The sequence below is a fragment of the Polaribacter sp. BAL334 genome (genome assembly GCF_015767435.1).
GTDB lineage: Bacteria > Bacteroidota > Bacteroidia > Flavobacteriales > Flavobacteriaceae > Polaribacter.
Genome location: NZ_JADWOV010000319.1, coordinates 57,672 through 115,342, shown reverse-complemented (window position 1 = coordinate 115,342; position 57,671 = coordinate 57,672). Strand labels below are relative to the sequence as shown.

The following is a 57,671-nucleotide window of genomic DNA, read 5'->3' as shown; positions in this document are numbered from 1 at the left end:
GGTGCTTCCATCATCAAACGTAAAAACGATATCAAATTTACCCGCTTTTGTTTTTTTATCGATTTCTAAATCAATAAATAGATAGTTATTGCTTTTTGCTTTATGAACATTTTTTATAGTTACACCAGCATAAGAAATGCTTGGTTTTGAATCGCCAATAGTAGGCTCTTTCACCATCAATTGCAATGAAGAATCTTTGAAATTAATCCACCAATTTGAAGGTTCAACACGCTCTAATGAAGAATTTGAAACCTTTTCAGCTATTGAATTCATAGATGATTTATTTGAATTGTTGCAAGAAATCAAGATACTAAAGACAAAAATCAAAACAAAATTTTTCATAATTATTTGGGTTTTAGAATTTCTAATAAATACAACATTTCTATAAATATACTATTGATATTTAAACAGTTACTAAATTATTAGGTGTTACTTTTATGGGTTTTTCGTTTACTATAATTGTCAATTCTTCATTCCCATCAATGGTGAAATGTGTGCCATTTTGTTGGACATTAATTTTTACAATTGTATTTCTAAAATTTACTTTAAAAGAATAAGAATTCCATTGTTTAGGGATTTTTGGTTCAAACGAAAGTGTGTTATTTTTAACTCTCATTCCACCAAAACCTTCCACAATACTCATCCATGTTCCAGCCATGGAAGTGATATGCAACCCTTCTTCTACTTCGTGATTGTAATCATCCAAATCCAAACGAGAAGTGCGTAAATAAAACGTATACGCCTGCTCCATTCTGTCTAATTTTGCAGCTTGAATACTATGAACACAAGGCGAAAGTGAACTTTCATGCACCGTAAATGGTTCATAAAAATCAAAATGACGCGCCAATTCTTCTGTAGTAAAATCATCTTCAAAAAAGTAGAAACCTTGTAATGTATCTGCTTGTTTGATGTATGGAGAACGTAAAATTCGATCCCAACTCCATTTTTGGTTGATAGGTCTTTGCGATTTATCTAATGCTGCAACTGAAATTAATTCTTTGTCTAAGAATCCATCTTGCTGCAAATACACTTGGTGTTTTTCGGAATATGGGAAATACATTAAATCAGCCACATTTTTCCAAGCTGCTAATTCAACATCAGAAATAGCTGTTTTTTCTTTGATTCTTTTAAAATCAGAAATATGGTCATTTTTTACAATTTCAATATTTTCCAATGCATAATTGATACACCATTTTGCAATGTAATTTGTGTAAAAATTATTGTTTACGTTGTTCTCATATTCATTAGGTCCTGTAACTCCTAATATCACAAATTTATTTTTATCCGATGAAAAAGTGGCTCTTTGGTGCCAAAAACGTGCAATTCCAATCAAAACTTCCAACCCTTTTTCAGGAATGTAAGAATAATCGTTTGTAAAACGATGGTAATTATAAATTGCGAATGCAATAGCACCATTTCTATGAATTTCTTCAAAGGTGATTTCCCATTCATTATGGCATTCTTCTCCATTCATGGTAACCATAGGATACAATGCAGCACCATTTTTGAAACCTAATTTCTGAGCATTTTCAATCGCTTTTTCCAAATGATTGTATCTATATTCCAATAATTTTCGCGCCACAGATTGATCTTTAGTCGCCATATAAAAAGGAATGCAATACGCTTCAGTATCCCAATAAGTGCTTCCTCCGTATTTTTCGCCAGTAAAACCTTTTGGACCAATATTTAATGATGCATCAGTTCCTAAATACGTTTGATTGAGTTGAAAAATATTGAAACGAATTCCTTGCTGTGCTTTTACATCACCAGCAATTGAAATGTCTGCCATTTCCCAAATTTTTGCCCAAGACTGTTTTTGCATTTCTAATAAAGAGTCAAAACCAAAGTTCACAGCTTGGTCTAAAACCTCTTTTGCAGCCTCAATAAGCTGGTCTTTTGGATGATTTCTATCAACGATATAACCCCCAAATTTTTGAATTGTGAAGGTTTGGTTTTTAATGATTTTTTGTTGAAAAACACTAACTGCTTTTTTATCAGTTGTATGATTATTCGGTTCAATCTTAACTTCATTTTGATCAATAAAAACTTTCGATTGCATAAACGTACACGTATGAAAGTTTGTTTTCATCGTTTTTGCAACAATAAAGGACTGATTTTTATACTGATTGATGGACAAAACATCCCAAAATTGGTCTGCCCAATTAGAATCTTCATTGGTGATAGAAGCATCTAAAAATGGCGAAAAAGTAATGTTGGCATCCGAATTTATAGGAGTGATATGGTAACTAATTGCCCCAATTTCATCCAATTCTAAGCTTAAAAATCGCTTAACATCGACCTTAATTTTACAATTATTTTGCAAAACAGCTTCAAAACTTCTAGCCAACCAACCTTCTTTCATGTTGAGTTCTCTTTTAAATTTTGAAACTTCTTTACAGGTATGTAAATCTAGGGTTTCATCATTAATTGTGACATCTATTCCTATCCAATTTGGAGCATTCAATACTTTTGCAAAATATTCAGGATAGCCATTTTTCCACCAACCAACTCTAGTTTTATCTGGATAATAAACTCCTGCAATATAACTTCCTTGAAAAGTTTCGCCTGAAAACTTTTCTTCAAAATTGGCACGTTGACCCATGGCTCCATTGCCTATACTGAATAAGCTTTCAGAGGATTTTACTCTATTTAGATCAAATCCTTCCTCTATTATGGACCATTCATTTGGTTGTATATAATCTTGATTCATTTGTTTTTATTTTGGAATTAAGCAGCGAGAATAAAGAGGAAAGACTTTCATATGAATTCATAAATATGACATCTTCTTTTTTCTTGTTTCTTATTTCTTTTGTCTTTTTTGTTGATTCTATTTTCTTTTTTCTATTCTTTTTTTTCTATTTGAATTAAATTTTTCATAAAATCTGTACTGATTTCAGTAAAATCTTTGAAAATAAATGTTGCTTGTGAAAGCACCTCTTTATCACCAATACCAATGCTAATCATATTGGCAGCATTTGCAGCTTCAATACCTGCAACAGCATCTTCAAATACGATACAATTGGATGGTGAAAGATTCATTTTTTTTGCAGCCATCAGAAAAACTTCTGGATCTGGCTTTGCTTTGGTTACGCTGTTTCCATCTACAATTACATCAAAAAAGTGAGCTAAGCCTACTTTTTCAAGAATAGGAAGTGCATTTTTACTTGCAGAACCTAGTGCAATTGGAATGGCATTTTCTTTTAACAATGTCAAAATTTTTGGAACATCAGGAAGAATTTCTGAATCATCCATTTTCTCAATGTATGCAAGATAATCATTGTTTTTTTCGATCATCCAAACATCTTTTTGTTCTTGAGTTGCTGATAAATTTCCCATTTCTAATAAGATATCTAAACAGCGTTTTCTACTAACTCCTTTGAACAATTCATTTTGTTCTTCAGTAAATTCAAATCCTAACTGATTTGCCAATTTTTTCCACGCTAAATAATGGTATTTGGCGGTATCAACAATGACACCATCCAAATCAAAAATAATTCCTTTTTTCATTTAAACAGTTTGTACTACATCATCTACATCTTTTACTTTATAAACGAGTGCTGCAGCAATTAAAAAACTAATTCCACTAATCATTAATGCAAAAATTGCTTCATTATTGTATGCATATTTTACAAGTGGACCTCCTATTAATGCATTGATAATTTGAGGAATCACAATAAAGAAATTAAAAATCCCCATGTAAACTCCCATTTTCTTTGGAGAAATTGAACCTGCTAAAATGGCATAAGGCATCGCTAAAATACTTGCCCAAGCAATTCCAACACCAATCATAGATATGATCAACCAATTTTCATTTGGCATGAAATAAATAGAAATCAATCCCAAACCTCCAATAATTAATGAAATAGCATGTGTTTTTTTACGTCCGATTTTTTGGGCAATGTAAGGCAATGCAAACGCATAAAAAGCTGAAACTAAATTGTAAATTCCGAAAAGAATTCCAACCCAATCACCAGCATTTTGGTATGCAACACTGTTGCTATCAGTATGTGGCAATCCATAAATATGTTGTGCAATTGCTGGAACTGAAAAAACCCACATCCCAAAAAGTCCAAACCAAGAAAAGAATTGTACCCAACTTAGCTGACGCATAGTTGTAGGCATTTTTTTAAAGTCGTCAAAAATATCTAATAAGCTAGATTTTTCTGTTGAAATATCCTTTTTTACAGCCTCTAGATGCGCTTGCTCGTCTTCAAAACTTTCTAGTTCTTCAGGAGAATATTCCTGTGTAGTTGATACAGTAACCAAAATCGAAATTATCAAAATAATAGCTCCAAAAATGAAAGACCAAATTAAGTTAGCAGGAACAATTCCTTCAGAGGTTTCGTTAGAAATACCGAACCAATTCGTTAAAGCATAGGGTAACCAAGAACCTACAACTGCCCCAAAACCTATTAATGCAGTTTGCACACTAAATCCTAAAGTTCGTTGATCAGTTCTTAAATTATCGCCCACTAAAGCTCGGAAAGGCTCCATAGCTATATTGAAAGACGCATCCATAATCATTAGAAAACCAGCTCCAACCCAAAGTGCAGGAAGAAAGGCAATGAACATATCTGCTTGTGGCATTAACACCAATCCTATTGATGCTAAAATGGCTCCAACTAAAAAATAAGGTTTTCTTCTTCCAAAACGACCCCAAGTTTTATCACTATAATGTCCAATGATTGGTTGAACAATTAATCCCATCAAAGGTGCAATAATCCAAAACCATGAAAGTTCATGGACATCAGCCCCAAAAATTTGTAAGATTCTACTTGCGTTTGCGTTTTGAAGTGCGAAACCCATTTGTATTCCTAGAAATCCAAAACTCATGTTCCAGATTTGAAGGAAACTTAATTTCCTTTTTTCCATTATCGAATATTATTGATGAATATTTCGATAAGTGTATTAGACTTATCAATTACTAAGTGTGGAATGTAATTTACTGATAAATCCTAATATGGTAACAAATATATGTATTTTTTGTAAAGTTGGTAAAAATTACTCCAAAAATTTACGACGACGGTTTCGTAAAAAATAATAAATTTAAAATTTCTACGACGACGTTTTCGTGGATTCTCGTATTTTTAAGTCGCTAGAAATCACAATTTTCTTTGGCGTAAATACTTCCGTTTCATTTTCAATTCTATCAATTAAAAGTTCAACTGCTTGTCTACCCATGATGAATCCATGCTGTGCAATAGTGGTAATAGAAGGTGAAGAATACTCTGAAATTAAACCGTCAGTAAAGCCAATGATTGAAATGTCATTAGGAATATTCAATCCTTTTTCTTTGGCAATTCGCATAGCATTTGCGGCATAAATTTCATTTACAGCAAAAATTCCATCGATATTTTGTTCAAATAATTGTTCAATTTGCTTTTTGATATCTTGCTTTTCATCAATCTTAATGATCAATTTACTGTCAGTTTTAACATATGATTCTATGAGTGCTTTTTCATATCCTAAACGTCTTAAAGCACCAACACTAACGTGGTCTGGAGTAGTTATCAAACCTATTCTTTTACAACCAATATCAACCAAATGCTTGGTAGCTTTATATCCTGCCCCAACATCATCTACTACTATTTTATCGCACAAAATATCATCCACAACTCTATCAAATAATACTAATGGAATATCCTCTTCCACCAAATCAATAAAATGTGAAAAGTCTTTATTTTCAAGGGTTTCATTAGCTATTGATACAATTAAACCATCCACACTTCCATTGGATAAAACGCTTAAAGTTTCCACTTCTTTTTGGTAATCTTCATTAGAAAAACAAACCATAATATGATAGCCTTTTTCATTGGCATACGCCTCAATTCCCATAATTACTGTAGAAAAGAAATGATGCACAATTTTAGGTAAAATCACCCCAATTACTTTGGTTTTTTGATTGCGTAATTGCAAGGCCAAACTATTAGGTTTATAGTTATAGTGATTGGCGAAAGCCTGAATCTTGTCTTTCGTTTCTTTGCCTATTTCATGGCTGTCTTTTAATGCCTTTGAAACCGTAGAAGTAGAAACTCCTAGTTCCTTTGCAATTGTCTTAATGGTAATTTTTTGCTTCATTTTTAGTAAATAGACAAATAACGGATAAATTTTTTGCTAAATTAACGAAATTTATTAAAAAAAAGTTGTCAACACGAAACCGATTTCGTAAATTTTAATTTATTGAATTTAGCTCTCCACATGCTATATTTACAATGTGGAATGTGAATTTATTGTTAAATCAAAATCAAATTTACAGTTATTACTTAACAAATTATACATGAAAAATTTTAAATTATTGTTAATTGGATTTCTTTTAGCTTCCTCTTTCAGCATGTTTGCCCAACAAACTGTTCAAGGAGTTGTAAAAGAAAAAAAATCTGGTGACGCGTTACCAGGTGTGAGTGTTGTTGTGAAAGGAACAACAAAAGGTACTGAAACAGATTTCGATGGGAAATTTACAATCGAAAAAGTAAAAGCAGGTGAAGTACTTGTTTTTAGATATCTGGGTTATGCAGATAAAGAGATTGTAGTTGGCTCCAACAGAAATCTTACAGTAGAATTGGAAGAAGCTTTAGAGCAACTAGAAGAAATTATTGTCATTGGTTATGGTTCAACAACCGTAAAAGATGCAACAGGTTCTGTAGAAGCAATTACTGCTAAAGAAATGACCAAAGGAAACATTGTAACCGCTGAAAATTTAATTAGTGGACGAGTTGCTGGGGTAAACATCACTACTAGTGGTGCTCCTGGTTCTGGTTCTCAAATTAGAATTCGTGGTGGTTCATCATTGAATGCTTCTAATGATCCATTAGTTGTTATTGATGGTTTGCCATTATCTGGTGTTGATTTGAATAGTATCAACCCAAATGATATTGACTCTTTCTCGGTTTTAAAAGATGCTTCTGCAACTGCAATCTATGGTTCTAGGGGTGCTAATGGTGTGATTATCATTACTACTAAAAAAGGTAAATCTGATTATTCGTTAGATTATGATTATCAAGTTGCTTTCGGTGAAATTAGAGATAGAGTTTCTGTTTTTGATGGAGATGCATTTAGAAATTTAATCGCAACAAGAAGACCAAATGATGTTGGAATGTTAGGAACTGCCAATACAAACTGGCAAAACGAAATCTTTCAACAATCAGTTTCTACTCAACACAATGTAAGTGCTAGAGGTCAAATTTTCAAGAGAATTCCTACAAGACTTTCTGTTAATTTCTCTGAAATTGAAGGAAATATTTTAACATCTCAATTTGATAGAGCAAATGTTTCTTTAACAATGAATCCTTCATTTTTTAATGATCATTTAAAAGTAAATTTAAACTATAACAGAGCTTTTGTAAACGAAAGATTTGCAGATGCAGGTCAAGTAAATGCTGCTTTGCGCTATGACCCAACACAACCTGTGTATGATCCAACATCTCCATTTGGTGGGTTTTATCAACACATTACTAGAACTCCAAATGGTGTTTTAGTTGACAATGGTACAAGAAACCCTGTTGCTGCTTTATTACAAAACGAAAATTTATCTAACAGATTTAGACAATTTGGTAATTTAAAAATCGATTATAAATTACACTTTTTACCAGAAGTTATTGCAAGTGTAAGTGCTGGTTTTGACAAATCAGTTCAAGAAGGGTCGTTTTTCAATCCATTAAATAGTCCAGCTAACTATACTGATCTATTTATTGGTGGTGAAGGTTCTTATTCAAATGAAAGCTTAAATGAGAATTTTAATGCAACATTAAACTACGCTAATACTTTCGGAAAATTTAAAACAGATTTTTTAGTTGGATATGATTATCAATCATTTAATGGGTCTGGAGATAGCACAGGAAATTTAAGAAATCCTAATGATACCGGTTTTACAACGTATGCAAATACACCTATAGTTTTAATAGGTTTCATTGGAAGAGCCAATATTACTTTCAATGAAAAGTATTTATTGACGTTAAATTATAGAAGAGATGGAACTTCACGTTTTGGCCCTTCAAATAGATGGGGTGATTTTGGTGGAGCAGCTTTCGCTTGGAGAATGAGTGATGAGGATTTCTTAAAAGACAATAAAGTAATCTCTGAACTAAAATTACGAGCTTCTTATGGTATCAATGGTCAACAAGATGGAATTACTGGTGATTTGTATTTAGATAGATATCGTTTTGGAAATCAAAACTCTCAATACATATTTGGTGGTGTGCCAATTCAATCAACAATTCCTTCTGAAAGAAGTAACTTACGTTGGGAAAAAGTAGCTACCGTTGAAATAGGTGTTGACTATGGTTTATTCAACAATAAAATTTCTGGATCTATCAACGCTTTCCAAAAAAATTCTACAGATTTAATATCTGATGCTCCTGTAGCTGACGGTTCAAACTTTACGAATAGAGTTCTTCAAAACATTGGAGATTTACAAGTACAAGGTTTAGAATTTAGTTTAAATACAGATGTAATCAAAAAAGAAAACATGAATTGGAATATAAACTTCAATGCTACCTATTTAGATCGTGAAATCAAAGAATTAGCTTTAAATCAAGATATCACAACAGGTGGAATTGCTGGTGGAACAGGAAACTTTATCCAATTATTTAGAGAAGGTTTTGCTCCAAATTCTTTTTATGTATTTAAACAATTGTATGACACTGCAGGAAAACCAATTGAAGGAGCTTATGCTGACTTGAATGGTGATGGAATCATCAATACTCAAGACCGTTATTTAAAAGGAAATCCACAAGCTGATTTCACGTTCGGTTTTCAGTCAAACTTCAATTACAAAAATTTTGATATGGCATTCAATTTACGTGCTAGCGTAGGAAATTATGCATACAACAACATAAATTCTGGTTTAGCTCAATACGATTTATTGCAAGACAATGCCGTTTTAGGAAACATTCCTACCTCAGTTTTAAACACTGATTTTAGAAGTACATCTGATGTAATCATTTCTGATTATTATTTAGAAAATGCTTCATTCTTAAGAATGGACAACATTACTTTAGGATATACATTTAACAAACCTATCAAAAAATTTGCTTCTAACAGCATTCGTATTTGGGCAGGTATGCAAAATGTATTTACAATTACCAACTATTCTGGTTTAGATCCTGAATTGTTCAATGGAATTGACAATACGAATTATCCGAGACCAAGAACTTTCTTGGTTGGTGCAAATATCAAATTTTAATTACTAAAGAAATAAAGATGAAAAAAATTATGAATTTTAACAAATTAGCAATCTTATTTCTTGTGATGCTAGTAGCGATGTCTTCGTGTACAAAAGACCTTGACATCACTCCACAAGATGACCAAGATTTATTGGGAGAAGATTTTTTTGCAACAGAAACCGCCTACAAACAATTGTTAGCAGGAGTATATGCAAACTTATCTTTAACTGGTGTTGACGGTCCTGGATCTTCAAATATTGATGGATTAGACGCAGGAACCAGCCAGTTTGGACGTGTATTATTGTACTTACAAACTTTATCAGCAGACGAAATGATTTGGTCGTATGAAAACGACCCTGGAACTCGTGAAATACAACGTAATATTTGGAATGCTGATGATCCTATCATTTTGGGTATGTTTGGTAGAACCAATGTAACAATTGCATTTGCAAATAATTTTTTACGTGAAACTACAGACGAAAAATTAGATGCTAGAAATGTTTCTGCAGCTACAAAAACTGAAATTACGAGATTCAGAGCTGAAGCTCGTTTGTTAAGAGCGATGTCTTATTATTATATGATGGACTTATTTGGTCAAGCAAACTTTACTACAGAAAATGATGCCATCAATGCGCAACCTGCAGTTTACAATCGTCAACAATTATTTGATTATGTAGAATCTGAATTAAAAGCAATTGAAGGTGATTTAGCGGATCCAAAATCTATAGAACATGGAAGAGCAGACAAAGGTGTTGCTTGGATGATTTTAGCAAAAATCTATTTAAATGCTGAAGTATACACTGGTCAAGCTAAATATACAGAGTGTATTGATTACTGTAAAAAAATTATTGGTGGAGGTTATTCATTAGCAACCAATTATTTACATAATTTCATGGCAGACAACAATACAAACTCTGCAAATAATGAAATTATCTTCCCTTTAATTTCTGATGGAACTTATGTACAAAACTATGGTCCAACAACAGTAATGATTAATGGTTCTGTAGGAAGTTTAGAATCTAATGGTGCTGCTCTTGGAGTTGGTGCTGGAGGTTGGGGTGGCGCTCTACGATTAAGAAAACAGTTTGTTCAATTATTTGATGCTAGTGTTTTTAATAATGACACTAGAAACACCATCATCAAAGGTTCAAGACCAATTGATATTTTAGACATTTCTGATAGAGATCAAGGATTTATTTTAGAGAAATACTCGAATGCAACTTCTACTGGCGGATTTGGTGTTGATCAAACATTTGTAGATACTGATTTCCCATTATTTAGATTGGCAGATGTGTATTTAATGTACATTGAAGCGCATTTAAGAGGTGGTGCTGGAGCAAGTCCTGCAGATGCTGTTTCTTATATCAATGCTATCAGAACAAGAGCAAACAATCCTCAAAATAATTTAACAATTTCTGACTTGAATTTGAACTTTATTTTAGATGAAAGAGCAAGAGAATTGCATTGGGAAGCTCACAGAAGACAAGATTTAATTCGTTATGGAAGATTTACTGGAGGTTCATACAACTGGGCTTGGAAAGGAAATGGAACTAACGGAATTGCTTTACCTGCGCATATGAATTTATATCCAATTCCTGCAGCTAGTTTAGCTTCTAACCCAAATTTAACTCAAAATCCTGGGTACTAATTTTTAAAATGAATTACAAATGATGAAAAATATAAAAAGATTTTCAGCAATCACATTTATTGGAGTATTTATGATGCTCTTCAATGCTTGTGACGACAACTCTGAATTGTTTACAATTTCGACTCCAACTGCGCCAGTATTGGCAAATGTAGGTTTCACGGAATTAGAACTAGATGCCGTAAACACAAACAATCCAGCTCTTACTTTGGACTGGGAAGAAGCAGACTATGGTCAACGAGCTTCTATCAATTATGCTGTTCAGTTTTCTAGTGACAATGCATTTACAGCTCCTGTAACTGCAGCAACTGTTACCGGTCAAACAACTGTAACGTTATCAGTTAGTGAAGTTAATGCAAATGCAGGAAGTGCAGGTTTAAATCCTTTTGAATGGAAGGCTTTATACATTAGAGTAGTATCTACAATTGGTTCTAGAAATTCTGAAGCTGCTGCTTCAAACACAATAGAAATCAATGTGTATCCTTACTTTAATTATGCATTTAACGACTACTTTTTAGTAGGTGATGCAACTGCTCCAGGATGGAATAATAATAGTAATAACCCTCCTTTATACAGAGATGCTACTGATAGTAATTTATTTTACTATACAGGAAGATTTTCTGGTGGTGGACATTTTAAATTATTAGAAACTAAAGGTTTATGGCAACCTCAATGGGGAACAAATGATGGTTCTAAAATTGAAGTAAACCCAGGAACTGGTTCAGACCCTGAGCGTTTTCCAACTGCAGGTGCAAGTGGAGTTACTGAAGGATACTACACGTTTACAATCAATTTTGCAAGTAATACTTTTTCATTCGCTCCTTTCAATGCATCTGGAATTACAAGTCCAGCATCTTTAACGCTGCAAGGTTCAAGTACTGCAAATGTAACTATGACTCCATTAGGTTTTGATGGTCATCAATGGTATGCAAACAATGTACGTTTAACTCCTGGAGCTGTTGAATTCGTAACTGGAACTGGAGCAAGATGGGGAAATACAACTTCTTTCTCTGGTGTTGCCACTAGTGGTGGTGGAGCAATTCCTGTAATTGTTGAGGATGATTATGATGTGTGGTTTAATGATTTAACTGGGCGTTATATTTTAATTCCTTTAAACTTATAATTTCAACTTAATTTAAACGATAAAAAATGAATAATTTTATAAAAAAATTAAGCTACATAATACTTTCATTCTCCTTATTATTAGGGTCATGTGATGTAGAAGAAAGCTTAACAATTACAAGTCCAGAACCTGCATTTGTATTAAATACGCCAGGAATTAGCACTATTTTCTTAAATTTTGCTTTGCCTAATAATCCTGCTTTTACTATCAGCTGGAAAGATGATGTTAATAGTGGAGCTACTTACACTATTCAAATGGCATTGGAACCTGAATTTGCAAATCCTACAACATTAGGAACTACAAATACTTCCAACTTTTCAATGAGTGTAAATGATTTCAATACTGTACTAAACAGCTTAAATGTTACTTCTTTTACAAATACTGCTGTGTATATGAGAGTTTCTACTAGTAGTAACATTTCTAACACAATTTTATTTCAAGTATCTAAATTTGCTGTACAATTACCTGTATTTACAAGCCCAAATGCAAATGACTCATTTGTGTTGTCTGACATAAATCCTGATGCAGTAATAGCTACTGTTACTTGGGATGATCCAGAAATTACATCTGTAAGTACTGTTGCTGTTTCATATCAATTGCAAATGGCTGAAGCAGGAACAAATTTTGCTACAGTTGCTGACTTGGGAGAGACTGCTAATAAATCAGTTGAATTGACTCACGGAGCTTTAAATGCAGCTGTGTTAGATAACAACGGAGTTGCTGGAACTGCTGCAAATTTTGAATTCAGAATTCGTGCTGTAGCTAAAACTGCTGCTGGTGATTTATTCAGAACTTCGGAAACATTAACACTTTCAATCACTCCTTATGACGTTGCCTTACCTCCTGCTCTTTATGTAGTTGGTGCTGGCGCAGTGGATGCTGGTTGGGGTTGGACTTCTCCAGTTGAATTATTATTACAAGGAAAAAAATGGTCAGGAAACATTAAGTTATCTCCAGATAATGGTGGTAATTTCCGTTTCTTTACTGATAAAGCCTTAGAATGGGGTTCACCAAGCTACAATTTTCCTTACTTTACTGCTAGAGGTTATACTATAGATAGTAATTTTGAAAATGCGAACGATGGAGATAGTAATTTCCGTTTTGTTGGAACTGCAGGTACCTACTTTATCACAATTGATACTCAAACAAAAACCATCTCTTTAGGCCCTGAAGTTGTTGGTCCTAACTGTAACTTTGATCAGTTATGGGTTGTTGGTGCTGGTGCAGTAGATGCTGGTTGGGGATGGTCTTCTCCAGTAAAAATTGCTTGTACTGGAACTGGGAAATATGAAGGAAATATCAAATTAACGAATGACGCTTTCCGTTTTTTCTCTGACAGAACTTTAGAATGGGGCTCACCTAGTTTCAATTACCCATATTATGCAAATGCTGGTTATACCATTGATTCTGATTTAGTAAATGCGAATGATGGTGATAGTAACTTCAGATTTGCTGGTACACCTGGAACGTATTTCTTAACAATTGATGATGTAAACAAAACCATCACTTTAGGTCCTGAACAATCTCAATGTGAATTTGATCAACTATGGTTAGTTGGTGCTGGAGTTCCTGATGCTGGTTGGGGATGGGCATCTCCAGTTGCATTGCCTTGTACAGGTGCAGGAATCTATTCAGGTTCAGTTACTTTTGCAAATGATGCATTTAGATTCTTTACGGATAGAACTCTTGAATGGGGTTCTCCTAGCTATAACTTCCCTTACTTTGTAAATGAAGGATATACTATTGATGCGAATTTCGAAAACGCAAATGATGGTGACAGTAATGTACGATTTATCGGTACTCCTGGAACCTATACGTTAACTGTAAATACAGTTACAAAAACAATCACTTTAAATTAAGTTTTTACACCCAAAAAGGCTATACAAAAGATTTGTATAGCCTTTTTATTTAAAAAATATCTTATGAGGAAAAAACTACTTTTTATTTCACTACTTTTTATTTCTTTATTTACAAAAGCGCAAGTTACTTTCGATGTAACTGCTATTGAAGTTGATAAACCTGTTACAATTACTGTTGATATTAATAGTACACAAAGCAACTGTAATGGTTTAAGCAATCCTGCAAAAGTATATATGCATGCTGGAATTGGTAATAAATCAAATGCTTTTGGATTTAACGTTGTTGGAAATTGGGGACAAGACGATGGTGTTGGTTTAATGACCAATAATGGCAATGGTACATACAGTATCACTATTACTCCACAAACATATTTCAACTTAACGCCTATTCAAATTCAAACAGCTGCTCAAATCGGAATGGTTTTTAGAAATGAAACCGGAACTCAAGAACTAAAAGCAAATACTTGTAAAGATTTTATTTTTCCTGTAGGAAAAGTGCAAGTTCGTATCACCAATCCTGCTGTAAATCAAGTTTTAGTAAGTTCAGGAAATAATTTATCTTTAACAGCTCAAATCGATTTTCAAGGTTCAACTACCGTTCAAGGAAGTATTGAAGTTTTCTTGAATGATGTTTCTGTAGCAACTGCAAATTGTGGATTTCCTAATTGTAATGCTACCATTACCAATATTACTCAAGGAGGCACAGTAAGAGTTGTAGGAACTCCACCAAACTCAACTGAAACCGGACAAGCAAGCTTTCAAATCATTTTAGTACCAACTGTTTCTCAAGAAGCTATGCCAAATGGGTTGGTTGATGGTATCAATTATCATGCTGATGCAACAAAAGCAACATTGGTATTAACTGCACCAGGGAAAGATTTTATTGAAGTAGCAGGAAGTTTCAATAACTACACTCCTACTGCAGCCCATGTTATGAAACGTGATCCAAGCACAGGAAAATTTTGGTTAGAAATTAGCAACTTAACATCTGGTAAAATAGAAACTTATCAATATTGGGTGTATGATCAATCACCCGTTGCTAATTCTCCATCAATCGTAAAAACAGCTGATCCTTTTTCAACATTAGTATTATCACCTTTTGACGATCCTTGGATTTCTGATACTACCTACCCAAATTTACCTGCTTACCCAGAAGGACAACAAAGAGAAGTAACCGTTTTGCAAACAGGAAAAACTCCTTATAATTGGACAGTTACCAACTTTCAAAAACCAAAAAAAGAAGACTTGGTAGTGTATGAAGTGTTAATAAGAGATTTTGATGCCGATAGAAATTATCAAGATTTAATTGATAGAATTAGTTATTTCAAAAACTTAAATGTAAACGCCATTCAATTAATGCCCGTAATGGAATTTGAAGGCAATGAAAGCTGGGGTTACAATACTTCATTTCACATGGCTTTAGATAAATTTTATGGTACTGAAGACAAATTCAAGGAGTTTATTGATGTATGTCATCAAAACGGAATTGCTGTTATTTTAGATGTTGCATTGAATCATGCTTTTGGAAGAAATCCTATGGCTCGTATGTGGATGAATGATCCAGATAACGATGGTTGGGGAGATCCAAGTAGCGATAATCCTTATTTCAATCAAACAGCTAGACACAGTTATAATGTTGGTAGTGACTTTAATCATCAAAGTGCTTTAACACAAGAATACACTAAAAGAGTTGTAAAACACTGGATTGAAGATTTTAAAATTGATGGATTTCGTTGGGATTTAACGAAAGGATTCACTCAAAATTGTTCAGGTAGTGATGATGGTTGTACGAATGGTTATCAACAAGATAGAGTTGACATTTTAAAACAATATGCAGATTATTCTTGGTCTTTAGATACCAATCACTATGTGATTTTTGAACATTTAGGGGAACAAAATGAAGAAAAAGAATGGGCTAATTACCGTTATAACGAAGGTAAAGGAGTGATGTTGTGGGGAAAAATGACAGATCCTTATAGCCAATTAATTATGGGATATGCATCAAATTCAAATATCAACGGTATTGGTCACAAATCACGCACTCAATTTAATGGCCCTAGAATTATAGGATATCCTGAAAGTCATGATGAAGAGAGAATCATGTACAGAGCAGTCACTTTTGGAAACAGTGCGATTTCAGCTCATAATGTAAAAGATTTGAACACAGCTTTGTTAAGAATGTCAGCAATTGGAGCTGTAAGTTTGACAATTCCTGGCCCAAAAATGATTTGGCATTTTGCTTCATTGGGAATGGATATTTCTATTTTCGCTTGTAATAATGGTACTGTAAACGAACCAGGAGGAACTGATGGAGATTGTAAATTAGACACCAAACAACAACCTCAATGGACAGACAATTGGATGTCAATTCCTGCAAGAAAAAAAGTTTACGATGATTGGGCTAGAATGAATTTATTAAAAATTAACGAACCAGTTTTTGAAGGAGATTACACAATTACCTCAGGTTCATTAACTCCAAGAATTGATATTTATGACACCAATATTCCTGAAACAGGACTTAGAAATGTAGTTATTTTAGCCAATTTTGATGTTGTGCAACAAACCGTAAACACCAATTTTCCATTGGCTGGAGCTTGGGTTGATTTGATGGATGCAACAAACAACACAACTTATTCTGCAAGTACTATTACATTGCAACCAGGTCAATTCAGAATCTTTGGTAATAAAGCTGCAACCTTATCAAATGACGATATTTCATTAGAAAAAACTCCCCTACAACTGTATCCAAATCCAACTTCTAGTACTTTTTCTTTATCAAAAGATGTACAAAAAGTAAGTGTTTTTGACATTACAGGAAAGCAAGTAAAACAGTTTTCGAACACTACAATTAAAAACAATGTGTTTTCGATAACTGATTTAAACACCGGAATTTATTTTGTTCGAATCCAAGAAAATTCAAACAACATAGAAACCAAAAAACTAATTATTAACTAATATTAAATTAAAAAAAACAATGAAAAAAAATTATTTATTAATGTCACTTTTTACCTTATGTATTTACTTTATGGGGTATTCACAAAATGGACTAATAGGAAGTGGTTTTGGCACAAATGGTTGGAATATTCCAGCTGATATTGATAATTTTACTTTATCTGCTGGAGGCTCTAGAATTGCAACCTTACAATCTAATGGAACTGGAAATTCCTATTTCCGTTTAGTAACGAATTGGGATGGTAATAATAGTCAATATGGACCTTTGAGTACAGTTGATGACTATTTACTAACAATTGGTAATGAAGTACCTTCATCTGAAATAGTATTAAATTCTACAAGTAAAGCTTACTATATAGATGCTAATGTCAGTTATAATTACGTTTTCAAAACAAAGGCTGGTGGTAATCCTCCTGCAAGTCTTGGTCTAATTGTGTTTGAAATTCAAGGAGTTGTAAGAACTGTTAGTTCTGCTACTACTATTTCAACAACATATCCAGGACAAACAAACACAATTACAGCTACTTTAGATGGAGCTCTGTCAACAGGACAAGGTGTATATTTAAGATATACAACCGATAATTTTGCAAATTCAACAGTTGTAGAAATGACAGGAACCGGAACTTCTTATACAGCTGATATTCCTGCTGGAACTAATACAGCTGGTGCAAATGTGAGTTATTATTTATTTACCTCTGGTTCAGGGTTAACTATTTCACCTTCTAATGCAGACTTTTACACTATAAACCTTAACAATAACGGAGGTCCAAATTACAACTATACAGTGTCTACTTCTTATGCTTCAAAAGCTGATGGTGATTGGTCTAATACAAATACTTGGATGGATGGTGATGTTCCAGATGCTTCTAAAAGTGTTGTTATCAATCATAATGTTACTTTAGATCAAAATCAAGAAATAGCTTCTCTAGTGGTTAATTCAAGTTTATCAATAAATTCTGGTATATCTTTTAAAGTAAATGGAACTTATTCAGGATCAGGTACTGTTACTTACAACAGAAATTTAGGAAATGCAAACTGGTATTTAATTTCTTCTCCAGTTTCAGGTCAAGCCTATAATGATGCTTATGCAGATACTTTTGGATTGGCAACAGGGACAGTTAATACAGCTCAAAGAGGTATAGCTACTTACACAACAAGCTCTAATACTTGGGCTTATTTATTAGACGATGATAGTAATGCAGGGAATTTTACATCTGGAATTGGATACTCTGTTAGAAGACAAACTGGATCAGGTGATATTTCTTTTACAGGAGCAATCAACACATCAGATGTTTCTGTAGTTGTTTCTAGCGCTAGTAATGGTTTCAATTTAATTGGAAACCCATTTACTTCTCACTTACAAAGTGATCTTTTTTTAGCAGGGAATACTTCAAATTTAGTTTCACAAACTCTTTGGGCTTGGAATCAAGGAACTAGTAGTTATGACACTTATGTAACTTTAAATGAATTTGATTTGGCTCCTGCACAAGGATTTTTTGTAAGATCGTCTAACGGAACAAACTTAAACATTGCTGAATCATACCAAGCTTTAACTGGTGGAACTTTCCAAAAATCAGCAAGAACTGAAGTAAAATTACTAATGAATGATGGTTCAGCTGACAGATTTGCTAAAATGTATTATTTAGACAATGCAACCAAAGGTTTTGACAATGGTTTTGATGGTGAAACTTTTGGCGGAGTTGAAAATAGCGTTGATGTTTTTACTAATTTATTAGAAAATAACGAGGGTAAAAAATACCAAATTCAATCTTTACCAATTGCTGAAATGGAAACGATGATAGTTCCTGTAGGTGTAAAAGCGGATGCTGGTAAAGAAATCACCTTTACTGCTGAAGCTATGAATTTACCTGGAGATACTAAAGTATTCTTAGAAGACAGATTGACAAATACCATTACTCGTTTAGACGAAGCAAATTCATCATACAAAGTAACTTTAAACAATGCTTTAAACGGAACAGGACGTTTCTATTTACACACAAAAGCTTCAGGAGTATTGAGTACGGATGAGTTGGCTTTGAGCAATACAAGCGTTTATGCTACAGCTAACAATACCTTAAGAGTAGTTGGATTGCCTTCAGGAAATGCTACTGTAAAAGTATTTACTGTTTTAGGAAAACAAGTGGTACAAACTTCTTTTAGTTCAACAGGTTCTTATGACGTTTCATTGCCAAAATTAGCAACAGGAATGTATATTGTACAGTTAGAAACTGCTACTGGAAAATTGAACAAAAAAATCGTTTTAGAATAAGTATTCACCTTGTAAATTAGAAAAACATCATGAAAAATCAAGATAAAAACACAACAAGCTCGCCTGTAGAAGGCATGGAAATCACACGTAAAGAAGCTATCAAAAAAATAGGAAATTACGGAAAATATGCTGCTCTAACTGCCATAGGAACTTACTTAATTTTAAGTCCTAAAAAAGCGCAGGCACAGAGCCCAGCAGCGCCAGGAACTGGATTTTAGTCTCAATAAATTTAGTGTAGTGTGTAAACAAAAGAGCTGCTATTTTAGCAGCTCTTTTAATTTTACAATCGTAAAATCAATCTCTTCTTTGGTAGTGTATTTTGAAAATGAAAATCGAATGGAGGTAAATTTTGCCTCTTCATCTTTTAAAATTTCTTTCAAAACATGTGAGCCTTTATTACTTCCACTTTGACAAGCAGAACCTCCAGAAACCGCAATTCCTGCCATATCTAAACTGAATAAAAGTAGGTCATTTTTTGTAGGAAATCGGACATTTAAAATGGTGTAAGTGCTTCTATTTTCATCAGCAGAAAATCCATTGAAATGAATAGTTTCAAAATGATGATTCAATTCAGTAATAAAATATTTTTTGATTTCTGAAATTTGATTTCTGTCCTTTTCTAAATTTTGAATGGCAAAAGACAAGGCTTTTTCCATTCCTAAAATGCCCGCAACATTTTCGGTACTTGAACGAGCGCCTTTTTCTTGATTCCCTCCATAAAACAGTGGTAAAACTCCAAAGCCTTTTTTAAAATATGCAAAACCAACACCATTTGGTCCATGAAATTTATGAGCACTTGCCACGATAAAATCAATAGGAAATTGTTGTAAATCAAGCGAATAATGCCCTATAGTTTGCACAGTATCTGAATGAAAAAGGGCATGGTATTTTTTGGCAAGATGACAAACTTCTTCTAGTGGAAGTAGGTTTCCAATTTCATTATTGATGAGCATTAAACTCATCAGTGTTTTTTTATCAGAAGTGGCCAAAAGGGTTTCTAAATGTTCTATATCAACGTTTCCTTGAGCATCTAATTGAACAAAATCCAACTGAATTCCTTGTGATTTTTCTAAAAATTCACAAGTGTGCAACACTGCATGATGTTCTATTTTTGAGGTGATAATTCGTTGAACTCCCAAATTCAAAACAGCATTGTGCAAAATTAAATTGTCTGCTTCTGTGCCTCCTGAAGTGAAAATAATTTCGCTTGCAGCAACATTGAAATGTCGTGCAATATTTTTTCGAGCATTTTCAATAGCTGCTTTTGCTTTTCGACCAAATTGATGTGTTGAAGACGGATTTCCATAATTTTCTAACGCTGCATTGTGCATCACAGAAATCACTTCTGAATCAATAATGGTGGTTGCAGCATTGTCTAAATAAATCGCTTTCATGATGCAAAAATACGGTTTCTGAATTAGTAATTTACATTTTGATAAAACGCAACTTCTGTGGCTCCTAAACCATATTTTTTGTAAGAAGCATCGTAAAACTTTACTGGATATTTTTGCAATAAATTCATCAATTCCGATTTCAAAACCCCTTCTCCTACTCCATGTATAAACACCATTTTAGGAATTCTTTTTGAAATGGCAAATTCAATTTTTTGCTTTGCAGTATCTAATTGTAAATTCAACATGTCATAATTATCCATTCCTTTTGTGGAATTGACCAATTGATTGATGTGCAAATCCACTTCAAAAATGACTTCATTTTTTTCCTTCTTAAAAGCACTTTTCTTAGTTGGTTGAGAAGCGATTTTTTCTTTCAATAATTGATGATTGATGTCTGAAAACTTAGAAAGTTCAAATTGGTCTTTTTCAATTTTAACCAATTCTGAGGCTAAAAAAGTCAAAATCATGCCATCTTCTGTTTGCATAGAAATATTTTTTCCATCGATTTTTATGATGATTCCTTTCAAAACATCATCCAAAACAGCTACTTTGTTACCAATTTCTAAACGCATTCTTAACCTTTACTTAATTTCAATCAAAATTGAAATGAGTTACTTTTGATACAAAAATACTAAGATGTTGAAGACTTCGGCTATTTCTACTAAAAACTTCTTTGAAAAAGCTACCAAAAAGGTTTTAGTAACAGAAGATAGAAAAAAATATTTATTTAAAATTGCTGAATCTATTGCGAAAGAATACACTACAAAAAGTATTGTAACTCTACATTATATCTGTACGCAAAATTCAAGGAGAAGCCAATTAGCAAATGTTTGGAGTTTTTTTGCAGCCCATCATTATAAATTAAACATTATTTCAACCTCTGGAGGAAATGAAGTAACTTGTTTCAATAGAAGTACTATAAAAACGTTGCAAAAAGCAGGTTTTTATTTTCAATTATCCGATTTTTCGCATCAAAATCCGAAGTATGAAATTTCCTTTGATGGCAGTAAAAAAATATTGGTTGGATATTCAAAATTGATTGATGATGCTTCAAATCCCAATCCATTTATTGCCATTACAACTTGCTCAGAAGCTGACAAAAACTGTCCTTACATTCCCGAAGCAAGTTTCCGTTTTCACTTGCCTTTTGAAGATCCAAAAAGAGCTGATGGTACTTTACGACAAGAGGAAATTTATTTAGAAATCAGCAAACAAATTGCAGGAGAAATTGGAATTATTTTTAATGAAGTAAAAAATCAGTTGCCTTTTCTTGAAGGATAACTGCTTAAAAATAGCATTCATTACTCAACAACCAATGCGAATTTCTTTTTAGATTGATGTCTAAATGAAGAATGATTTCGTGAGTTCCAAAATTTCCACCTGCAAAATCAAATTTATGGTCATAGGCATATCCAACTCTGAATTTTTTATTTAAAATTACTGCAAATAAGGCACTTACAGAACTTTGATTTCGATAAGACAAACCAGCTTCAAAAAGATTTTTGTAAAACAAATTGAAATTTACATCTATTGATAAAGGTACATTTGCGGTATAACGAATCATTGTTGATGGTTTTAATTTGATGTCTTGTGTCAAATCAAATAAAGTTCCCGCAGTTAAAAAAACACTCGGATTTTCTGACAATTTGGGTTGATTGAAAGAATCATTGATATAAAACTGAGGCGTTTCTAACAAATAAGGAATTGACAATCCTACATACATTTTCTGATTGTAAAAAAAGGCACCAAAACCCACGTTTGGAAAATTCCCTGAAGTGGTTTCATAAATATCATTATCAGGCGTAAGTCCAGCAGCCAAATTATTCGTAAAAAAAGTCATTCCACCTTTCAATCCAAAAGACAATCTGCTGTATTGTGACGTAATCAATGTGTAAGAAACATCAATATTTACGTTGTTTGTTTCCGATAAACCAATGTTATCATTCACAAAAGTAGTTCCAATTCCTAAACCTCTTCTCAATCTACCATTGATGGAAAAAGTACGCGTTGTTGGTGCGCCTTCAATGCCAACCCATTGTTCGCGAGACAATAAAGACATGCTTAATTCTGCTCTTGTACCCACATATGCTGGATTTATAATTTGCATATTGTACAAATATTGTGTGTAATGTGGAACTTGCTGCCCATAAAATTGTACGCAACTAAAAAATACAAACAACCAAAAGCAAGGTATTAAAACCCTGTTTATTAGAAATATTTGGAGTTGCTTTTTCATTAACGAATCAATTGAATAAAACTAGTTTTGGGCTTGGTTATTCCATCATTATACTCTAACGTATAAAAATAAACTCCTGTTGGAACAGGTTTTCCATTGAAAGTTCCATCCCACCAATTTGGATTTGTATTCCCATTATTGCTGTACTTAAAAACTTCATTTCCTTGACGATTGTAAATCACTAATTTGAAATTTGGATACAAATCTGCAATTCCAGAAATTTTGAAAACATCGCTTTTTCCATCTCCATTTGGAGAAAATAAATTTGGATAATCATTGTCTTTTATCGTACCAATTCCTGATGGAAAAGTAGTGTTTGAAACGTTCTCTAAATTTGTTGTAACCTGTAAAAGGAATGTTTCTGTATCTTCATTTAAGTTGTCATTTATAGAATTTACTGTTTGTTTGATGCCAAAAGAAAGTGCAGGAATTGTTCTTAAAACATTGATAGGCACATAATCTTCATTCGCAAAAGTGGTAATATCTATAGTTTCAATAATCAAATTGATGGGAGCATAATTTTGCATTGGTTCTGAATTGGCATTCAAAAGACTAATGGAAAATTCTAAAATTTCGCCTTCTTCAACAATAATATCATCTATAAAAATCAATGGATTTGGGTCAATATCAACAATGGTTGCTATTTTATTAAAATCCTGATTTCCTACATTTGTAGTTGTTACAGTACCAATGACACTGATAGTTTCTTCCTCTAATTCATTCAAATTATCAGTATTTGAAATAATTAAAAACGAAATTTCTGTATTTGCATTGTTGGGATCTGTTGTACCATTAATTGTAAAAATTTCGGAAATGGCAGTGTAATCATTTGGGCTTATTGCTAAAATATCAGCTGTTTTTACATCAATAATAATGGGAGTTGAACTTGGATGAGAAATTGTGATTGTATGAACCAAAGGAATGCCTTCATTTTCTCTTGAATTATTCATCGAAATAGATGGTGGAAGGTCATTATCTAGTATAGTTCCAATTCCAAAAACTTCATCATTTAAAGTATTGTTGGATGTAATGGTTGCTTGAAGTGTGAAAAATTCTATTTGCTCAAAAATAATATCTTCTAATGAAGTAATAGTAAATTGGGCAGAATTTGTATTTGGAGCAATCGTAAAAGTTTGGTTAGTGAGGCCTAAAAAATCAAATGGCGCAGTTGCAACTTCATAGATTGTTGTGGAATTTGTGCCATTTAAAGTTGATAAATTGATAACGATTGGAGAAGCACTTTCTATGGCAATTGTTTCATCATTTTTGGTGACTAATGAAAACGTAAAAACTACATTTTCTCCTTCTGTTACAGTAATATTATCAAGAATTACTCTGATGGCAATGAGTTCTCTCCAATCTCTTTCAGGAGTATCTGCATTATCAGCATTTGGAAAACTATCAGGATTTTGTCCATTTGTAGGATTTACCAAATTGTCATTCGTATCAAAAGCATCATCCAAACCATCATTGTCAGCATCTATATTTATAGGAATAATTTCTGGAATTCCATCCGCATTTGTATCCCAACCTTCCATAATATCATCGCGAATATCGTTATCAGCATTGATGTCCAAATAATCAGGAATTGTGTCAACATCTGTATCAATTGGAAGCAAACCATTTGGATATGCAGTGTCAATTCCGTTTTCGCTAACAATTCCATTGGGAGCAATGAAATTATTGGTCAATTGTGCTTCTATAATATCAACAATTCCATCACCATCAGCATCAATATCTAAAAAATTAAAATTACTGTCAGCATCAGAATTAGGAATAGTGTAATTTCTATTTGCTGAAACTGTATCATTTGTTTCATGCAAATTATCGAAACCATTTGCCCCAACTGGATTGTTGGTTCGTCCATTTCTATTGGTATCTGAAAGTGAATTTCCAGCTTCAAAAATGTCTAAAATTCCGTCATTATCACTATCTAAATCTAAGTGATTGGGAATGCCATCTCCATCAAAATCAAAAATATCTACAATTCCATCAACATTTGCATCAGCACCAAAATCTGTGTCTCTATAATTTGGAATAAAATCTCCATCATCATCTCCAAATGCATCAAGTCCATTGTATTCGTCAACATCAGGAATGGTGTCATTATCATCATCAATATCAATAGTATCAATAATTCCATCTACATCAGAATCTGTTGTTGCATTTATATTGATAGATCTTGCGGATGTAACTACAGTATTTAACGGATTTCTTGAGGTGAAAATTGCCCTATTTGAACCAACACAAGGTTCATTATAAATGACTGAAAATTGTACTGTAATTGTTTCATCTTTTCTTAAAACCCCATCATTTCCGATAAACAAATTTCGATTTGTATCACCATTAAAGGCTGGATTTAGTGTTGGATTTAAAGTTGCTGTGGAGTTAGCAATTATAGGATTGCTAACTGAAATAATATTTCCACTACAAGTTGCTGTTAAATGATCTTGAATTTGCAAATTGATTAATTGAACAGATTCACTGGTATTTTTGATGGTGATTTGATACGTGATTTCTTCGTGTTCTAAAATGCGATTGGGAGTTTTATTTACTTCAGCAATATTTATATCAGTGGATGAACTTGAGGTGAATAAAAATCGCATACTAGACGTACTACAAGTACATTGTTGAGAAGAAGAAATGCCTGCTGTTGCTGAATTTGTTCTATAATATCTGTCCAAATGATTTCCTAATCCATCAGACCAAAACACAAAAGAATTGCGTCTTTTATTTGCTGCAGTAGATTCGTTAAAACCATCTAAACTTCCCTGAGTTTGAGAAATATTAATTTGATTGAAAAAACTATACACAGTTGATGCATAAGGTTCTATAACAAAAAACAACTCTAAAATTATTTTTTGACCTGCTGCCAATGAATTATTTGGGGCTAATAATAAGGTTTCAATATTTCCATCGTAATTTGGATTTATGATAACATTTGGGCCTTCAACTTGTTGGATTATGATTTCAGAAAACCGAATTCCATTATCTAAAAAACTGCCCAAACCCATATTGAAATTGATATTTGTTGCAGTTGCTGTCCCTTCATTTGTAATAATTACTCTGTTTGCATAATCATACGTTCCATCAAAATTTATCACTCCAGGAGGATTCAAAGAGTCATTGAATTCTGGGACATATAAACCCGCAGTAACAACTGCTTCTGTAGTATGAAAATCTGATAATATTAAATTTCGGGTAGCATTTCCTCTATCAGAAGTAATGTTTATGACATTATCAAAATTAATTCCAGAACCAGAAGGTGTTGGATTTGGTCTTCCGTTACAAAAAGGATTGATCGTTACGCAAAAAGAAACGGTAACATTTTGTCTTGGATATAATGTCAAATTATCAATTGCATCCGCATTAAAAACTGAATTTGAAGTTATATTTAAAAAGTTGTTGTTGATTGCATTGTTTGTAAATTCTCTTGGATACCCAGCATTGTTTATAAAATCTCGTGTAAAAACATTATTTACTATCGAAACTTCACTGACTTCAACAACACAACTATTCCCAAAAGTAGCTTGCAAATCATTGATGATATCGATGTTTTTTATCAAACTTGTTGGATGATAATCTCTTGCAGTACTTTTATTAAAAAGCACCATTGTATATCTCACTTTATATTCTCCATCAGCTGTAAAACCCTGATTACAACTCGTAAAAGAAGAAATTTCTAATAAATTATCAACAGGTTCAACTGTAAAATTCAAGGTAGTTGATGCTGTAAAAGTTCCATCAGAAATTGTATATGTTATTACAGGAACATCACCAATATAATTTGGAGTTGACACAAAAACATAACTCCCATCAGCTGCAATTGTGATACTTCCTTGAGTCAAAATGGTTGTTTGACCTGCAAGATAAGTGAAACCATTTACAGTAAATTGCACGACTGAAAGTACATCTCCATTTTCATCAGTATCATTTTCTAATACGCCTGGAGCAGGAACAGTTAAGGTTGTATTGATTTCAACAGTATCATAATTGATAACTGCAATTGGTGGAATTGGAGGTAAAACAACTGTGATTGTTAAATTGGCTGAACTTGTCAAAGTTCCATCAGTGATGGTGTAAGTAATAGTTGGAATAGTTCCTACAAAACCAGAGGTTGGAATAAAAGTATAACTTCCATCAGAGGAAATAGTGATTGTTCCTTCAGAAAAAGTGGCTGTTTCACCAGCAGTAAACTGTGAACCATTTACAGAGAAATTAGACACCAAAATTGTATCTCCGTCCGCGTCTGAATCATTACTTAAAACGCCAGGAATTCCAACATTTAAAGGAGTATTTTTCTCTGTAATATTTGAATCATCCACAGCAAGAGGTGGCGTTGGAGGCAAAATAACTGTAATTGTTAGATTGGCTGAACTTGTAAATGTTCCATCTGTGATGGTATAATTTATGGTTGGAAAAGCTCCTAAAAAATTAGTTGCAGGAATAAAACGAAATCCACCATCTGCTTGAATAGTTATATTTCCTTCAGGCAAAAATACTGATTTACCAACTGAAAAATTCGCACTATTAATTTGAAAATTTATGACTGAAAGCAGCTCTCCATCCGCATCTGTATCATTGTTTAAAATCCCTGGTGCACTTACAATTAATTGATTATTTTGTATTACACTCGCGATATCATCATTAGCAATTGGTGACTCTTGTGACTGTAAAAACTGAGTAACTAAAATGAAAAAAAGGAATATCGAATTAACAGATTTTGACATTTGAGGGAAACAAATATATGCATATCAAAAATAGTCATTTTTTATATTCTTTTTGACCTAGATTTCTAAATTTTTATCATAAGGAATCATCTTTAAAATATGATTGATTACGTTCACTCTTGCATCCGTTTTTCTATTTGCTTGAATTATTTTCCAAGGAGAAATTTTGGTATTTGTTCTTGCAAACATGGCATTTTTATACTCAGTATATTGATCCCACAATTCTTGTGCTTTTTCATCTAATTTAGTCATTTTCCATTGTTTTAATGGATCGTTTTTGATGTCAGCAAAACGTTTTGCTTGCTCTCTTTTTGAAATTGACATGTAAATTTTCACCAAGTGAATCCCTGATTCAAGAATCATTCTTTCAAAATCATTTACCTGATTCATAAAAATTTCATATTCTTCTTGCGTACAAAACCCGTTTACAGGTTCCACAACTGCTCTGTTATACCAACTTCTATCAAAAAAAACCATTTCACCCGCTTTTGGAAATTGCTCTACATATCGCTGAAAATACCACTGAGATTCCTCGTCTTTTGATGGTTTTGGTAAGGCAACAATTCGCATGTGACGTGGATTGATACGTTCTGTTACACGTCTGATGGCACCTCCTTTTCCTGCAGCATCTCTTCCTTGAAAAACGACTATAATTCGTTCATCATTTTGAATTGCCCAAGTTTGCATCCGAATTAATTCTATCTGCAATTTCTCTATTTTCTTCTGATAATCAATATATCTGAGTGCTTTTTCAACACTGTAAGGTTCTTTTAAAAGCAAGGCTAAAAATCCTTTTTTGGTATTTAACCTTCTTAATTCCTCTTCTGTTAAATCTAAATTCATACAATTAATCTATTTGATGAATGTTGGAACGAAAATAACGCATCACCACATTTGGATCTGGAGTAAGAACAGTTCCTGCTTGCGACTTTCCTTCGTAATAAAATTGTGACAATACATGTCTCATAGATTCCAATCTCGCAACTTTTTTATTGTTGGTTTTGATAATCATCCAAGGACTATAGGTTGTATGAGTTTTTGAAAACATTTCTGCTTTGTATTGGGTGTATTTATCCCACAAAAATTGTCCTTGTTTATCTACAGGACTAAATTTCCAACGTTTTAATGGATTTTCTTTTCGTGCTTCAAAACGTTTTAATTGCTCTTCTTTGGTTATAGACAACCAAAACTTGATGATGACAACTCCATCTTCATACATCATATGTTCAAATTCAGGAACTTGCACCAAAAAATTTCGATACTGAATTTCCGAACAAAAACCCATCACTGGCTCAACAACGGCTCTGTTATACCAACTTCTATCAAAAAATACAATTTCTCCAGGATTTGGTAATTCCTTGATATATCTTTGAAAATACCATTGCCCTTTTTCAACATCTGTTGGTTTATTTAGCGCCACTAATCTGCTTGATCGTGGATTCAAATGTTCCATAAATCGCCTGATATTCCCTCCTTTTCCTGCAGCATCTCTTCCTTCAAAAATCACTGCAACTCTCATATTATGATTTGAAATATGACGTTGTAGTTTTACCAATTCTATTTGTAACAATCGTAATTCATTTTCATAAGATAGTGCTTCTTGAACTTTATCGTAAGAAATATTCTTTTCTCTTATTTTGGCAAGTAATTCTTTATTACTTTGTATGTTTTGAAAATCTTCAGCAGACAGCGTTTCTTTAATAATCATCGAGTTCATTTAATAGCACTAAAATAAAACCTTTTTTTGATAATTGTGTTAAAAAAGAATGATTTTACATCTGTTCATTTATATTTGTGGTCAATGAAAAAATTTCTGACACTTTTATTGTTTTTTAGCGCATTTTGGATGTTTTCTCAACAAAAATTTTCAAGAGAAATTAGTTTTATCAATGACAATGATTTGTACGTTTCTGTTGTCAGAGACCGATATTATTCAAATGGCTTATTTTTAAACTACAGATATTTATCAGAAAATAAAAAAGAATCTATAGAAAAAAGAATTTTTCAATGGCAAATAGGGCATAAAATGTACACCCCAAACAGACCCAATGTAACTTCCATTGATGAACATGACAGACCTTTTGCAGGCTATTTATATGGCAATTTCGGAATTACAAATGTCTATAAAACCAACAAAATTCTAACAACTTCAATAGATATTGGTGTTCTTGGCGAAAATGCTTTTGGCAAAGAATTGCAAGATTTTATTCACAAAATATATGGTTTTAAGCTTGGTACTGGTTGGGAATATCAAATTAAAAACGCTTTAGCAGTCAATTTTGGCGCAGAATATAGTTCGTTTATAGGTAAAGATTCTTCTGGAATGTATGATATTTCTTGGGTAAATTCAGCAAATTTCGGAACTATTTTTACGGATATTTCCACTGGATTTTATGGCAGAATTGGTTTGAAACCTTTACAGAAATTAGCAAATTCTATTGCTTTTAAAACCAATTTGAATAATGAAAACACCAATGATGTCAGAGAAATTGAATCTTTTATATTTATAAAACCCACAGTTAGATACGCTTTTTATGATGCAACCATTCAAGGAAGTTTTTTAAATTTAGGAAGTCCAGTTGTTAAAGAATTGATTCCTTTAGTGTTTAATGTTGAAATTGGGTTGAAATTTACCGCAAATAGATTTCATTTTGCGTATGTTTTTAACTATAACACAAGTCAATCTGAAGGATTAAAATATACCTATGGTAATAAATTTGGAACTATTGCTGTACATTATTTGTTGCATTAACTCGCAAAAAATTCGTCTTTAAATCCTATCAAATATAATTTTTCTTGCGCTCTTGTAATGGCTGTGTATAACCATCTGTAATACTCTTTTGAAACTCCATCTGGCAAATAGGGTTGCTCTACAAAAACAGTTTTCCATTGTCCTCCTTGCGATTTATGACAGGTGATAGCATATGAAAACTTGACTTGCAATGCATTGAAATACGGATTTTTTTTTATTGCCAATAATTGTTTATAATTGGAAGTTTCATCAGCATAATCCTCTTTTACAGCTTGATATAATTTATTGGATTCTTCATAAGTTAATGAAGGACTTTCACTAGTTAAAGTTTCTAAAAGCAACACTGTTTCAAATGGAGGAATTTCAGGATAATCAATCATTCTAAGAGTGACTTCAGCAAATGAAAATCCATAAATTTCCTTGATAGAAAAAATTCTCAGTATTTCGCAGATATCTCCATTTGCAATAAATCCTGCAGGAGAAGTTTCGTCCAACCAAAAATAATTATTTTTGACAACCATGATATAATCCCCAGCAGAAATCGTATTTTCTTGACCTCTAATTTGCATCCGAATTTGCTGATTGTATTCATTCGCTCTTTTATTTGAACGCACAATAAATGCAGTATCCTCAACTCCATTTGAATTATAAGCATCCATAATAGCATCTTCAATGTCATATCCATCCTCCAATTTTCTGATATCAGGAAACTTCAGATGAAATTGAAATGGATTTCCATCATTTTGAATCAATTTTCGCAATTGAGTTGCATTGAACAAAATTCCTGAATTTTCATGTTGACGCATCACTTCATCCAACTCAATTTCTTTAACATCTTTATAATAATGATGTGTCAAAATTTCTGAATCTAAAGCAGGACTGACCGTTAATTTTACAGGCGGAAGCTGAGCTGTATCACCAATAAATAGCAATTTGCAATTTTCGCCTGAATACACAAACGAAATCAAATCATCTAATAAAGACGTTGCTTCAAATGAATTTTGATGTTGCTTTTCATCAGGAATCATAGAAGCTTCATCAACAATAAAAATAGTATTGGTGTGTTTATTTGGTTGCAATACAAATGAAATAGATGCATTTGATTGTTTTTTGGGGAAATAAATTTTTTTATGGATTGTAAAAGCAGGACGTTTTGAATACACAGAAATCACTTTTGCAGCTCTTCCTGTTGGCGCTAATAAAACTGCTTTTTTTCCAGCAAATTTTAACGAATTTACAAAGGTGCTAATAGTGGTTGTTTTTCCTGTTCCTGCATATCCTTTCAATAAAAAAAGACTTTCTTTATTGACATCAAAGATAAAATTACTCAACATTTTTAGCAATATATCTTGTTTTTCTGTTGCTAAAAAAGGGAAAATTGCACGTAATTGCGCATAAAAATCTGCAGGTTTTTGAATCATAAAAAATATAATTCAACAAAGATACCTTTCTTTATAAATAAAAGTTTTTATGATTGAAAAAAAATTGTAGATTTGCCTTATTACTATTAAAAACAAAATAAAATGAGTTTATTACTAATGATTATAGGAGCTGTCTTAGTAGCTGTTCTTCTTGCTTTCTCAATTGTTAAATATCTTCCTTTAAAATTACGCTGGATTCCTTCAATTTTACTGTTGGTTTTGGCAATTTTCTTAGGTTTTAAAATTTATGGAGGCATCATGGAGCCAATCGAATTTAATAAGGAAAAGATTAAAAAATATGCACCAGTTGTAGAGAATCTGAAAATAATAAGAGATGCTGAAATAAAATTCTATGAAAAATACGGTAGATACACAAACAATAAAGATTTGTTGATTGCTTTTGTAGAACAAGCAAAACTTGCTTTAACAGAATCAAGAACCATCATTGAAAAAGAAAATAGAGGTGGTGGAGTTATTATCGATGTAGAAAGAAAAGTAACTGATACAATTGGTTATGAGCCTGTTATGAAATATTTCGAGGGTCGTGATTACAAAAACATGTTCAAGGTTCCTGGTGTTGAAGGAGTTGAATTTGAATTAGAAGTATCTAAAGTTGAAAAAGTACAAGGATTGGTTGTTCCTACTTTTATGGCTAGAACTCCTAAAAAAGGAATTTTAGCAGGTATGAATGAATCTTTGGTAAAACAAGAATTGGAAGCCATTGAAACTGATCAAATCAAAGGAGAGTTTGTTTCTGTTGGTTCCTTAGACGAAGTAACTACTGGAGGAAACTGGCCACCATCTTACGATAAAGCAAGTGAAAAAAAGCAGCAGTAACATTTCTTTTAAAAAAATACACAATAAGATTCTATCCATCCAATTTAGTTTGGATGGATTTTCTTTTTGTGTTTCAGATTTAATTTCAAAAGAAATCATTTATTTTTCTGAATATGTTTTTGACGAAACGCTCAACTCATTAGAAGATTTATTGGATAAAATAAAAACTATTTTTAACGAAGATGCCATTTTGCATTATGAATACAATGAAGTTTTTGTCATTCATCAAAATAATTTAAACACACTTATCCCTAATGATTTTTTTGATGAAAATTCGTTAAACTCCTATCTTGAGTTCAACATCAAAACTTTACAAACAGATTTTATAACTTTTGATTCTATTGCCGAAATTGAAGCCAAAAATGTATATGTGCCTTATGTAAATATCAATAACTATTTGTTTCAAAATTTTGGCGAATTTGAGTATAAACACCACACTACCATTCTTATAGAAAAATTGATTCAAAAAAATAAACTGGAAGAAAAGGTAATGTTTGTAAATGTTTCCAAAAACACATTTGACATTGTTATTTTGGCTCATAAAAAATTGATTTTAACCAATTCCTTTTCTTATAAATCTAAAGAAGATTTCATCTATTATATTCTTTTTGTTGCAGAACAATTGCAGTTAAATAACGAAGAATACAAATTGTATTTTACAGGAGAAATATCCTTAGAATCAGACTTGTACAAAATTGTTTTTACATATATCAAAAATGTATTTTTTCTTGAAAGTTCTCAAGCTATTTTCAAAGAATTAGATGCCAAAAAACATTCAAATTTTATTTTATTAGGATGAGAATCATTTCAGGAAAACACAAAGGAAGACGATTACAAGCACCCAAAAATTTGCCTGTTCGCCCTACAACAGACATGGCAAAAGAAGGGTTATTCAATGTTTTAAACAATCATTTTTATTTTGATGCGATTTCTGTGATAGATTTGTTTGCTGGCACTGGAAATATCAGCTATGAATTTGCTTCAAGAGGCAGTAAACAGATAGTCTCTGTTGACGAAAATTTCAATTGTATAAAATATATCAACGCTGTTTCAAAAGAGCTTGATTTCAATATCAACAGCTTTAAAAGCGATGTGTATGCTTTCTTAGAAAAAACAACATTGAAAGCTGATATAATTTTTGCAGATCCACCCTATCATTTCGAAACTGAAAAGTTTTTGCAAATTGTTGACATTGTTTTTGATAAAGAAATGATTGCTGATGAAGGTTTATTAATTATTGAGCATTCAAAAAATACGGATTTATCTCAACACAAAAACCATAGTTATGACAAACGATATGGAGGAAATGTGTTTAGTTTTTTTGAATATAATAACGAAGAAAATTCTTTATAAAAGTGAATTTATAATATCAGAAACTGTAATTCCTTCAGCTTCTGCCTTATAATTTTTCACAATTCTGTGCGATAAAATCGGAATAGCAACTGCCTTTACATCTTCAATATCTGGAGAATATTTACCTTGAACTGCTGCATGTGCTTTTGCTGCTAAAACTAAATTTTGTGAAGCTCTTGGTCCTGCACCCCAATCTAAATAGTTTTTCACCATTTCTGTTGCTTCAGCTGATTTAGGTCTGGTTTTTCCTACCAATCTAACTGCATATTCAACCACATTATTTGTCACAGGAATTTTCCGAATTAATTGCTGAATTTCAATGATTTCTGACCCTGAAAATATAGCATTCAATTGTGGATTCTGATTGCTTGTTGTGTTAAAAACAACTTCTACCTCTTCTTTAAAAGTGGGATATTCTAAATTGATAGAAAACATAAAACGATCCAATTGGGCTTCAGGCAAAGGATATGTTCCTTCTTGTTCAATAGGATTTTGAGTTGCCAATACAAAAAAAGGCAACTCTAATTTGTAATGATTTCCAGAAATAGTTACAGAACGCTCTTGCATTGCTTCTAACAATGCTGCCTGTGTTTTTGGTGGTGTTCTATTGATTTCATCTGCCAAAATGATATTAGAAAAAATAGGCCCTTTTATAAATGTAAATTGCCTGTTTTGGTCTAAAATTTCACTTCCTAAAATATCTGAAGGCATCAAATCTGGTGTAAATTGGATGCGCTTAAAATGCAATCCTAAAGCATCTGAAACTGTATTTACCAAAAGTGTTTTGGCCAATCCAGGAACTCCTATCAATAGTGAATGTCCTCCACAAAAAATTGATAAAAGTGTAAAGTTTACAGCGTCTTTTTGACCAATGATTACTTTCCCTATTTCTTTTTGTAATGATTGGTATTTTTTTACCAATTCATTTACAGCTTCCACATCAGACATTAGTTAGCAGTTTCTTTTTTCCAATTTTTTTCAAAGGTACATTTATTGTGAATTTCAGATAATTTAATATACGTATCTTTAATTTTCTCTTTTGACCATTTCGAAATCACTTCTTCTTTCTTTTTCATCAAAGCCAATTCTTGAATTTTTACATAATCCTGAACCAAATCTGCAACGTGTGTATCTGTTCTTTCTCTCATCAACATAAATTTGAACATTTTAACACCACTTTGATCTTGATCAAAAAACACATCTGTCATTTCTCCTTTTTTCAATTCTGCTACTCTTCCATATAAATCAGGATCCATTCTTGTTAAATCAAATTTTGATTCGCCATTATATGGGTTTGTAATCAATCCTCCATCATTTTTGGTTTCATCGTCTTGAGAATATTGTTTTACAGCTTCTTCAAAGGTTATTTTGCCATCCAAAATATCTTGTTTCACTTGCTCAGCTTTGATTTTTGTATCTTTTATCAATTGATCTGGAACACTTGGTCGCATCAAAATGTGCGATGCAACTCGTTTATTTCCCCTAATTTCATGCAATTGCATAATGTGATATCCAAAATCTGATTTGAAAGGTTTTGAAACCTGACCAACATCTAAACTAAATGCAGTTTCTTTAAATTCTTTGATAAAAGGAGAATCCTTGGTCACTTCATATTGTCCTCCATTACTTGTAACTCCTGGATCATCAGAATTGATAATCGCTTTCATTTTAAAATTAGCTCCTTCTTCAATTTGAGTTTTTATCTCATTTAATTTTTCAATTATTCGATCATCTTCCTCTTTTGATGGAATAGCTTTCAATACTATTTGAGCAATTTCCACTTCTGCAGGAATCTCAGGCAACTCTCCTTTGTCCTTTAATCCATTGAAATACAAACGAACTTCTTCTGGAGTGACATCAACTTTTTCGGTGATTTTTGCTTGCTCTCTTTGAATCAACATATTTTCTTTTTCCACATTGTAGATTTCACTTTTTAAATCTTCAATACTATTAAAACCATACGCTTTGATTACTTTATCAATTGAACCATATTCTTGCGTAAAATAGGCAATATTTCTGTCCACTTTTTCAGTAACCTCTGCATCAGAAACAGTAACACTATCCACAACTGCGTGATGAGATAATAGTTTTTGTTGCATTAATTCTTCCAACATTTCACAGTCAGAAATTTTAATTTTCCCTTCGGATCTTTTTTCAATTTCTAATTTGAATTTATCAATATCAGAATTCAAAACGATGTTTTTACCTATAACTACGGCAACTCCATCAATTTTGACTTTTTGAGAAAAACTTGTAAATCCTAAGAAAACAGTGAATATAAGGAAGTTAATATGTTTTAAAATTGTTGTTTTTTGTGGCATCTTGTAAAATTATTTTTTCTATGTCTTTTATCAATTCTATTTTGCGTCTGTGCAAAATCATTTGTTTTATTTGTGGTTTTATATAATTCAATGGTGCTGTTTCATTTCGAACCAAAACATCATGAATCGAAATCAAATATAAACCTATTGAATCTTGTTTTTCAAGATATTTGGTTTTATTTAACAAAATATCTCTCGAAAATGGCAAAATTGAGGAAACTTTATCAACTGAAGTCCAAATATCAGTATTAAATTGAAATTGTTTAAAACTCAATTGTTGTTTTTCTAATGACTCTAAATCATCAATTCTGTCAGATTTAAACAATCGAATCAACTCATTTTTATTAATCACTTTATGATCAAAATGCAGATATTTTACTTTTATCAAATCTTCATTTAATTTAAAATTCTCCCTATTAATTTTGTAGAATTCATCAATTTCATTTGAATTAATAGTAGTGTCCAATTGTTGATTGATCAGCATTTCTTTATAGTTGTTGATTAGCAAACTTTCTCTGTAATCATTGACTAATTTATTGATTTCGTTGGTGGTTTCTAAGGAACTATTTTTTTCTGCTTTCGATAATAATAGTTGTTTTAAAGCCCAATTATTGATAAAACTTCTTACCAAAAGTATGCTATCATTTTTTGTGTAATCTTCTGGTAAAATCGATTTGATATCATCTCTAAACAATTTTTGCGAATTTACAATGGCAACAATTTCCTCACTTTCCTCCTCTTTACTTCGAAAATCAAAGTATTCACAAGATGTAAAAAAAAGTATTCCAATAAGTAAAAGCAACAACTGTTTCACTATTTTTTTGTATAAAACTTGATTAAATTTTTCAATTGTCTATTATCAATTGCAATGATGACATTTTTTCTCAATTCAGCAATCCAATTATTCTCCAAGAAATTTTGATAATCATTCATCACTTCTCCTTTTACTTTAGAAAGTTCAGTAGAGCTGTATTTGCTTACATTTTCATCAAAAAAAGTTTTTAATCCTAAAGAATCTTTGGTTGATTTTTCCCAAATTGTTTGCTGCATCAACTCGAATAATAGCAATCCGTCTTTATATTCTTGAAGAGTTGTTGCAAATTCTGGTGCTGATTTTTCTAAATTTTCTTTGTAATAGTTTAAAATTTCTTCGTTTTTAAAATCTTCATACAATTCAAAAACAGCTTTTCCTGATTTGTTTTTGATGTAATTCACAAATTTTTCTTGAGAAATACTACGTTCATTTATTTTTAAAATTTCATCTTGCAAAGAATCTTTTGCAATAGTTCTGATGTTTTTTGCATCAAGAATTGATTTTGCATTTTGGTTTTCAGTAATGCTATATTTTTTTCTTAATTTCTGAATAACAGCCATTTGCGACAATTGAGCTCTTTCATCCGAACGAACTTTTTGGAGCAAATCCGCTTTTAAATTTTCAAAAGAATCAATTGGATGTTTTTTTATCAATTGAACAATATGCCATCCAAATCTTGATTGAAATGGTTTTGAATACGATTCTTCTTTCTCTAAACTAAAAGCAGCATCTTCAAATTCTTTTACCATAACTCCAGTTCCAAATTTACGCAACACTCCACCTTTTGATTTGGTTCCTTCGTCATCAGAATATTTTCTTGCCAAAGTTTTAAATTGTTCATCTTTTTGAAGCTTATCATACACTTCATTGATTAACTTTTCACCTTTTTCAGTTTTGTCAGTAATCAAAATATGAGCAACTTCCACTTCTCCTTTTGATAGTCTTATTGAATCAACTTGAAGAATATGATAGCCAAAACGTGTTTTGAAAGGTGTAGAAACTTCACCAACTTTCGTTTTATAAGCAGCATCTTCAAATGGGAAAACCATTCTGAAAGCTGAAAAATAGCCTAAATTCCCTTTGTTACCTTCTCTTCCTGATGCTGGATCTCCTTTTGCAGAAGGATCTTCAGAAAACTCAACTGCAACCTTTTCAAAATCTTCTCCTTTTAGAATTTTTTCACGGATATTTTTGATTTTAGTATATGCTTCTAAAGTGTCTTTTGGAGTGGCAACTGCAGGAGTTCTTACCAAAATATGCTTTGCTTTTACTTCGTTTTTGATTCTAAAATAAGCATCTTCAACCAACTTATTTATAAACGATGAATCCTGCAAATAAGGCAATGAAAGTTGATTTCTATACGTTTCTATTTCTTTTTTATACGATGGTAATGTGTCCAATTGTAAACGATACGCCTCTTTAACTTTCAATCTATAATTGATATAAAGTTCTATATTTTTTTGAATATCTTTTTCTTCTTCATTCTCAATTGCGTCTAAATTTTTTTCATAAACACGCATAAAATCAGAAACAAGTACTTTTTCATTTCCAATTGTCAACAATAATTTGTCTTTTTTTTGTGAAAATGCAATAGATGAAACACTCAATAATGCAATTAATAGTCTTTTTTTCATAAGTTTTATAGTGAAATTATACCTTTTATTTTTGCTGCTTTTTGATAATAATCGATAACAGTTGCAGCGTTTTCAATGTTTAAAACGATGGAAACACTTACATATTTTCCTGTTTTTGATTTTTTAGTATTGATGACTGCACCTTTATTATTAAACAAATTTTCAACTTCTTCTACTTGATTATCACTGGCTGGAACAATAAATTTAAACAAATAATCTGATGGAAATTGAGTTGTATCCTCTAATTGCCATTGCAATTTTTTATAAAAGGCTTCTTTGTCCTCCATGTATCAATTCAATTTTTATTAAAAATAACAAGGCACAAAATTACATTAAAAACTTAGTTTTATAATACTAATGGATTATTTTTGTGAATTGAAATAAAAACAACTTCAAAATTAATTAAGACATTAAAAAATTGCAAAAAAAACAACATAAAATTGTGTTAATTGGAGGTCCTGCAACAGGGAAAACAACCGTATTAAAAGCTCTTAAAGAAAAAGGATTTAATTGTTTTGAAGAAGTTTCAAGAGAAGTTACACTAAACGCTCAAAAGAACGGAATTGAGCAACTTTTCTTGACAAATCCGTTACTTTTTAGTGAATTACTTTTGGAAGGAAGAGAAAAACATTATCATGAAGCTGAAAAATCATCAGAAAAAAGTATTTTTTTTGATAGAGGAATTCCTGATGTAAAAGCGTATTTAGATTTTTTTGACACGAAATATCCAGCAATTTTTTCCGAGAAATGTATTTCCTATAAATACGATTTGATTTTTCACTTTTCTCCTTGGAAAGCTATTTACACAACTGATAATGAACGTTATGAATCATTTGAAGAATCTGTTTTGATAGACAAATTCATCATCAAAACATACACGAATTTAGGATATAAAATCATCAATGTTCCTTTTGGAAAATTAGAAGAACGCGTTCAATTTATACTCCATTTTTTGAATAGCTTGTATGACTGATGCAATAAAAATAGTTCAAGAATATTGGAATTACAATTCATTTATTTCTCCACAAGAAGAGATTATAGAAGCTGTAATACATAAAAATGACGTCATTGCATTATTACCAACTGGAGGTGGAAAATCGATTTGTTTTCAAGTTCCTGCGTTGTTAAAAGAAGGTGTTTGTTTGGTAATTTCTCCTTTGATTTCTTTGATTCAAGATCAGGTTGAAAGTTTAAAAAAGCGAGGAATTAAAGCAACTTCCATTCCATCAGGAGCCAATCAAAACGAAATTTTAACACTTTTTGACAATATCAAATTTGGGAATTATAAATTTTTATACATTTCTCCTGAAAGGCTTCAATCTCCCTTAATTCAAGAAAAAATAAAACAACTAACCATCAGTTTTGTAGCTGTTGATGAAGCGCATTGTATTTCTGAATGGGGACATGATTTCAGACCATCGTTCAGAAATATCACTATTTTAAGAACGCTGATTCCTGAAGTCCATTTTATTGCATTGACAGCTACTGCCAATCAAAGAGTATTACTAGATATTGAAAAAAGTTTGGAGTTAAAAAAACCCATTATTTTTAAAAAAAGTTTTTTTAAAGAACATTTGGCTTACCAAATTTTTACTGTCGAAGATAAATTATTAAAACTCCAACAAATATTTTTAAAGACAAAAACTCCTGCAATTGTTTATGTAAACTCAAGAAATAAAACCGTTCAAATTGCACAATTTTTAAATGCAAATAAATTCAAAAGTAGTTTTTATCATGGAGGTTTATCCACCATAGAAAAAGAAAAAGCTTTCGAAAATTGGATGTCAGAAAAAACACCAATTATGGTTGCAACAAATGCATTTGGAATGGGAATTGATAAAGAAAATGTTGGAATTGTCATTCATTTTGATATTCCATATAGCATAGAAAATTACATTCAAGAAGCAGGAAGAGCAGGAAGAAATCATAAAAAGGCATTTGCAGTTTTACTGAAAAATGACAACGATATTTCTAATCAAATTGAGTTTGAAAAAATGACACTTCCCAGCTTAAAAGAAGTGAAAGAAATTCATAGAAAGTTGTATCAATATTTCAGAATTGCATTGGGTGAAATTCCTGATAATGCACTTGGATTTAATCACCTAGATTTTTCAAAAACGTATGGATTTTCAGTGCAAAAAGTAGATAGTGTTTTACGGATTTTAGCTAATAATTCCATCATAGAAATTGAAAATACTTTCAATAAAAAATCAAGCATAATTTTTAGAGAAACTACTAAAAACCTGCATTTTTACGCTATCAATAATATCTATTTAAAAAACTTTATAAATTCATTACTAAGAACTTATACAGGTTTATTTGAACAAGAAGTTAAAATTGACGAATACCTGCTTGCTAAAAAAAACAATACCACATCACAACAGATTATTGGCTATTTAGAGCAACTAGACAAAGACGAAATTATCGTTTTTAATAAAGTAAAAACGGATACTGAAATTCGATTTTTAGTACCTAGAGAAGATGATAAAACCATCAATAGAAGCTCAAAAGAAATCACACAATTCATCAAACAAAAAGAAAAAAAATCAACTGATTTTTTACGTTTTATTCAGAACAATACTGTTTGTAGAAGCATTCAAATTTTGAATTATTTTGATGAAAAATCAACTAAAAAATGTGGAATTTGTGATGTCTGTTTGTCAGAAAAAAAGACCAATACCAAAAATATTTCTGAAGAAATCATACATTTGATTCATCAAAAAGGAGCGCTTTCTTCACAAGAAATCAATCAACATTTGAACTTTACTGAAAAAGACATTTTGATACATTTACGTCAATTAATTTCCGATGATAAAATCAACATCAATCATCAAAATAAGTATTTTATAAAATAACAACTATGAACAAATTGCGCATCGTTTTTATGGGAACTCCCGATTTTGCTGCTACGATTTTAAAGCATTTAAAGGAACATAATTTTGAAATTGTAGGAGTTGTAACTGCCGCTGATAAACCTGCAGGAAGAGGATTAAAACTGAATGAATCCGCAGTTAAAAAATATGCACAATCACAAAACATTTCGATTCTGCAACCTACTAATTTAAAAAATGAAGCGTTTTTAGCTGCCCTAAAATTATTCAATGCGGATATACATATTGTTGTCGCTTTCAGAATGCTTCCAAAAGAAGTGTGGAGCATGCCAAAATTTGGAACCTTTAATCTACACGCCTCATTATTACCTGAATACAGAGGTGCAGCCCCAATTCATTGGGCAATTATCAATGGAGAAACCAAAACTGGCGTAACCACTTTTTTTATTGATGAAAAAATTGATACAGGAGAAATCATTTTACAAGAAGAAATTTCAATATCAGAAACAGAAACTGTAGGAACTTTGCATGATAAATTGATGAATTTAGGTGCCAATTTAGTTGCAAAAACGTTACTTTATATTGAAAATGGAGCTATTACAACCAATAAACAGCCTGCATTAGAAGAAAAAGCTGCCCCAAAATTAACTCCTGAAAACACCAAAATAGATTGGAAAGAACCAATAGACAAAGTGTTTGACAAAATCCGTGGATTGAATCCATTTCCTGCAGCTTGGACAACTATTAATACAGATGGCGAAATAATTTCCGCAAAAATTTATGCTGTTGAAAAAGAAACATCAAAACATTCCTTCGATTTTGGAAAAATTATTTCAAACAAAAAAGAAGTAAAAGTTGCTGTTCAGAATGGTTTCATAAATATATTAGAAATCAAACTCGCTGGAAAAAAACAAATGGACATAAAAAGCTTGTTAAATGGGTTTTCATTTTCTGATGATGCAAAAATGGAATAACCCCTTTAATGACGTGGTTTAAAACAAATTTTGACTTTTTAAAACTTCTTTATTAACATTTTATAGGTATTTATTAACAAAATGCCACTTTTTTGACACTGAAATTTGCGCAAACCCTTAATCCGTCTATATTTGTTAAGCTTTTTTAAAGCATAAAAATAATATTCAATTAATTTAAAATCTATTTATTATGAACAAATCTGATTTAATCGATGCAATGGCTGCTGACGCAGGAATTTCTAAAGTTGCTGCAAAAGCTGCATTAGAGTCTTTTACTGATAACGTAACAGCTGCCTTAAAAGCAGGTGGAAAAGTTGCATTAGTTGGTTTTGGTACTTTTTCAGTTTCTAAAAGAGCTGCTAGAAGTGGAAGAAATCCTCAAACTGGAAAAACTATCCAAATTACTGCAAAAAATGTAGCTAAATTTAAAGCTGGTGCTGGATTAAGCGACGCTGTAAACTAATTTTTACATTAAAAATTTATAAGAAACTCTCTTTTTAAGAGAGTTTTTTTATTTCATATTTTTTTTTAAATTTGAGCATGTCGTATGTAAAAACCCTTAAAGGAAAGTTATTAATTGCTGAACCTTCCATATTAAATGACAGTTCATTTAATAGAACTATTATTTTAATTACTGAACATACCAAAAATAATGCAGTAGGTTTTATCCTAAATAGACCTTTAGCGTACACAATTAATGATTTACTTCCTGATATTTTTTGTGATTTTACAATATATCAAGGAGGACCTGTTGAACAAGATAATTTGTATTTTATTCACAAAGTAGGCAATCTTATTCCAGAAAGTATCGAAATTGGTAATGGAATTTTTTGGGGAGGAAATTTTGAAGCTTTAAAATATGCTTTGAACAATGAATTGCTTACCGAAAAAGATATCCGCTTCTTTTTGGGATATTCAGGCTGGAGTAAAAACCAATTGGAACGTGAAATTCAATCAAAATCATGGTTTGTTTCTGAAAATGATTATGAAAATATATTTGCAATCAACGACGAAACTTTGTGGAGAGAAAAATTACTCCAAAAAGGAGGAAATTATAAACTTTGGGCAAATGCTCCAAGCGATATCCAACAAAATTAAACCGCCGTTATTTCCAAAAAACGTAAACTTTGTGCAATTTTTTCTGAAAAAACAGTTTCGAAAGTTTTCTTTTTAAACTGAGTCACAGGTTGAATTCCAATAATCGCATTTGTGATAAAAACTTCATCCGCTTTTTGAATTTCAAAAGGTGAAATGGTAGTTTCCTCAATCGTATAATCAGGATTTTTTTGAATAATTTCAATTACTTTTTTTCGAACAATACCTTTGATACAACCCTCTGTCAATGCAGGTGTTTTGACAGTTTTATCGATTACAATAAAAATATTTCCATTGGCAACCTCAACAACACCTTTATTTTCATTGATTAAAACACAATTGTCTAATTCATTTTCTTTAGCATAAATACTTGCCAATGTATTTAGCATCCTATTCGTTGTTTTTACAGTGGATAATAATCCTGAATAATTGTAAAAATCTTTATAAACATCCACTGAATATTCACTTTTTGTTTGATGATTTAATGGAGAAGTTTCGATTAAAAAATCAATTTCATTCGTTTCTGGAGTATAAAAACCACCATCTTTTCTGTAAATTGTCAATCGAACTCTGTAATGATTTGCCTCTTTTTGAGTCTCAATTGATTTTAAAATTTCTTGTTCTAAGTATTCTAAGGTAAAAGACATTGGAATTTTCATACGCAACATTCGCATAGAAGCCATCAATCTGAAATAATGATCTTCCCAAAAAATTACTTTTGTTTTGGTTGCTTTTATGGTTTCAAAAAGTCCATCTCCATATTTAAAAGCTCTATTATTTGCAGATAATAACAGGTTTTTTTCATCTAGTAATTCACCATTATAATTCAACATTTTTTTAATTTTAAGGATGCAAAAATACTACATTTTATAAGAATAATAAACAAAAAAAAACTCAGCAAATGCTGAGTTTATACTACTTTACATAGGTTATTTCTTATGCTCCAATAACATGTTTTAACTCCTCTATCTGACTCTCCCACAATTGTTTAGATTCTTCAACTTCATCTTCATCATCTGCAAAATCTGTGATTACCAAAGACACATCGTTTGTTAAAGGATGTACTTGAATCCGAATTTCAAAATAACTATCATCATCACTTTCTAGCCATTTAAAACGAACTCTTTCATCAGATTTTTTTAAAACAAGTTCCGCTTGTTCTTCCACACCATCCCAATTGAAACTAAAAATTTTTCCTCTGGAATTAACTCTGTCAGCAAACCATTCTTGCAAACTTGAGGGTGTTGAAATGTACTGAAATAGCATGCTTGGCGAAGCATGAATAGCTACTTCTAATTCAAATTTTATTTTCTCCATTTTTGATTACTTTGTCGGACAAGATAGGCAATAATTCTATTTTAAAAAAATTAAAATCACATATTGTGTATCTGTAAAATTGAGTTATATTTGCACCCTCAAAACCTAATGGCGAGGTAGCTCAGTTGGTTAGAGCGCAGGATTCATAACCCTGAGGTCACGGGTTCAACTCCCGTCTTCGCTACAAGAAATCTCAAACTTAATTTGTTTGAGATTTTTTATTTTCATAAAATTGATATCAAAATTTGATGAAAATATTTTTTTTAGCATTTTGAGATTTGAAACTTTTTTATGAATTTTAAAAGTATATTTACACTGAATATCAGTTACCTAAAAATGTTTCAAACAAATTTTTTCACAGACTATACATGATCCATTCTTTTTATTTTCACTAAATGATTCAAGAAATTCAACTTCGTATAAATTTAACTGAAGAACGAAAAGAAGACATTCTTTTGTATAAATCAGCGGTTGCTTTAGGTATTGATAAGAACGAAATTTCAGCAATCAAAGTCCTAAGAAAATCAATTGATGCCAGAAAAAAGGAAATCTTTTTCAATTATAAAGTAGCAGTATACTTGAATGAAGACATTTCGGAAAACCCTGCTTACGCTTTTGATTACAAAGATGTATCAAAATCAAAAGAAGTTCACATTATCGGTTTTGGACCAGCAGGAATGTTTGCTGCTTTGCGTTGCATAGAATTAGGTTTCAAACCTGTAGTCTTAGAACGAGGAAAAAAAGTACAAGAAAGACGCAGAGACATCAAAGCAATAAATCAAGATCACATTGTTAACGAAAATTCTAATTATTGCTTTGGCGAAGGTGGTGCAGGAACTTATTCTGATGGAAAATTGTACACCCGAAGTTTGAAAAGAGGTGATGTAAGACGGATTTTTGAAAATCTGGTTTTTCACGGAGCTACAGAACAAATATTGATTGATGCTCATCCTCATATTGGCACCAATAAATTACCTAAAATCGTAGAAAATATTCGTGAAACGATATTGAATTTTGGAGGAGAAATCCATTTTGAAACTAGAGTTACAGACTTCGTTATCAAAAACAATGAAATCAAAGCTATTCAATTGCAAAATGGCAATGAAATGACAGTAAATTCCGTTATTTTAGCTACAGGACATTCTGCAAGAGATGTATATGAATTGCTTTACAAAAAAGAAATATCAATCAAAGCAAAATCATTTGCTATGGGAGTTCGTGTGGAACATCCACAGGAAATTATAGACCAAATTCAATACCATTGTTCGGGAGAAAGAGACGAATTATTACCAGCTGCTGCATACAGTTTAGTGCAGCAAATTAACGAAAGAGGTGTGTATTCATTTTGTATGTGCCCAGGAGGTTTTATAGTTCCAGCTGCAACAGCAAATGGCGAAGTTGTGGTAAACGGAATGTCGCCAAGCAAAAGAAATAACAAGTTTGCTAATTCAGGAATTGTAGTAGAAATTAATGCTGAAAGAGATTTATCCAAATATGAAAAGTTTGGTCCTTTAAAAGGGTTGGAATATCAAAAAGATTTGGAGAAATTGGCATTTTTAGCTGGTGGCAGAACACAAACTGCTCCTGCTCAAAGGTTAACAGATTTTGTAGAAGGAAAATTGTCAACCAATTTAAACGATTGTTCTTATCAACCTGGATTAAAATCAGCTCCTCTTCATTCTTTATTACCTAAAAATATTGGAAGCAGATTGCGCAAAGGATTTGATGCTTTTGGAAAAAAAATGCACGGATATTATACCAATGAAGCAAATATAGTGGGTGTAGAATCAAGAACATCTTCACCTGTAAATATTCCAAGAAAAGATGATTTAGAACATCCTCAAATCAAAGGTTTATTCCCTTGTGGAGAAGGTGGTGGCTATGCAGGAGGAATTGTTTCTGCAGCTATGGATGGAGAACGTTGTGCTGAAGCTGCCATTTTAAAATTGTAAAAGTTTTTTGCATAAAATCAATAAGTATCATTAATTTTACTATTATTCGTTTACCTGCATGAAAATAACTATTGGGCGTTTTGACAAAGCCGATTTTAAAGAATTTTCTCTCTTTGAAATCGATGTGAAAATTGATTCTGGAGCTTATACTTCCTCTATTCATTGTTCAAATATTGAAGAAATTACCATCAATAATGAAAATTATATTAGATTTACATTGTTAGATCCAAAACATCCATTTTATAATAATAACCAATATAGTACAAAGAACTTCTCCATGAAATTAGTAAAAAGTTCTAATGGAATTGTTCAAAAAAGATATTTAATTCAAACTGAAATATTTATTTTTAACACTTCATTCCCAATTCACCTTACATTAAGTGAACGAAAAGATATGAAGTTTCCTGTTTTATTGGGTAGAAAATTTTTAAACAAACGCTTTGTGATAGATACTTCTAGAACAAATATTTCTCACAAACAAAAAAATAATCATATATGAAAATAGTCATATTATCAAGAAATCCAAAATTATATTCTACCCGAAGATTGGTTGAAGCTGCTGAAAAAAGAAAACACGAAGTTTTGGTAGTTGATCATCTAAAATGCAATATTGAAATTGAAAAAAGAGCTCCTAAAATATTTTATAAAGGCGAATATTTAGAAAATGTGGATGCAATTATCCCAAGAATTGGTGCATCAGTTACTTTTTATGGAACTGCTGTGGTGCGTCAATTCGAAATGATGAAAGTAGTCACTTGTGTTTCTTCGCAAGCATTGACACGCTCTAGAGATAAATTAAGTAGTTTACAAATTTTAGCAAGAGCTGGAGTAGGCTTACCAAAAACGGTATTTACCAATTACACCAAAGATGTTTCTCATTTAGTAAAATCAGTAGGAGGTGCTCCTTTGGTATTAAAATTATTAGAAGGAACTCAAGGTTTGGGGGTGGTTTTGGTGGAAACTAAAAACGCTGCAACTTCCGTTTTAGAAGCCTTTAATGGTTTAGGAGCAAGAGTAATAGCACAAGAATTTGTAAAAGAAGCTGGAGGTGCAGATATCAGGGCTTTTGTAGTTGACGGAAAAGTGGTTGGCGCTATGAAAAGGCAAGGAAAAGAAGGAGAATTTCGTTCCAATTTACACAGAGGTGGAAATGCAACTGTCATTGAATTGACTGATGAAGAAGAAAAAACTGCTTTAAAAGCGGTAAAAGCAATGGGATTGGGTGTTGCAGGTGTTGACATGCTACAATCATCCAAAGGACCTTTGGTTTTGGAAGTAAATTCTTCTCCAGGATTGGAAGGAATTGAGCGAGTTACTGGAAAAAATATCGCGAAAGAAATTATCAGATATTTAGAAATTCATGTCGAGTAAACCTTTTGTACTTTTAGGTAAAGAAATTCCGAAAGGAAGCAGTGTGTTGCTCGATTTAGAAGTGGCTAAATTGCATACACGAACCACTGTAAAAGTTCCTGTCATTGTGAATCGCGCAAAAAAAAGTGGTCCTGTTGTGCTTTTATTAGCTGGTTTGCATGGAGATGAAGTAAATGGAGTTGCTATTATACGTGAAATTATTGCGCAAAAAATCAACAAACCTACCAAAGGAACTATTATTTGTATTCCTGTTTTTAACATTTTTGGATATCTTATTCAAACCCGTGAATTTCCTGATGGAAGAGATTTAAATCGAGTTTTTCCGGGTTCACCAAATGGTTCTTTGGCAAGTCAATTTGCCCATCAATTCATTGAAAATATTGCTCCTTTTGTAGATTATGTAATTGATTTTCATACTGGTGGTGGTGATAAAGAGAATATGCCGCAAATTCGATGTCATGAAGAAGAGTCAGAAACCATGAAATTAGCAGAAATTTTTAATCCGCCTTTCATCATTCATTCTGATTATATTGCAAAATCGCTGCGTGAAACATTGAACAAAATGAAAAAAACTGTTTTGTTGTTTGAAGGAGGGAAATCTAAAAATTTTGATCCAAAAATCATTTCACATGGTGTTAGAGGCACAAAAAATATCTTAACTCATTTGGGTTTAATAGAAGGAACCATAGAAAAAACTGTTGAGCCCATTCACTTAAAAAGAACAAAGTGGTTAAGAGCACCTTATTCAGGAATGTTTAAACTCAATGTGAAAAACGGCACTTTTGTCAAAAAGAAAGAAGTTTTAGCAGTTATTTTAGATCCCTTTGGTGATTTTAAAAAAAAGGTATTTGCTCCTTTTGACGGTCATATTTTTTGCATCAATAAAACACCGATTGTGAATAAAGGAGATGCGTTGTTCCATATTAGTAACGAAAGTGAACACGAAGAAATTTAGAATTTTTCTAGATTATCATTTAATATAAAATATTTCATCATGAAAACCGCCCAAGAATATTTTAACGAATACGCTCTCAGTCATCAAAACAAGACCAATATTTCCATTCATTATATATGTGTGCCTTTGATTTTTTTCAGTGTGATTGGTTTATTGATGAGTATTCCTACTACTTTTTTAGAAAACACTTTCGGTTTATACAATCCTTTGCTCGAAAATTGGGCAATTGTTGTTGGTTTATTGATTTCAATTTTTTACTTGCGTTTGGGATTTTGGTATTTTGTGCAAATGGTTTTTGTAATTCTGTTGAGTGTGGTACTCAATTTCTGGATTGGAAATCATTTTTCTATTTTTTATGTATCCATAACCGTTTTTTTGTTGGCTTGGATTGGACAATTTTACGGTCATAAAGTAGAGGGCGCAAAACCGTCTTTCTTGAAAGATTTGCAATTTTTATTGATAGGTCCTTTGTGGGTAATTCAAAAGTTGGGTACTAAAAAATAATCATGAAAGAATTGATTTCATTTGATGATTTTGAGAAAATTGATATCCGAATGGGAACAATTATCGAAGTCAATGAGTTTCCAAAAGCCAAAAAACCTGCGTATCAATTGACGATTGATTTTGGAGAATTAGGCATCAAAAAATCAAGTGCACAAATCACACAATTGTATTCAAAAGAATCATTAATAAAAAGACAAGTTACTGCTATTGTAAACTTCAAACCAAGACAAATCGCTAATTTTGTCAGTGAAGTTCTGGTATTAGGAGTTCATAATGAATCTGAAAATGTAGTTTTATTGAAGGCTTCAAGCTCAATAAAAAATGGAGAACAAGTAAGTTAATTTTGAGTGCTAAGTTTTTAATTTTAAGTTTACTAAAAACTAAAAACTCACAACTAATAACTACGTCTTTGATTTATTCAAAATAATCAAGGCTCCAATTACTCCAGGAATCCAACCACAAATAGTCAAAATAAAAATAATTAAAAAAGAGCCACAACCCTTATCAATCACTGCAAATGGAGGAAAGAAAATAGCCAATAAAACTCTTAAAATACTCATGATGCTAGCTTAGTTAGTTGTTTATAAAAACGATTCTCCACTAAAATTGTTACAATCAAAAATCAATCAATGTGAATTTAAAATTCCAAAATTTTGAACTCAAACTCACATTTCACTCGCAAAAAACAGAGCATTCATCAACAACTTATTGGTTCCAAACCAAAAACCACGGAAGTTTGTATTATCTGTAAAAACAATCACTTTTCCTGAACCAAATCTTTGCACTTTAAAAGGAACCGAATTTGGAATAATTTTCGCATTTTCTTTTGAAATATACCCGCTCAATAAAGGAGTTGAAGTGTATTGAATTGGATTATTAAAACTTACTTTATCTGGTTTTATGAAAATCGTTGAGTTTCTAAATAGTGCTATTTTATCGTTTTTATACCCAAAATTTATAGGATGTGAACGATCAATTCTTGCCTCAAAGATGGCTCCTCCAATCACTTGCGCTCCAGATTGTAAAGAACGATTTTCAAAAGAAACATTTTTGATGGAATCTCTTTTAGGTGAATCGAATTCAAGGTTGATAAATTTGGAATTTGCCAACCATTTTGCAGTATTTTTATAACCAATAAGAATTCCTCCATTTTGAACCCAAGTTTTCAATGTATCTTCTTCGTTTTTACCAATATTTGAGCTACTTGGAATGATAATATGTGAGTATTTTGAAATATCAATTCTTGAAAAATAACTCAAATCCAAGCGAGTCAAAGGAATATCAAATCGTTGATCAAACAAGTGCCAAATTTCACCAGAATCATTTCCTGAAATGCCATCTCCAACCAACATTGCAACTTTTGGAGTTTTTACAGCAGCAAAATTTTCGCTTCCCAAATCAATTCCTTCATTCAACCCAGTTGAAACACCATTTATAGAAACAAAACTTTCGGAAGCAATTTCAGTCAAAAATTGAAATAATTCAGATGAATTCAACACTTGATTTTGAACCGGAATAAAAATAGTTCCATACTCATAATTGGTATTTTCATTTGCAAAGTTCTTCATGGCAACTTTCGCTCTTACTCCTTTTTTCAGGATTGCATGCAACGCTTTTGGTGCATAAAACTCATTCCAAGGCATCAAATATCCATAATCACTTTGGTTTGAAACGATTCCTTTTTGCAAACTCAATTCCGTGATTTCCTTTCCTGCTTTGGAAAGTGGCACGTTTTCAGCATAATCTACCCCAAATGCATGATTGAAAGTCCAAGCTGAAATGTCATAAAACAAACTATCTTTAAAAGTAGTTTGTACCGTAAACATGGCTTTTAACAATCGATGATTTTTTTGATTCATGGGCACTACATAACTATACCCTTTCTTAAAATTTTTACCATTTTGAGTAAAGTCAACAGCAACTTCATGAATTTTTATCTGTTGTCTTTTCAACACTTCTGCCAAATGAAATGTTTTTGCAGCATCTTTTTCATCTCCAAAAACGATGGCTTTTTTCTCAAAGGTTTTTCTTGATTCAGCATAGAAATCTTGCTGATATTGTAAGATTTTTACACGCATATTTTTAGCAGCTTCCAAAGTTGAAAATGCCGATGTTACTTGATTTCGAATGGTAAAAGGAAACGTCAAAATGCCATTTTCAGTTTCTTGAGCATGCCCTCTTGAGCTTGCTTGCTCAAACAAAATACCAATACTTCCATTGATATCAGGAAACGTAGAACCTTTTCCGTAATAAAAATCATCAAAACTTTCTTCTGAATAATACAAAGAACCCAATTTATCAAAAGCTTTTGCATGATAATTTCCAATTTCTCTCGTTAAATCTTGATTGATTTGAGGCGTCATTGGATGTGTTCTTGAAGGAATTCCTGGCTGAAAAAAGAAACTGGAATTACTGCCCATTTCATGATGATCCGTTAAAATATTGGGCAACCAATCATGAAAAGTTTTCAAACGAGCTTTACTTTCTGGCAATTGCACAGGCAACCAATCTCGGTTCATGTCAAATTGATAATGATTGGTTCTTCCTCCAGGCCAAACTTCATGATATTCTCTGTCATTTGGATCTGGATTGATATTCCTATTTTTATTTGAGTTTGCCCAATATGAAAAACGCTGCAATCCATCAGGATTGAAAGACGGATCAAATAAAATGATGGTGTTTTTCAATAATTCTTTGGTTGCTTCAGTATCAGAAGCTGCTAAATAATAAGCAATTGCCAATGCTGCATTTGAGCCACTTGCTTCATTTCCATGGATAGAAAATCCTTGATTCACCACAATTGGATGATTGGAAACATCAATATTGGCATCATTTGTTGCAGCAATGTGTTGTTTTTTAATTTCTTGTAAATTCTTGTGATTTTCTGGCGAAGTAATTGTCAATAAAATCAGCGGTCTTCCTTCAAAGGTTTCCCCTCTATTTTCGATGGAAATTCTGTCAGAAGAAGCTGCTAACGCTTTCATGTATTGCACTAATTTATCATGCGTCACATGCCACTCTCCTACTTCATGACCTATGATTTGTTTGGGTGTTGGAATAGTAGCATTATACGTTTCTTTGGGCAAATAATAAGACAAATCTACATTTTGAGCTACCGTAAAAAAGGAACATAAAAAAAGAAATAATGATATTTTTTTCATTGAAAATGAATTGAATTTGATAAAGAATTCAAATATAGGAATCTAAGTTTGAAAATACTTTTTTTTAACACTCGATTTTGATTAATAGAGTAAAAAAAAGCGCTTTTCCTATGAAATTTAAAGTGAAAAATCTAATTTTTATGAATTTCACAAAAGTGATAAATCCACTTTCTGTAATCCTAAAAATGCAAAATTTATTCGGATATTTGTAAGCACAATTTATCTATTGTTTATTACTCATGATTGACCATTTTGCACTTGAAAACCTGCACAATTCATTGGAAGGAAAACTCCTTTTTGACCAATTGCATAAAACCATTTACGCAACTGATGCCTCTGTTTATCGCAAAATTCCTTTGGCAGTAGCGTTTCCTAAAAATGAAAATGACATCAAAATTTTAATTGATTTTGCTTCAAAAAACAATATCACTTTAATCCCAAGAACTGCAGGAACTTCATTGGCTGGACAATGTGTGGGAGATGGAATTGTGGTGGATGTTTCAAAATATTTTACTAAAATCATTCATTTTGATGAGCAATCAAAAACCATCACGCTTCAGCCAGGAATTGTAAGAGATGAATTGAATTTGTATTTAAAGCCTTTTGGTTTATTTTTTGGTCCAAATACTTCCACTTCCAATAGATGTATGATTGGTGGCATGGTTGGAAACAATTCCTCAGGAAGCACCTCTATCAAATATGGTGTAACTCGTGATAAAGTGTTGAAAATTGAAGCTATTTTGAGTGATGGAAGTATCGCTATTTTTGAGGAAATTTCTTCGGATAAATTCCTTGAAAAAACCAAACAAAATGACTTAGAAGGCACTATTTATAAAACGATTTTTGAAGAACTTTCTTCTGAAATCAATCAAAAAGAAATCAAAAAAGAGTTTCCAAAAGAAACCATTCACAGAAGAAATACAGGATATGCTGTGGATGAATTTTTAACATCTGAATTATTTGGCGGTACAAAATCAACCATCAATATTGCAAAATTACTGACGGGAAGTGAAGGAACATTGGCTTTTTCAACGGAAATCACGTTACAATTAGATGCACTTCCTCCAAAGGAGAGCATCATGGTTTGTTCTCATTTTACAAGCATTAATGAGAGTATGAAAGCGACTTTAATTGCCATGAATCACAATTTATACAATTGTGAATTGATGGATAAAACGATTTTAGATTGTACAAAAAATAACAGAGAACAAGCTAAAAATCGCTTTTTTCTTCAAGGTGATCCTGAAGCAATTTTGATGTTGGAAATTTCTTCAAATTCAGTAGAAAAAACTGAAGTTTTAGCGGATAAATTGATTGCTGATTTGCAAAAACACCACTTCGGATTTTACCATCCAAAAGTGTATGGAAGTGACATCAACAAAGTGCATGAATTGAGAAAAGCGGGCTTAGGCTTATTAGGAAATATTGTTGGAGATATGAAAGCTGTAGCATGTATTGAAGATACTGCTGTTGCTTTGGAAGATTTGCCAAATTATATTGAAGAATTCACACAAATGATGGACAAATTTCAGCAAGATGCTGTCTATTATGCGCATGCTGGAGCTGGAGAAATTCATTTGCGTCCAATTCTGAATTTAAAGAAGCAAGAAGATGTAGTGTTATTTCGAAAAATCACCACAGAAACTGCGCAATTGGTCAAAAAATATCAAGGTTCATTTAGTGGTGAACATGGAGATGGAATTGTACGTGCTGAATTTATTCCGTTGATGATTGGCGATCAAAACTATCAATTATTGCGAAGAATCAAAAAAGCCTTTGATCCACAAAACGTTTTCAACCAAGGAAAAATTACGGATGCTTTTCCAATGGATAAAAGTTTACGCTATGAAGTGGACAGAAAAGAACCTGAAATTAACACAATTCAAGATTTTTCTGATAGCGAAGGAATTTTAAAATTGGCTGAAAAATGCAATGGTTCAGGAGATTGTAGAAAACCTGCTTCTGCTGGAGGAACCATGTGCCCAAGTTATAGAGCTACCAAAAACGAAAAAGATACTACAAGAGCAAGAGCCAATGCGTTACGTGATTTTTTAACAAATTCTGATGAAGCTAATAAGTTCAATCACAAAGAATTAAAAGAAGTTTTTGACCTTTGTTTGAGTTGCAAAGCCTGTGCTTCTGAATGTCCAAGTAATGTGGATATTGCTACCATGAAAGCAGAATTTTTGTACCAATATCAAGAAACAAATGGCTATTCTTTCCGAAATTCGTTGTTTGCAAATAATGTGAAATACAACAAAATAGGAAGTATTGCTCCTGCAATTACGAACCTTGTTTTGAATACTTCATTCACAAAATCGGTGATGGGAATTGCCCAACAAAGAAGCGTTCCTAAATTGGCTTCTACCACTTTTAGCAATTGGTTTGCGAAACAAAAAATCGCCAAAAAACAAAAAATAGTGTATGTATTTAATGATGAATTCACGAATTTTTATGATGTTGAAATTGGAAAAGACGCCATTTTTGTGTTGGAGAAGTTGGGTTATGAAGTAAAAATTTTACCTCATTCTGAAAGTGGACGTAGTTTTATCTCAAAAGGATTTTTGAAAGAAGCCAAAAAAGTGTGTGACCAAAATATTGAAATTTTCAAAGATAAAATTTCGGATAAAACACCTTTGATAGGGATTGAACCTTCTGCCATTTTAACCTTTAGAGACGAATATATTCGCTTGGCAACTGATAAAAATTCGGCTGAAAATATTGCAAAAAACGCTTTTACTTTTGAAGAATTTTTGAGCAATGAACATCAAAAAAACAACTTTGATGCCGCCATTTTTTCATCCGAAGAAAAAGAAATAAAAATTCACGGACATTGCCATCAAAAAGCATTATCAAGTACACATGCTAGTTTTCAGATATTGAATATTCCTAAAAACTATAAGGTAACTATTTTAAATACAGGATGTTGCGGAATGGCAGGTTCTTTTGGATATGAAAAAGAACATTACGAAATTAGTATGCAAGTTGGCGAAGATACCTTATTCCCAAAAATTAGAAATTGTACTATCGAAACCGAAATTGCAGCTGCAGGAACCAGTTGTCGCCATCAAATTTATGATGGAACAAAACGTATTGCAAAACACCCAATCACCATTTTAAAAGAAGCAATTATCTCATGAGTAAAAAATTCAAATACACTGCAAACGCAGATCGTTATCAAAAAATGAACTACAGAAGAACTGGAAATAGTGGTTTGCTTTTACCAGAAATTTCATTGGGATTATGGCATAATTTTGGGAAAAATGATGATTTTCAAAATCAAAGAGCCTTATTAAAATGCGCTTTTGACAACGGAATTACCCATTTTGATTTGGCAAATAATTATGGTCCACCTCCAGGATCTGCTGAAAAAAACTTTGGGAAAATTCTGAAAAAAGATTTCAAATCGTACAGAGATGAATTGATTATTTCTTCAAAAGCGGGTTATGGAATGTGGGAAGGTCCTTATGGAGATTTGGGTTCCAAAAAGTTTTTAGTAGCAAGTTTAGACCAAAGTTTGCAAAGAATGGGTTTGGAATATGTAGATATTTTTTACCATCACAGACCTGATTATGACACGCCTTTAGAGGAAACAATGGGAACATTGGATTTGATGGTTCGTCAAGGAAAAGCATTGTATATTGGAATTTCAAATTACCAACCTGAAAGAGCTGAACAAGCGTTTAAAATTTTACAAGATTTGGGAACTCCTTGTTTGATTCATCAACCACGTTATAATATTTTTGACAGATGGATTGAAAACGGGTTACTAGATTTGTTAGGAAATACTGGAGTTGGTGCCATTTGTTTTTCGCCTTTGGCTCAAGGAATGTTGAGTAATAAATACATCAATGGCTTGCCAAAAGATTCAAGAGCAGTGAAGGACAGTCCGTTTTTGAACACAAATCAGGTTTTAGAAATGTTGCCAAAAATTAAAGCATTGAATGAAATTGCACAAAATAGAAATCAGAGTTTGGCGCAAATGGCCATTTCTTGGATTTTAAAAGACCACAGAATTACCTCTGTTTTGATTGGAGCAAGCAAAACTGAGCAAATTTTGGACAGTATAAAAGCTACTCAAAATACTCATTTTTCTGAGGAGGAATTGAATGCAATTAGTCAGAATTTATAAGACAAAAAAGGGAAGTTAAAACTTCCCTTTTTTATTTTTTATAGGTTTGATAAACTACTTTTTATCATGTCAATTTTTGCCAAAGCATCCGCTTCTTTTTTGCGCTCTAAAACAATCACTTCTTCTGGTGCGCTAGAGACAAAACGTTCGTTTGACAACTTTTTTTGAACGCCAACCAAAAATCCTTCAGCTCTTTTTAATTCTTCTTGCAATTTTACTTTTTCGGCTGCAATATCAATATTTGAATTAGAAATTGGCACGAAATACTCATTGGATTTCACTCTGAATGAAGCTCCTTCCACTTTTTCAGAAATATACTGGATTTCAGAAATATTTGTCAACTTTTGAATGATTTCATCAAAAAAAGCAGCATTATTTTCATTGCCAATTACAAACAATTCAATATCATCTTTAAAAGCAATATTCTGCTCTTTTCTGATCGTTCTAATTCCTGAAATTATATTGGTTGCAAAATCAAAATCAGTAATAATCTCAGAATTATACTCTTTTATTATTGGATATTTTGCAATAATCAAAGCTTCTTCAGGAGTTCTTTCAGTAATGTGCTGCCAAATTTCTTCTGTCAAAAAAGGCATAAATGGATGTAAAATTTTCAAATTATTTTCCAACACTTCAATGACTTTATCAAAGGTAATTTTGTCAATGGGTTGCTGATAAGCTGGTTTTACAATCTCTAATAACCAAGAGGAAAAATCATCCATAATCAGTTTATAAACACTCATTAAAGCATCTGATAATCTGTATTTTGAAAAGTGATCTTCCATTTCTGAAAGTGCTTTTTGGAATTTTGCTTCATACCATTCCAAACCTATTTTGGCAGTGTTTGGTTGCGCTAAATTATCATCAATTTCCCAACC

Annotated in this window: 47 protein-coding genes and 1 tRNA gene (2 of these 48 cut by a window edge); 26 read left to right on the top strand and 22 right to left on the bottom strand. The window is 32.0% G+C overall.

What is annotated here, in order from left to right:
- The 5 genes from IU405_RS13665 to IU405_RS13645 all read right to left on the bottom strand — a co-directional run.
- Nucleotides 1-342: the beginning of a glycoside hydrolase family 13 protein gene (locus IU405_RS13665; RefSeq protein ID WP_197439169.1), read on the bottom strand. It extends 1,587 nt beyond the left edge of the window; only the first 342 of its 1,929 coding nucleotides appear in the window; the start codon lies at nt 340-342; the stop codon falls past the left edge of the window.
- A gap of 61 nt (nt 343-403) precedes the next feature.
- Nucleotides 404-2,710, bottom strand: coding sequence for a glycoside hydrolase family 65 protein (locus IU405_RS13660; protein ID WP_197439168.1), 2,307 nt, complete (start codon nt 2,708-2,710; stop codon nt 404-406).
- A 131-nt stretch (nt 2,711-2,841) separates the two neighbouring features.
- Nucleotides 2,842-3,507 carry a beta-phosphoglucomutase gene (gene pgmB / locus IU405_RS13655; protein ID WP_197439167.1) on the bottom strand — a complete coding sequence of 222 codons (666 nt, stop codon included), beginning with the start codon at nt 3,505-3,507 and terminating at the stop codon, nt 2,842-2,844.
- The gene (locus IU405_RS13650; RefSeq protein ID WP_197439166.1) at nt 3,508-4,872 is read right to left on the bottom strand and encodes an MFS transporter; all 1,365 of its coding nucleotides are present in this window, start codon (nt 4,870-4,872) and stop codon (nt 3,508-3,510) included. It lies immediately after the preceding gene.
- 183 nt (nt 4,873-5,055) lie between these two features.
- Nucleotides 5,056-6,078, bottom strand: a complete 1,023-nt coding sequence (locus tag IU405_RS13645) for a LacI family DNA-binding transcriptional regulator (protein WP_197439165.1) — start codon at nt 6,076-6,078, stop codon at nt 5,056-5,058.
- Nucleotides 6,079-6,277: 199 nt separating this feature from the next.
- On the opposite strand from IU405_RS13645, the gene IU405_RS13640 reads away from it, so the two are divergent.
- From IU405_RS13640 to IU405_RS13610, 7 genes are all read left to right on the top strand, one after another.
- Nucleotides 6,278-9,181, top strand: coding sequence for a SusC/RagA family TonB-linked outer membrane protein (locus IU405_RS13640; RefSeq protein ID WP_197439164.1), 2,904 nt, complete (start codon nt 6,278-6,280; stop codon nt 9,179-9,181).
- 29 nt (nt 9,182-9,210) lie between these two features.
- A complete protein-coding gene (locus tag IU405_RS13635) occupies nt 9,211-10,809 on the top strand; it encodes a RagB/SusD family nutrient uptake outer membrane protein (protein WP_231749745.1) in 1,599 nt (532 codons plus the stop codon).
- Between the two features lie 19 nt (nt 10,810-10,828).
- Nucleotides 10,829-11,929, top strand: coding sequence for a SusE domain-containing protein (locus IU405_RS13630; protein WP_197439162.1), 1,101 nt, complete (start codon nt 10,829-10,831; stop codon nt 11,927-11,929).
- 26 nt (nt 11,930-11,955) lie between these two features.
- On the top strand, nt 11,956-13,788 hold the full coding sequence (locus IU405_RS13625; protein WP_197439161.1) for a SusE domain-containing protein: 1,833 nt from the start codon (nt 11,956-11,958) through the stop codon (nt 13,786-13,788).
- Between the two features lie 63 nt (nt 13,789-13,851).
- Nucleotides 13,852-16,743 (top strand): alpha-amylase family glycosyl hydrolase, encoded by a 2,892-nt coding sequence (locus IU405_RS13620; protein ID WP_197439160.1) that lies wholly within the window; start codon nt 13,852-13,854, stop codon nt 16,741-16,743.
- Nucleotides 16,744-16,762: 19 nt separating this feature from the next.
- Nucleotides 16,763-19,009: a T9SS type A sorting domain-containing protein gene (locus IU405_RS13615; protein ID WP_197439159.1), complete on the top strand. Its 2,247-nt coding sequence runs from the start codon at nt 16,763-16,765 to the stop codon at nt 19,007-19,009.
- Nucleotides 19,010-19,038: 29 nt separating this feature from the next.
- On the top strand, nt 19,039-19,227 hold the full coding sequence (locus IU405_RS13610) for a hypothetical protein (protein ID WP_197439350.1): 189 nt from the start codon (nt 19,039-19,041) through the stop codon (nt 19,225-19,227).
- 39 nt (nt 19,228-19,266) lie between these two features.
- Here IU405_RS13610 and IU405_RS13605 read toward each other — a convergent pair whose 3' ends face one another.
- Both IU405_RS13605 and IU405_RS13600 read right to left on the bottom strand, forming a co-directional pair.
- Nucleotides 19,267-20,403, bottom strand: a complete 1,137-nt coding sequence (locus tag IU405_RS13605; protein ID WP_197439158.1) for a cysteine desulfurase family protein — start codon at nt 20,401-20,403, stop codon at nt 19,267-19,269.
- A 23-nt stretch (nt 20,404-20,426) separates the two neighbouring features.
- Nucleotides 20,427-20,975 (bottom strand): Smr/MutS family protein, encoded by a 549-nt coding sequence (locus IU405_RS13600; protein ID WP_197439157.1) that lies wholly within the window; start codon nt 20,973-20,975, stop codon nt 20,427-20,429.
- A gap of 64 nt (nt 20,976-21,039) precedes the next feature.
- Here IU405_RS13600 and IU405_RS13595 point away from each other — a divergent pair, with 64 nt between their 5' ends.
- On the top strand, nt 21,040-21,684 hold the full coding sequence (locus IU405_RS13595; protein ID WP_197439156.1) for a hypothetical protein: 645 nt from the start codon (nt 21,040-21,042) through the stop codon (nt 21,682-21,684).
- 4 nt (nt 21,685-21,688) lie between these two features.
- Here the strand turns inward: IU405_RS13595 and IU405_RS13590 are convergent, their stop codons facing one another.
- From IU405_RS13590 to ppk2 (IU405_RS13575), 4 genes are read right to left on the bottom strand one after another with little or no spacing between them, the layout of a single operon-like run.
- The gene (locus IU405_RS13590; RefSeq protein WP_197439155.1) at nt 21,689-22,639 is read right to left on the bottom strand and encodes a type IX secretion system membrane protein PorP/SprF; all 951 of its coding nucleotides are present in this window, start codon (nt 22,637-22,639) and stop codon (nt 21,689-21,691) included.
- The gene (locus IU405_RS13585; protein ID WP_197439154.1) at nt 22,639-27,369 is read right to left on the bottom strand and encodes a cadherin-like domain-containing protein; all 4,731 of its coding nucleotides are present in this window, start codon (nt 27,367-27,369) and stop codon (nt 22,639-22,641) included. Before IU405_RS13585 ends, IU405_RS13590 begins: the two co-directional genes overlap by 1 nt.
- Nucleotides 27,370-27,426: 57 nt before the next feature.
- Nucleotides 27,427-28,212, bottom strand: a complete 786-nt coding sequence (ppk2, locus tag IU405_RS13580) for a polyphosphate kinase 2 (protein WP_197439153.1) — start codon at nt 28,210-28,212, stop codon at nt 27,427-27,429.
- Nucleotides 28,213-28,216: 4 nt separating this feature from the next.
- Entirely contained in the window at nt 28,217-29,077 is an 861-nt protein-coding gene (gene ppk2 / locus IU405_RS13575; protein WP_197439152.1) for a polyphosphate kinase 2, read from the bottom strand.
- 93 nt (nt 29,078-29,170) lie between these two features.
- Here ppk2 (IU405_RS13575) and IU405_RS13570 point away from each other — a divergent pair, with 93 nt between their 5' ends.
- Nucleotides 29,171-30,121 (top strand): lipid A deacylase LpxR family protein, encoded by a 951-nt coding sequence (locus IU405_RS13570; RefSeq protein WP_197439151.1) that lies wholly within the window; start codon nt 29,171-29,173, stop codon nt 30,119-30,121.
- On the opposite strand, the gene IU405_RS13565 is transcribed toward IU405_RS13570, so the two are convergent.
- Nucleotides 30,118-31,542 (bottom strand): ATP-dependent RecD-like DNA helicase, encoded by a 1,425-nt coding sequence (locus IU405_RS13565; protein WP_197439150.1) that lies wholly within the window; start codon nt 31,540-31,542, stop codon nt 30,118-30,120. The two genes, IU405_RS13570 and IU405_RS13565, sit on opposite strands and share 4 nt — an antisense overlap.
- A 102-nt stretch (nt 31,543-31,644) precedes the next feature.
- Between IU405_RS13565 and IU405_RS13560 the strand changes: the two genes are divergently transcribed.
- The 3 genes from IU405_RS13560 to IU405_RS13550 are packed head-to-tail and all read left to right on the top strand — an operon-like array spanning nt 31,645 to nt 33,732.
- Nucleotides 31,645-32,379, top strand: a complete 735-nt coding sequence (locus tag IU405_RS13560; protein WP_197439149.1) for a hypothetical protein — start codon at nt 31,645-31,647, stop codon at nt 32,377-32,379.
- Nucleotides 32,360-33,178 carry a DUF3822 family protein gene (locus tag IU405_RS13555; RefSeq protein ID WP_197439148.1) on the top strand — a complete coding sequence of 273 codons (819 nt, stop codon included), beginning with the start codon at nt 32,360-32,362 and terminating at the stop codon, nt 33,176-33,178. Before IU405_RS13560 ends, IU405_RS13555 begins: the two co-directional genes overlap by 20 nt.
- Entirely contained in the window at nt 33,175-33,732 is a 558-nt protein-coding gene (locus IU405_RS13550) for an RsmD family RNA methyltransferase (RefSeq protein ID WP_197439147.1), read from the top strand. Before IU405_RS13555 ends, IU405_RS13550 begins: the two co-directional genes overlap by 4 nt.
- Here the strand turns inward: IU405_RS13550 and IU405_RS13545 are convergent.
- Genes IU405_RS13545 through IU405_RS13525 form a run of 5 tightly spaced genes read right to left on the bottom strand, consistent with a single transcriptional unit; the run spans nt 33,727 to nt 38,788 of the window.
- On the bottom strand, nt 33,727-34,680 hold the full coding sequence (locus tag IU405_RS13545) for an AAA family ATPase (RefSeq protein WP_197439146.1): 954 nt from the start codon (nt 34,678-34,680) through the stop codon (nt 33,727-33,729). The two genes, IU405_RS13550 and IU405_RS13545, sit on opposite strands and share 6 nt — an antisense overlap.
- On the bottom strand, nt 34,680-36,053 hold the full coding sequence (locus tag IU405_RS13540; RefSeq protein WP_197439145.1) for a peptidylprolyl isomerase: 1,374 nt from the start codon (nt 36,051-36,053) through the stop codon (nt 34,680-34,682). The genes IU405_RS13545 and IU405_RS13540 overlap by 1 nt, the downstream gene beginning before the upstream one ends.
- The gene (locus IU405_RS13535; RefSeq protein WP_231749743.1) at nt 36,019-36,855 is read right to left on the bottom strand and encodes a hypothetical protein; all 837 of its coding nucleotides are present in this window, start codon (nt 36,853-36,855) and stop codon (nt 36,019-36,021) included. Before IU405_RS13535 ends, IU405_RS13540 begins: the two co-directional genes overlap by 35 nt.
- Before the next feature lie 11 nt (nt 36,856-36,866).
- On the bottom strand, nt 36,867-38,501 hold the full coding sequence (locus IU405_RS13530; protein ID WP_197439143.1) for a peptidylprolyl isomerase: 1,635 nt from the start codon (nt 38,499-38,501) through the stop codon (nt 36,867-36,869).
- Between the two features lie 5 nt (nt 38,502-38,506).
- Nucleotides 38,507-38,788 carry a DUF493 family protein gene (locus tag IU405_RS13525; protein WP_197439142.1) on the bottom strand — a complete coding sequence of 94 codons (282 nt, stop codon included), beginning with the start codon at nt 38,786-38,788 and terminating at the stop codon, nt 38,507-38,509.
- 131 nt (nt 38,789-38,919) lie between these two features.
- Here IU405_RS13525 and IU405_RS13520 point away from each other — a divergent pair, with 131 nt between their 5' ends.
- The 5 genes from IU405_RS13520 to IU405_RS13500 all read left to right on the top strand — a co-directional run bounded on the left by IU405_RS13520 (nt 38,920) and on the right by IU405_RS13500 (nt 43,404).
- Nucleotides 38,920-39,474, top strand: a complete 555-nt coding sequence (locus IU405_RS13520; RefSeq protein ID WP_197439141.1) for an AAA family ATPase — start codon at nt 38,920-38,922, stop codon at nt 39,472-39,474.
- Nucleotides 39,467-41,356, top strand: coding sequence for an ATP-dependent DNA helicase RecQ (locus IU405_RS13515; RefSeq protein ID WP_197439140.1), 1,890 nt, complete (start codon nt 39,467-39,469; stop codon nt 41,354-41,356). Before IU405_RS13520 ends, IU405_RS13515 begins: the two co-directional genes overlap by 8 nt.
- 5 nt (nt 41,357-41,361) lie before the next feature.
- A complete protein-coding gene (gene fmt, locus IU405_RS13510; RefSeq protein ID WP_197439139.1) occupies nt 41,362-42,306 on the top strand; it encodes a methionyl-tRNA formyltransferase in 945 nt (314 codons plus the stop codon).
- Nucleotides 42,307-42,496: 190 nt separating this feature from the next.
- Nucleotides 42,497-42,769 (top strand): HU family DNA-binding protein, encoded by a 273-nt coding sequence (locus tag IU405_RS13505; RefSeq protein WP_197439138.1) that lies wholly within the window; start codon nt 42,497-42,499, stop codon nt 42,767-42,769.
- Nucleotides 42,770-42,846: 77 nt separating this feature from the next.
- Entirely contained in the window at nt 42,847-43,404 is a 558-nt protein-coding gene (locus IU405_RS13500) for a YqgE/AlgH family protein (RefSeq protein WP_197439137.1), read from the top strand.
- Here the strand turns inward: IU405_RS13500 and IU405_RS13495 are convergent.
- Both IU405_RS13495 and IU405_RS13490 read right to left on the bottom strand, forming a co-directional pair.
- Nucleotides 43,401-44,234, bottom strand: coding sequence for an aminotransferase class IV (locus IU405_RS13495; protein WP_197439136.1), 834 nt, complete (start codon nt 44,232-44,234; stop codon nt 43,401-43,403). The two genes, IU405_RS13500 and IU405_RS13495, sit on opposite strands and share 4 nt — an antisense overlap.
- A gap of 103 nt (nt 44,235-44,337) precedes the next feature.
- Complete coding sequence (locus IU405_RS13490) at nt 44,338-44,718, bottom strand: START-like domain-containing protein (protein WP_197439135.1); 381 nt, start codon at nt 44,716-44,718, stop codon at nt 44,338-44,340.
- Nucleotides 44,719-44,828: 110 nt separating this feature from the next.
- Here IU405_RS13490 and IU405_RS13485 point away from each other — a divergent pair.
- The 7 genes from IU405_RS13485 to IU405_RS13455 all read left to right on the top strand — a co-directional run bounded on the left by IU405_RS13485 (nt 44,829) and on the right by IU405_RS13455 (nt 49,841).
- A tRNA-Met gene (locus IU405_RS13485) sits at nt 44,829-44,902 on the top strand.
- 211 nt (nt 44,903-45,113) lie between these two features.
- On the top strand, nt 45,114-46,670 hold the full coding sequence (locus tag IU405_RS13480) for an NAD(P)/FAD-dependent oxidoreductase (protein ID WP_197439134.1): 1,557 nt from the start codon (nt 45,114-45,116) through the stop codon (nt 46,668-46,670).
- 58 nt (nt 46,671-46,728) lie between these two features.
- Nucleotides 46,729-47,169 carry an ATP-dependent zinc protease gene (locus IU405_RS13475; RefSeq protein ID WP_197439133.1) on the top strand — a complete coding sequence of 147 codons (441 nt, stop codon included), beginning with the start codon at nt 46,729-46,731 and terminating at the stop codon, nt 47,167-47,169.
- Entirely contained in the window at nt 47,166-48,041 is an 876-nt protein-coding gene (gene rimK / locus IU405_RS13470) for a 30S ribosomal protein S6--L-glutamate ligase (RefSeq protein ID WP_197439132.1), read from the top strand. Before IU405_RS13475 ends, rimK begins: the two co-directional genes overlap by 4 nt.
- Nucleotides 48,031-48,996, top strand: coding sequence for a succinylglutamate desuccinylase/aspartoacylase family protein (locus IU405_RS13465; RefSeq protein WP_197439131.1), 966 nt, complete (start codon nt 48,031-48,033; stop codon nt 48,994-48,996). Before rimK ends, IU405_RS13465 begins: the two co-directional genes overlap by 11 nt.
- Before the next feature lie 39 nt (nt 48,997-49,035).
- A complete protein-coding gene (locus tag IU405_RS13460) occupies nt 49,036-49,500 on the top strand; it encodes a DUF962 domain-containing protein (protein WP_197439130.1) in 465 nt (154 codons plus the stop codon).
- 2 nt (nt 49,501-49,502) lie between these two features.
- Entirely contained in the window at nt 49,503-49,841 is a 339-nt protein-coding gene (locus IU405_RS13455; protein ID WP_197439129.1) for a tRNA-binding protein, read from the top strand.
- 60 nt (nt 49,842-49,901) lie between these two features.
- On the opposite strand, the gene IU405_RS13450 is transcribed toward IU405_RS13455, so the two are convergent.
- Together IU405_RS13450 and IU405_RS13445 are read right to left on the bottom strand one after the other, a co-directional pair.
- Nucleotides 49,902-50,060: a YqaE/Pmp3 family membrane protein gene (locus tag IU405_RS13450; protein WP_197439128.1), complete on the bottom strand. Its 159-nt coding sequence runs from the start codon at nt 50,058-50,060 to the stop codon at nt 49,902-49,904.
- A gap of 105 nt (nt 50,061-50,165) precedes the next feature.
- Entirely contained in the window at nt 50,166-52,661 is a 2,496-nt protein-coding gene (locus tag IU405_RS13445; RefSeq protein WP_197439127.1) for a M14 family zinc carboxypeptidase, read from the bottom strand.
- Between the two features lie 239 nt (nt 52,662-52,900).
- Between IU405_RS13445 and IU405_RS13440 the strand changes: the two genes are divergently transcribed.
- Entirely contained in the window at nt 52,901-55,801 is a 2,901-nt protein-coding gene (locus IU405_RS13440) for an FAD-binding and (Fe-S)-binding domain-containing protein (RefSeq protein ID WP_197439126.1), read from the top strand.
- Entirely contained in the window at nt 55,798-56,793 is a 996-nt protein-coding gene (gene mgrA, locus IU405_RS13435; protein ID WP_197439125.1) for an L-glyceraldehyde 3-phosphate reductase, read from the top strand. Before IU405_RS13440 ends, mgrA begins: the two co-directional genes overlap by 4 nt.
- Nucleotides 56,794-56,831: 38 nt before the next feature.
- Here mgrA and IU405_RS13430 read toward each other — a convergent pair whose 3' ends face one another.
- Nucleotides 56,832-57,671, bottom strand: partial view of a valine--tRNA ligase gene (locus tag IU405_RS13430; protein WP_197439124.1) — the 3' end only. The gene runs 1,806 nt beyond the window's last position; the window shows 840 of its 2,646 coding nt (coding positions 1,807-2,646); its start codon lies off the right edge, out of view — the gene reads right to left on this strand; it ends in the stop codon at nt 56,832-56,834.

Coding starts and splice junctions, on each gene's coding strand:
- IU405_RS13615 (WP_197439159.1), top strand. CDS start 16,763: ATGAAAAAAAATTATTTATTAATGTCACTTTTTACCTTATGTATTTAC.
- IU405_RS13620 (WP_197439160.1), top strand. CDS start 13,852: ATGAGGAAAAAACTACTTTTTATTTCACTACTTTTTATTTCTTTATTT.
- IU405_RS13605 (WP_197439158.1), bottom strand. CDS start 20,403: ATGAAAGCGATTTATTTAGACAATGCTGCAACCACCATTATTGATTCA.
- pgmB (WP_197439167.1), bottom strand. CDS start 3,507: ATGAAAAAAGGAATTATTTTTGATTTGGATGGTGTCATTGTTGATACC.
- IU405_RS13585 (WP_197439154.1), bottom strand. CDS start 27,369: ATGTCAAAATCTGTTAATTCGATATTCCTTTTTTTCATTTTAGTTACT.
- IU405_RS13490 (WP_197439135.1), bottom strand. CDS start 44,718: ATGGAGAAAATAAAATTTGAATTAGAAGTAGCTATTCATGCTTCGCCA.
- IU405_RS13450 (WP_197439128.1), bottom strand. CDS start 50,060: ATGAGTATTTTAAGAGTTTTATTGGCTATTTTCTTTCCTCCATTTGCA.
- IU405_RS13650 (WP_197439166.1), bottom strand. CDS start 4,872: ATGGAAAAAAGGAAATTAAGTTTCCTTCAAATCTGGAACATGAGTTTT.
- IU405_RS13475 (WP_197439133.1), top strand. CDS start 46,729: ATGAAAATAACTATTGGGCGTTTTGACAAAGCCGATTTTAAAGAATTT.
- IU405_RS13645 (WP_197439165.1), bottom strand. CDS start 6,078: ATGAAGCAAAAAATTACCATTAAGACAATTGCAAAGGAACTAGGAGTT.
- IU405_RS13515 (WP_197439140.1), top strand. CDS start 39,467: ATGACTGATGCAATAAAAATAGTTCAAGAATATTGGAATTACAATTCA.
- IU405_RS13590 (WP_197439155.1), bottom strand. CDS start 22,639: ATGAAAAAGCAACTCCAAATATTTCTAATAAACAGGGTTTTAATACCT.
- IU405_RS13565 (WP_197439150.1), bottom strand. CDS start 31,542: ATGATTCAAAAACCTGCAGATTTTTATGCGCAATTACGTGCAATTTTC.
- IU405_RS13505 (WP_197439138.1), top strand. CDS start 42,497: ATGAACAAATCTGATTTAATCGATGCAATGGCTGCTGACGCAGGAATT.
- rimK (WP_197439132.1), top strand. CDS start 47,166: ATGAAAATAGTCATATTATCAAGAAATCCAAAATTATATTCTACCCGA.
- IU405_RS13440 (WP_197439126.1), top strand. CDS start 52,901: ATGATTGACCATTTTGCACTTGAAAACCTGCACAATTCATTGGAAGGA.
- IU405_RS13560 (WP_197439149.1), top strand. CDS start 31,645: ATGAGTTTATTACTAATGATTATAGGAGCTGTCTTAGTAGCTGTTCTT.
- IU405_RS13460 (WP_197439130.1), top strand. CDS start 49,036: ATGAAAACCGCCCAAGAATATTTTAACGAATACGCTCTCAGTCATCAA.
- IU405_RS13635 (WP_231749745.1), top strand. CDS start 9,211: ATGAATTTTAACAAATTAGCAATCTTATTTCTTGTGATGCTAGTAGCG.
- IU405_RS13445 (WP_197439127.1), bottom strand. CDS start 52,661: ATGAAAAAAATATCATTATTTCTTTTTTTATGTTCCTTTTTTACGGTA.
- IU405_RS13625 (WP_197439161.1), top strand. CDS start 11,956: ATGAATAATTTTATAAAAAAATTAAGCTACATAATACTTTCATTCTCC.
- IU405_RS13525 (WP_197439142.1), bottom strand. CDS start 38,788: ATGGAGGACAAAGAAGCCTTTTATAAAAAATTGCAATGGCAATTAGAG.
- IU405_RS13600 (WP_197439157.1), bottom strand. CDS start 20,975: ATGCGTTTAGAAATTGGTAACAAAGTAGCTGTTTTGGATGATGTTTTG.
- mgrA (WP_197439125.1), top strand. CDS start 55,798: ATGAGTAAAAAATTCAAATACACTGCAAACGCAGATCGTTATCAAAAA.
- IU405_RS13545 (WP_197439146.1), bottom strand. CDS start 34,680: ATGTCTGATGTGGAAGCTGTAAATGAATTGGTAAAAAAATACCAATCA.
- ppk2 (WP_197439153.1), bottom strand. CDS start 28,212: ATGAATTTAGATTTAACAGAAGAGGAATTAAGAAGGTTAAATACCAAA.
- IU405_RS13640 (WP_197439164.1), top strand. CDS start 6,278: ATGAAAAATTTTAAATTATTGTTAATTGGATTTCTTTTAGCTTCCTCT.
- IU405_RS13550 (WP_197439147.1), top strand. CDS start 33,175: ATGAGAATCATTTCAGGAAAACACAAAGGAAGACGATTACAAGCACCC.
- IU405_RS13630 (WP_197439162.1), top strand. CDS start 10,829: ATGATGAAAAATATAAAAAGATTTTCAGCAATCACATTTATTGGAGTA.
- IU405_RS13500 (WP_197439137.1), top strand. CDS start 42,847: ATGTCGTATGTAAAAACCCTTAAAGGAAAGTTATTAATTGCTGAACCT.
- IU405_RS13530 (WP_197439143.1), bottom strand. CDS start 38,501: ATGAAAAAAAGACTATTAATTGCATTATTGAGTGTTTCATCTATTGCA.
- IU405_RS13465 (WP_197439131.1), top strand. CDS start 48,031: ATGTCGAGTAAACCTTTTGTACTTTTAGGTAAAGAAATTCCGAAAGGA.
- IU405_RS13455 (WP_197439129.1), top strand. CDS start 49,503: ATGAAAGAATTGATTTCATTTGATGATTTTGAGAAAATTGATATCCGA.
- IU405_RS13570 (WP_197439151.1), top strand. CDS start 29,171: ATGAAAAAATTTCTGACACTTTTATTGTTTTTTAGCGCATTTTGGATG.
- IU405_RS13495 (WP_197439136.1), bottom strand. CDS start 44,234: ATGTTGAATTATAATGGTGAATTACTAGATGAAAAAAACCTGTTATTA.
- IU405_RS13610 (WP_197439350.1), top strand. CDS start 19,039: ATGAAAAATCAAGATAAAAACACAACAAGCTCGCCTGTAGAAGGCATG.
- IU405_RS13540 (WP_197439145.1), bottom strand. CDS start 36,053: ATGCCACAAAAAACAACAATTTTAAAACATATTAACTTCCTTATATTC.
- IU405_RS13660 (WP_197439168.1), bottom strand. CDS start 2,710: ATGAATCAAGATTATATACAACCAAATGAATGGTCCATAATAGAGGAA.
- ppk2 (WP_197439152.1), bottom strand. CDS start 29,077: ATGATTATTAAAGAAACGCTGTCTGCTGAAGATTTTCAAAACATACAA.
- fmt (WP_197439139.1), top strand. CDS start 41,362: ATGAACAAATTGCGCATCGTTTTTATGGGAACTCCCGATTTTGCTGCT.
- IU405_RS13480 (WP_197439134.1), top strand. CDS start 45,114: ATGATTCAAGAAATTCAACTTCGTATAAATTTAACTGAAGAACGAAAA.
- IU405_RS13595 (WP_197439156.1), top strand. CDS start 21,040: ATGTTGAAGACTTCGGCTATTTCTACTAAAAACTTCTTTGAAAAAGCT.